Here is a 55,240-nt window from a genome sequence, read left to right as displayed (position 1 = left end):
GACGTTCGACGCCTGCCAGACGATCCGAAGAACTAGTTCGAAGTCGTTGGTCTGGAAGAACTTGAACAACTGCTGAGCGTCCTCGGGAAGCAAGTTGTGCTCAGCAGCGTGTTGAAGCAGCGATGCATACGAAAAGCTCGGACTGACGGAAATGCTGGCACCGTTGCCGAGGAGAATTGTGCAACCGTAGTTCTCGACAATCGCTTCCCACGACCTGATCTCAAACGGCATGTCGTCGTTCCTTGCGCGATCGAGTAAGTGTGTTCAAGGCTGTCGGATTCGCAGGAGATGGTTCTTGAGCAGGAACCAGCACATATTGAGCGCGAAGGAGCGGCCGAGCCGTGTCATCTGATCTTCCGGAATGCCCACCGGGCGATGAGCGCCAGGACTCAGGAAACCGAATACGCCGGCGAGTCCTCTTTCCTCCTCGGTCGTGATCTCGCCACTCGTGCGCAGGAACAACAGCACCTCGCCCCACTTCGAGGGGTTGTAGGTCGCGTGGCCTTGCGACCGCGATGCAACGTCGGCAGCTACATCACCTGCCAACGTCTCTAGCGCCACGCGGGCATTCACGAGTGATGCGTTGTAGTCGGGTGGTGTCGCCCGGAATGCGCTGGCCGAATCGTTGATTTTTGCGATGATCTCCTGCGCACGAGGAGCCCCCGAGTTCTGTAGGGCGTCGATCAGGTCATCCTCCAGCGGCGCGGCATCGGAAATCGACGGGTCGGTCTGGACCAGCCTCTCGTCTTGGATGATGTAGCCGTCCAGTAGTAGGCACTGCTTCAGATCGCGTATTCGCTCTTCGAACCGATACTTCGGATTGACCCTCGTTCGCAGATCGCCTTGGGTCGCCACTACCTCGGCGAGCACCTGCATGATGATGTGGTCATCGAGATCGCGCAGTATGTTCAGCAGTTCGTACAGCAGTTGCTCTCGAGAGAACGAAAGGTGCTGCACGCCGTACTTGCTCAGGAGCACGATGGAAATCATGGGCTCCTGCAGTTCGAGGAATTGCGCAAACGAGTAGCGGGTTCTGTGTCCGATCATGCGTTCTGCTCACTCATCCAAATCTGATACCAAACAGCCCGCCGTCCTCCGTGGCGTCGGTCAAGCGCGTGGGGAGTACATACTTGTTGAGGTCGAAGCCATCTATGGTCTCCTTGAAGGCATCGTCTTCGTTCATCGTCACGATGTATTGAAAACCAAGCTCTTGCGCGATCTCTGAGCCAAGACGCAATGCACTGATGACCTGGCGTCCGTCAACGCCATCGAACAGATGGCTGTCATGGATCAGAAATCCCGGCCCCATCTGGCGCTTGGCGCACAAGCGCATAAGCATCATGTCGAAGCAGAAGATCTGCATGTTCTTGATGCCCTTGCTGCGCTCGCCCTGCATCGGAAACTTGAAGATCGGTCCATTCGACGTTTCATCGACCGTCATGCTGCCGGCCGACTCATACAGGCGTTGAGAGGTTTCCTCGAAGGCGACGATGGCCTCTGCCAGTCTGTCCTTCTGTTCGGCGAAGTCGCGCCGCAAGCGGATCGTGAGGCGGTTGCGCTCAATCTCCAACTCGTTCTTAGTGCCTTCAAGCTGCTCTGCGGCTTCGAAGCGTTGCCGCAGCGATTCCACTTCAGCCTCAAGTCGCCCCAGTTCGCCTTGCAGCTTGAGGAACTGTTCGAGCGCACCGTGGCTCCTGAGAATGCCCAGGATTTCGCCACGCCTCTGGTCAAACTGAGCTTTCTTGCTATCGCGCAGCTCGATACGCAGCTTCGCAGCTTCGAGTTCGCTGGACAGATAGTCCTTGCGATTGCGCACCACCGATTCATGAAAGCTCTTCACGTCCTCGTAGCGGCGCTTGACCAAGCCGGGCAGCACAATGCCTGCCTCTTGATAGACCGCCTGGAGGTCTTCATGGTCTGGCGGAACCTCCGAGGCCAGTGCGCTTTCCAGATCACGGATAGCTGAGAAGTCGATGGTATTGGCGTTGGCCAACTCGTTGAGTTGGCGAGTCAAACTGGCGCTTTCGACTTCCAGTTCCCGGTACTCTGGCAAGACCTGAAAAGTCTCAACTTCTGCGTGAAGCTTCTTGAGTCGGGCTTCTTGAATGGTCAGCTCCGTGCGCAAGTCGGCGGCCTTGCCGATGATTGAACCGAATGCGCCGTTCCCGGCCGCCTTCTTCAGCTCTTCGAGAGTCTTTTCCCGATCGCGGACAGCCTGCCAATCCCGGGCAATCTGCCAGTCCAGTCCGAGCAAGAACATCAGCGCCATCTGCATGTCGCCGGTTCCTTGCATCGTGGCCTGCTTTTCCGGCGTCATGAAAGCGCCGCTCGCCTGTCGGCGCACAAAGTACGCAAACAGTGACCGGAACGAAGGCGGCTTGCTACCAGCAGCTTCAAGGCTGCTCAGACCGAACATTTGTTCGCCGAGGAACGTACACCACTCGGTGGCCGAGAACTTGACCTTCGCGGCAGGCGGAACAGTCACGAAGATTTTAGCTTTGGAACTGCCGCTGCGCTCGACCACCGCCCGTTCCGACTTCAGATCGAAGTCCATGCCGAAGGTGTGTTCGGCCAGTTCCGCAGTGCGGAAAATCGACTCCGGGCCAGCTTCGGCACCGAGCAGGAAATGCACCAGCTCAACGAAGCTGGTTTTGCCGGCGCGATTGCGCGTTTGCTTGCTGGTTGCCCCCTCGGTTTTTTGGGCGAGCAGTACATTCAGGCCAGGCTTCAGATCTCCAAGATTCTTGAAGCTAGGCAGCGTGCTGAAGATGTGATGAATCACGCTGCCCTCCTTGCCACAAGGCCGCTTTCGAGTTCGATGGCTCCAAGGGCATAGAGGAGGTCGAGGGCGAGCAAGAACCAGTCGTAAGTAATGCGCCGGGGCGTTGCCGCCAAGCCGACGTCATGCTTGTTCAATTCCTCCCAAAGCGCGGAGACAGTCTTGGGCCGTGCGAGGAACGTCAGAACATGCGCGCCGACGGTCAATAGCGCACGATCCTGCGGCAGATGCTTGGATGGCAGGATCATGCAATCCCCATCGCTTGAGCATCTTCAAAAATCTCGCACTTGTCGAACAGGTACGCCATGACGGCCAACACGGCCGCCTTGTGCGCGGGCGTGGTGTTCGTCGTGCCCCCAGCCCAAACTTCTAGGCGGCCGAATATTTCATCAGGATGGAGCTGCGGAACTCCATCCCGCAGCCCCACGTATTCGCTCTTGAACGCCTGCGCGATCTGCTCGCCGTAGGTGGGGTTCTTCCAGCTATTGAAGAACTGCGCAACGAGCGGCGACTTCTGCATGCCGATTTTCAGGAAGTCGGCGACAGCCTGGGACAGAAGGTTTGCCTCGATCTTTCCGCGCGAAACGTCCTTCACCTCGCTCGCCGTGGGTACGGGCGTGATGCTGATGTGAGTGAGCACAGCGGCCAGATCGCTGAAGCCCAAGTTGACATTTGCTTCCATCGTCAACGAGGGGCCGAACCAGGACTCGAGATCCTGAAGGCTTAACTGACGGAATTTCGCCAGCATCTCCTCGTACCCACAGTGTCCGATCTTGATCTGCGGGTTGTCTTGCGCGAGTTTGGCCAGGACTTCGATGATGTGTGGACCCAGACGCCCATCGGGTGCGTTGTGGACGAAGGTCCACTCATCGAAATAGTCTTCCCAGTGCTCTTTAGCCCCTTCGAAGTCCTCGTTGATTTTCTTGATGGCCTCGGCCGCGGTCAGTTCGTTGGGGGCGTAGCTCTGGAACAGGATTCGCGCGGAAGGTAGGTATCCGTCGTTCTTCCGATCCCCAACGTTGCCCCAGGGGCGGCAAGCCATAAAGTCATTGGGGTGTGCCTTCGACATCAGCTTCTCGAAGAGACGTTGAAACCCATCCCCCTTGGATTCCAAGAAGGCGATGCGGAAGTCTTTCTCGTAGTTGAGTTGCTGTATGCGATCCATGCGTTCGAGCCCTGGCCTTGATGTTCTTGGAGTTTTCAGGCAGAAGCGCCGGGCTTCTTGTGGATGGGCTGGGCCTGCGCACGGTTGATGTCGAAGGGCAGTGCCTTATCGGCTGCAATGCGCGTGAGCAGTACCCGAATGGCGTCTGAAACGGACAGCCCCATGCCTGCCAACACGTTCGTGGCCTCCTCTTTGATATGCCCGTCAATTCGGGCGCGAACGACATCACTGCTGCTTGCCATTGCATGCCTCAAGCCTTGGTTGTAGCTACATTGTGCTCCATTTGGGCCTCCATGTCATTTACTGTTTGTTGCAGTCATCCGGGCGTCCCGCCGCTGGGCTTGCGGGCTCTGTGCCCCTCGCTTTGGGTCGAGTTGCGGTCATCCGGCGTTGACCGCTGACGACTTCGGCCTTCGCGGGTCCGCGAATTTCGCTTGCAAGGGCAGGACTGCGGAAGGGTGGGGCGGTTTGCTGTTCCCTTCATCGTGCCACGGCGTGCTCGCCGTCAAGGGCGGCGCGTGCCGTGCACGCTTGCGGCCTGCGGCCGTCTTTGCCCCTTGACTGCTTGTGCTGCGCCGTGACCCGGAAGGGCTGGGCAATTCCGCCCGACTACCTTCCAGGAGGTCACCATGGACTACACATTCATCACTGACGAGCAGCGCTTGGTGCAGCTGGCCAACGGCCGCGAATCTTTGCAGAACCCGGACTTTGATCCGGCCCCCGTGGTCAAGCTGTTCACGCCGGATGCCGGCGCGACCTGGCTGCTAACTGAGATCGACCCGGACGACTACGACCACGCTTTTGGCCTGTGCGACCTCGGCCTGGGGATGCCTGAACTGGGCTGGGTCAGCTTGGCCGAACTTGCTTCGGTACGCGGTCGGCTTGGTTTGCCGATCGAGCGCGATCTGCACTTTCGTGCGGAGAAGCGGTTGAGCGCTTACGCGCGTGATGCGCGCCACGCTGGCCGGATCGTCCACTAACCGGACAAGGGGCGTCGCAAGATGCCCCGTTCACGGTCTCAGCAGATCCGGCAAGCAATCGGCGAAGGCCGGCTGGATCTTGCTTACCGGCTTGGCCACGGCTTCGTCGCCGGTGAGGACTGCCATCGTCATGCCGGTCATGGTGGTCAGACCGTTCGAGCTGCGCAGCACCTGTAGCGCAAGATCAACCGGGAAGCCCTCGGCATTGCGCCTTAGCGGATGAATGCCGCCATGCACGAATGAGTTCATGGCGTGCCAGGTCACCTCCTTGAAGTGCGACAGCATCTGGTGAGCGGCTGCCGGCGCGCCTTGCCCGACCCGCTTGCCGATCTGTTCGATCATTTCGCTGGCGCCAGGCAGGTTCTTAGCCGCCTGTTCGCTTTGCAGCGTCAGTGGCGCCAGCAGTTTTTCAATCGCTGCGTCGCTGGCTGCGTAGAGCAGCCACATCGCCCGCGTCAGGGTCTCGAACTGCAGGCGCATGAGGCCGACGGCGGACGTGGGCAGTCGCAACGCCATCAACGCTCGCATTGCCGCTGCATGTTCCATGGCGACCAAGCACATGCCGAGGGCTGATTCGCCACGGGGCGATCCATCGAACTCGGCATCACCCAGTAGTTCATCCAGCCGTTCTTGTAAGGCATTGGAGCGGCGGAGCATGTGCTCCAAAGGGTCGTCGTTATTGATGATGGTTTCCTCCATAGAGGGATGGTAGGACGGTCGTGCGTCCCCGGCCAAGGAAACATGGCCGGTCGCGCTGTCGTGCTGCGCATCGAGCCTCGCTGCGCGAGTCTCGCCCCTCTCGGGCTTCCATCGTTCCCTCGCTCCGCTCGGCTGACGCCTCCGGCCCGGCTTCCAGCTTCGGGCCTGCGCGCTTCGCTTGCCGTGCGGTCGGCGGTGGAAGGGGCCGTTGCCTTGTTCAGCCGTCTTCCCTGACTCCATCACCTTGCTCGCGACTGTAGCCCGCTCCCGTGTGCCATCAAGGCGCGCAGGGCCGTGTCCTTGGCTGCGCCTGCGGGCCGCACCAACCCTGCGCTTGTCTCCTTGACGGCGCCCGTTCGCGCGCTCCTGACCGTCGCGGGCGATGAACTCAGGAAAGACGGTGGCAACGAGGCCAACCGGGTTCTTCGTGCCGACCGCACCGAACAGCCACCAGGCTGGGCTCCGAATCTAGGAATCCGGTGTGCGGTTTTCTTCAACAGCCATTTTGTTTAGGAGAACGCCATGCTTGCCAACCGTTTTGCCTCCCATTCCCCCGCGCTGCGCAGCGACACCCCGCTGTCCGATGACCAGATTCGCCGGGTGGCTCCATCCATCTTCGCGGATGCCCCGCACCAAAGCCGCTCCGAGCGTTACAGCTACATCCCCACGGCTGCTGTGCTGACCGATCTTCGCAAGGAGGGTTTCCAGCCCTTCATGGTGTGCCAGACCCGCGTGCGCGATGAAGGCAAGCGCGAGCACACGAAACACATGCTTCGCCTGCGCCATGCCAGCCAGATCAACGGCGCAGAGGCCAACGAAGTCATCCTGCTGAACTCGCACGACGGCACGAGCAGCTACCAGATGCTGGCGGGCCAGTTCAGATTCGTTTGCAGCAATGGGCTTGTGTGTGGCGACACCGTGGCCGATGTGCGGGTGCACCACAAGGGCGACGTGGCGGGCCAAGTCATCGAAGGCGCCTTCGAGGTGCTGCACGGCTTTGACCGCGTGAAGGAGTCGCGCGACCTGATGCGCAGCATCACCTTAGACGATGGCGAATCGCAAGTGTTCGCCCGCGCAGCGCTGGCCCTCAAGTATGACGACCCAGCCAAGCCCGCGCCCGTCACGGAATCACAAATCCTGATGCCGCGCCGCTTCGACGATCGCCGCCCCGACCTGTGGAGTGTGTTCAACCGCACGCAGGAGAACCTGACCAAGGGCGGATTGTCCGGCCGTGCTGCCAATGGCCGCAGGCAGCAGACCCGCCCCGTGCAGGGCATCGATTCCGACATTCGCCTGAACCGCGCCCTGTGGCTGCTGGCCGATGGCATGCGCCAGTTGAAGGCTTGAACCGTTCCCCCCGCCGGAGGGGCGGTTCCCCTCCATTCCCTTGTTTCACTCGATTGGAGATTCACCATGAACGCCGTTACCACCACCGAAGCCCAAGCCGTCCACACCGCAGCCAGCAGCGCCGCCAACGTGCTGCAAGCTGCCGACCCGAGCAAGCACATGATCCTGGTGCCGCTGTCGCGGCTGGTGCTGCGCCCCACGGGCCGCAACGTGCGCAAGACCGTCCCGCGCATGTCCATCCCCGAGCTGGCCGCGAGCATCCAGCGCGTGGGCCTGCTGCAAAACCTGATCGTGATCCCCGCCGCCGATGGTCTGCATTACGAGGTGGTGGCCGGTGGCCGACGCCTCGCGGCCCTCAAGCTGCTGGCGAAAAAGCACCGCATCGCCAAGGATTGGAACGTGCCTTGCCTGCAGGTGGCCGATGGCACGGCACGGACTGCCAGCCTCACCGAGAACGTGCAGCGAGAGGCCATGCACCCGGCTGACCAGTTCGAGGCCTTCGCCGCCCTGGTGGCCGAGGGCCGGCCCATCGAGGACATTGCGGCGGATTTCTCCGTAACGCCGCTGGTGGTGCAGCGCCGTTTGAAGCTGGCGAACGTCTCGCCGCGCCTGATGGACGACTACCGTGCCGATGCCGTGACGCTCGATCAGTTGATGGCCCTTGCCATCACCGACGACCATGCCGCGCAGGAGGCCGCGTTCTACGATGCGCCGCAGTGGCAGCGCAACCCGTCCGCGCTGCGCGAGCGCCTGCCCGAGGCACCGAAGCCGGTGGAGGTGGTCGCGGTACCGCAGCTGCTCGCGCTGCCGTCGCAGTTGAAGCCACTGCCCCAGGCTGACGAGGCCAAGCCCGTGCCGGAACCTGCCGACGAGAAGGTGCGGGTCTCGCGCGCCAACGCAGAAGCCCGCGTTGCGCCCACGCGCGAGGGCTATGTCAATGCGATCCAGGTCTGGCCTTTCACCGATGGCGCGCTGTACCAGGTCTATGCGGCCGTGGGCCGCGTGACGGTGGTTTCTTTGCAGCCCGGTGAGGACCTGGTAACGGTGGCTGCAGGCGACACGGTGCGCTGGATCGTGGGTGACACGTCGAGCGGCAGCGGAGATGCGCTGCGCGTCAACGTGATGGTCAAGCCCACCCGCTCGGGCCTCAAGACCAATCTGGTCGTCACTACCAGCCGGCGCACCTATCTGCTGGAGCTGACCTCGACTGAGAAGACATGGATGGCTTCGGTGTCCTGGGAGTACCCCAAGGACAAGATGCTGGCCCTGCAGCGCCAGGCGCAGGCGGCCAGCACTGCCGCTTCGGTCGATACTGGCCTGTCGCTGGAGAAGATCCGTTTCCGCTACGCGGTCAGCGGCAGCAATCCGCCGTGGAAGCCGCTGCGCGCCTTCGACGATGGCGAGAAGGTGTACATCCAGTTCCCGCCGGGCATTGCTCAGGGCGAGCTGCCGCCGCTGTTTGTGATCGGTGCGCAGGGCGACGGCCAACTCGTCAACTACCGATTCCGTTCGCCGTATTACATCGTGGATCGGCTGTTCGGCGCGGCCGAGTTGCGCCTGGGCGCAGACAAGGGTGACGTGGTGCGGATCGAGCGCACGGACGGGGTTTCGGGTGGCACGCGGAGGAACTGACCATGAGCCAGGACGACATTCCCGACCAGGCCGTGCCGTCGCCGGGCAAGGTGGCACCCGAGGCGATGGTGCTACGTGCTCAGCCGCGTCCGGTCACGCGCCTGAACCGGCGCACGCTGGCCATCCTCACTGGCGGCCTGTCGGTCGCCGTGCTCGGAGCCACGATCTGGTCATTGCAGCCGCACCGGCGCAATGCAGGCGAGCAGACCGAGCTGTACAACGTGGATCGTGTCTCGAAGTCCGAAGGGCTGGACGGCCTGCCTTCGGACTATTCCAAACTGCCCGCGAAAGTGCCCGAGCTGGGGCCGCCGCTGCCGGGCGATCTCGGCCCGGCCATCGTGAAGTCGCAGCAGCCGGTGACGCCCACCTATGCGCCGCCGGGCCCCGACCCGGATGATGCACGGCGCAAGGAGGCCGATGCCGCGGCGGCTTCGTCGGTGTTCTTCCGCTCGGGCAGTCCGGCCAAGGCCGGCGCAGCGGCCGCAACACAAGTCGCGGCGACTGCGCCCGGCAACGCCTTGGCGGGCTTCGACTCTCTGGCGGCCGGGCCGGCCTCGACGGCGGCCCAGCCGTCCGACCCGACCGCGGCGCAGAACCGGCAAGACCAGAAAGAGGCTTTCCTGAAAGGCGGCTCTACGGAAACCCGCAATTCCGAAAATCTGCAAATGCCGGCATCGCCGTACCAGGTCATGGCCGGAACGGTGATCGCAGGCGCACTGGTGACGGGCATCAAGTCCGACCTGCCGGGCGACGTGATCGGCACGGTGACGGAGCCGGTCTATGACTCGGCCACGGGCAAGTTCCTGCTGATCCCGCAGGGCTCGCGCATCCTGGGCAAGTACAACAGCCAGGTGAGTTACGGGCAGAGCCGTGTGCAGGTGGTGTGGAACCGCATCATCCTGCCCGACACGTCTTCGCTGAAGCTCGACAACCTGGCAGGCACCGATCCGGCCAGCTATTCAGGGCTGGAGGATGGCGTCGATTGGCATTGGGATCGCGTCTTTGTCGGCGCGGCGTTGACCACGCTGCTGGGCGTGGGAGCCGAGCTGGCCGCGCCCGAGAACCGGCAGGACGGCAATCGCATCGTGATCGCCGGGCGCGACAGCGCCCAGGACAGCATCAATCAGGTGGGCCAGGAGATGACCCGGCGCAACATGAACATCCAGCCGACGCTGACTAGTCGGCCGGGCCTGCCGGTGCGGATCATCGTCAACCGCGACTTGGTGCTACGGCCCTACCAGCCGCTTTTCTTCACTAGGGGCATCGCTAAATGAACACCGCCAAGAAGCTGCGGCTGGGGCCGCTCCCAAAGACTGAAAGTGTCAAGCTGACCTTCGTTTGCCCGGCTGGCCTGAAAGCCGACCTCGACCGCTATGCCGCGCTGCATGCACAGACCTACGGCGAGGCAGTGGACGCAATGGCGTTGATCTCGTACATGCTAGAGGCATTTATGGCTGGAGATCGGGGATTCAGGAAGCCGGGCAAGGCCAAGGTCACTCGTCCGAAGCCGGGTTGACTATGGCTTGTTGGGCTGCACCAGAGGAGCCGTTTGCAGAGATCCAAAAGTCTTGGTAAGATATTCTTACCGGCCGTAATGGCCCATATGGAGGTCCAAATGGATGCTGCTCTGATTCAGGCGACGCTCGTGGAAGTCCTGCAGAACATACAAGCGACGAGTGAGCTTGAATGCCCACCACTTGGTGGTGCGACGAAGCCCATCGAGGAACTGCCGAAGTTCGATAGCAAGATTTGGCCCGTAGCCATTGGCATGTTGGGTGCGAAGCTCGGGATCACCATCGACAATGACGTGAACATCTTCCGGCAGGATGATTCCTGCGTCGCGCTGACGATTGACGAGATCGTGGCAAAGGTCGTCGCGCTGGCAGAAGCGCAAGTCGTAGCTGAACCCAAGCAGGCGAACGCGCAATGACGGACAGCCCGGACGCCCAGCGTTCGGCGATCGCCGAACGACTGCGAGAGGCCAGAAAGGCCGCAGGCCTGTCTCAGGGCCAAGTGGCCAAGTTGCTGCAGATGCATCGCCCGACGATTTCCGAGATCGAGGCCGGCAATCGACGTGTTTCAGCAGAAGAACTCGTGAAATTCGCGGAGACCTACGACGTCACCGTTTCGTGGCTGCTTGGCGAAACAGCCGAACAACTCGAAATGAATGATCCACGACTTCAGCTTGCCGCGCGCGAATTGAGCAAGCTGAAGCCCGACGACCTGGATCGACTGCTACGGCTGCTGGCGTCGATGCGCAGCTCGGACGCCGAAGAGGGAGGAGAGAGCAAATGAGTGCTCAGCTCTCGAACACAACGGCCGCGGGGCGAAAAGCCCTGGTGATGCAAGGCATGCAGGCGTCGATCACTGCGCGCGTGAAGGCGGGCGTGGATCTCAAGAGTCCCACCTGTATCTATGGTTTGTGCGAGGCGCATAACGTCGCCGTGCGCTTCAACGATATCAATATGGAGGGCATGTACGACCGAACGCCGAAGCCGCGTATTCATGTCTCTGTCCTCAGGCCCTTGGCGAGACGAACTTTCACGTGCGCGCACGAACTGGGGCATCACGTCTTCGGGCACGGGTCGACCATTGACGAGTTGAGGGAAGACCAAGCGAATAACGCAGATCGACCTCCGAACGAGATTCTGGCTGACGCCTTTGCGGCCTTCGTCTTGATGCCAACGCTTGGTTTGCGAGAAGCTTTTGCGAAGCGCGGCCTGGACCCGAATCGCGCAACAGCCCTCGATATGTACGCCATTGCCTGCAACTTTGGTGTAGGGCAGGCGACTCTGGTGAATCACCTCGCCTACGGCATCAACATGATCAACCAAGCGCAGCGTGATCGCCTCGGGCGGATCACGCCAAAGATGATCCGCACGGAACTGCTGGGGGAGGTCGTGTCCACGCCGCTCACCGTAGCGGATCAGCACTGGAATTCGCCGACGCTCGACATTGAACAGGATGCGCTTGTGCTCCTTCCATCGGGTGTGGTTGTGGACGCCTCAATGCTGCTGCCCGAGCGTGAGTTAGCTGCCGCGCGACTTTTCCGCGCTGCAAAGTGCGGCATCACGCGAGTGGCAATACCCGGCACCCCGTGGGCAACCTATGTCCGTATCGCCCGGCGCCAGTACGTTGGTCTGGCTCGATTCCGTCACCTTGAGGAGACTGCAGATGAGTAAGCTTCCCCATTCGATCGGCCCGCTCCTCGTCGACGAGCCTGACATTTCGCGAGCCTGGGCCAAGGCCGTGCTTCACGTCATCGATCACGCGGGTCCCGAGATATCGCCCCTGATCCTGAGCGTGACTGGCTTCGATGAACGGGGTGCAGTTCCGGAAACGCCGGCCATCCGCGAGGCGCTCGATACGCTGCTTTCGGCCAAACGCATGCGCAGCGTGGACGATGTGGCGTTCACGATCTTTCCGCAGCGCTTGTGGCAGGTCGCGCAGGGCGATCGCGCCGCGCTGTTTCGATACTACAAGGATGCATTTCCCCGCTATCAAGCGATGAATCAGCGGGACAACCGCCGCGGTCTCTATTTCGAGCGAATGACCGGGTATGGGCGCGGCCCTTGCGATGGCAATCAGCTCGAATGGATCCTTTCCCAGTTCGAAGGACGGGAGGGCGTGCGGCGGTCGATGTTTCAAGCGAGCGTATTTGATCCAGCCCGAGACCATGTAGCTGACGCCCAGCTTCAGTTTCCCTGCCTTCAGCACGTCAGCTTCGAGCCGACCAAGCAGGGACTGGTCATCAACGCCTTCTACGCGACGCAGCAGCTGTTCGTGAAGGCATATGGCAACTACCTCGGCATTGCCCAGTTGGGCGCCTTCATGGCCCATGAAATGAAAACCAAGCTTTTGAGAATGAATGTCGTTGTCGGCGTCGCGAAGTTCGAGCGCATCTCCAAGTCTGATCCGGACCTGCAACCGCTGATCGCTGCGGCTCGTGCGAGTTTTCCTCTGAAGCATCAGGAGGCTGACACTGGCGATGTGCTCGCGACAGACGTAGAGATTGCAGCGTGAGGGTTGGAGCCAGCAAGAGCTGTGTGCCTTCGGAGAATGACCCTGTGGCCGCTCCAGCACCGACCGTTGGTCCGACGCACCTGCTGCCGATCAAGGTCACGCCGGTGTTTGATAGCTACTGGCGGTTCGCAGTGGAGCGGCAGAACGTGTTCTGCCAGAGGCTGAAGGGCAAACCCGCGCCATGGACCAGTGATCCGGTGATCTCCGTCCACAAGTTTACGAACGCGTATCGCGCTTCGGATCGCGTCAGCCAGTATCTGATCAGGCATGTGATCTACCGCAATGATCTTCCACAGTCGACGTCCGAGGTGCTCTTCCGCACCTTGCTGTTCAAGTTGTTCAACAAGATCGAGACCTGGAAGTTGCTTGAACACACTTTCGGTGAGATCACGTTCAAGAACTACAAGTTCGAGCACTACGACAAGGTTCTGAGCCAGGCGATGAGGGCAGGGGGGCGAATCTACTCGGCCGCCTACATCATGCCGCCCGGAGGTTCCGCTTTCGGGCATACGGCCAAGCATCAGAACCATTTGCGCCTACTGGAACGAATGATGGCTGACGACCTTGCGGGCCAGTTGGCGCAGTTGAAGAAGATGCAGACCGCGTTCGAATTGCTCAGAAGCTACCCAACGATCGGGGACTTTCTGGCATATCAGTTCGTGACGGACATCAACTACAGCGAAGTCACCGACTTCTCGGAAATGGATTTCGTCATACCAGGCCCTGGTGCTCGGGACGGCCTCAGGAAGTGCTTCAGCGACAGCGCAGGCCTCAATGAGGCAGAGCTGATCCGATTGATGGCTGACAACCAGGAGCGCGAGTTTGAGCGGCTCGGCATCAAGTTCCAATCCCTGTGGGGGCGCAGGCTGCAATTGATCGATTGCCAAAACCTCTTTTGCGAGGTTGACAAGTACGCGCGGGTGGCCCACCCGGACGTGGCCGGCATCTCAGGGCGGACACGCATCAAGCAGAAGTTCTCTCCCACCGGACCGTTGGACCTGCCTTGGTATCCACCCAAATGGGGTATCAATTCGAAGATTGAGGCGGACCTTTCGGGCCGTGCCAGCCTTAAACAGGGTGAGAAGTCTGCGAACAGGTCAATTGCCCAGTCAACCTTGGACTTAGGAAGCTCGTAATGAACTTGAACACCTACCAGCAAGAAGCACAAAAGACCGATCGCGTTCCTTCGCGACAGAAAAGTGGCGATGCAGGAACCGATCTCGTGGTTCCCTTGCTCGGGCTGGCAGGTGAGACGGGCGAACTGCTCAGCGAGTACAAGAAGCACCTTCGAGACGGTGATTCCCATCTCCTGTTCAAGGAGCGCGTGTCGGAAGAGTTGGGCGACTTGCTCTGGTACATCGCAAACGTCGCTGCGAAGTTCGATCTCAAACTGAGCGATGTCGCGCAAGCAAATCTGAAGAAGACCCGGGACCGTTGGGGGCCGCAGGATACAGGGGCGCTCGCTTTCGATGCCGAATTCGAAGAGAACGAGCGGTTGCCTCGACGTTTCGAAGTTGAACTCAGCGAGGTCATCGTCAAGGGGCGAACGAAGATTCGGATGCGCGTCAACGGCAAGAAGATCGGTGACGACTTGACCGACAACGCTGATGACCCTGATGGCTATCGATTTCACGACGTCTTCCATCTGGGCTACGTCGCGGTACTCGGCTGGTCGCCTGTTATTCGGAAACTTCTGAAAAGGAAGCGCAAGAGCGATCCTCAAGTAGACGAGGTGCAGGACGGCGGCAGAGCCCAGGTTCTGGATGAGGGTGTTGCGGCGCTGGTTTTCGACTACGCGAAGGAGCATCGGTGGCTCGAAGGTGTCACCGACTTGGACTACAAGTTGCTACGTACGGTCAAAGGCGTGACGTCGCTCCTCGAAGTACGTGAGCGGTCGCTAGGTGAATGGCAGCGCGCGATCTTGGTCGGATTCGAGGTTTGGCGCCAAGTCCTGAGTGCTGGTGGCGGGAAGATATTGGTTGATCAAGACGCGAAGAGCCTGACCTTTCTTGGTCCACCGAAAAGCGCTCGGCGGAAGCCTGCTCACAATCCTTGATGCTATTCGAATGAGCTAGTGACGGGAGGCCCAGGAATGACCGACGAAACGCAGCTTTTGAATTTTCGGAATGTTGTGGCCCATGGCGTGGATGTTGTCGACACCGCGGATTTTGCTCGCCTCGTAAACAAACAGGCGAGCGACTTCTTGGATCGCTACTTCACGACTGCAGAATTGGCTACCGCGGATGAGGGCGGCGACAGAACAGAAAGACTTGCGTCGCGCTTTGCCGTCAAGGAGGCCGTACTGAAAGCACTCGGCACGGGTTGGGGCGATGGCATCGCTTTTACGGATGTCGAGGTTGTCTCTCAGCGGAGTGGCGCACCGGCTGTCGTACTACACCGCCGATTGGTGAAAATTGCGAGTGAGCGGGGGATCGTTCATTGGTTGGTGAGCGCCAGTCACACAAGCTCGATTGCGATAGCGAGTGTCATCGCTTTGGCAGCGTAGGTACTGCTAGTTGTCTGCAGCAGGGGTGCTTTCAGGCTGCGGAAATAGTCGAAAAGTGCGCAGCAGTGCTTCCTCACCAAAACTTTCTAAAGCGGGAAAAGCCGCACACCGTCACAGGGGCACCCAATGGCAAGAATAAGAAAAATCGAGATAGCCAACTTCCGTGGCATTCAGCAACTGGTGTGGTGTCCATCGCCTGGCATCAATTGTTTGATCGGCACGGGCGACAGCGGAAAATCCACAGTGCTGGATGCGATCGATCTGTGCTTGGGTGCTAGGCGCAATGTCCAAATTTCCGACGCTGACTTTTTCGGCCTGGACATCACCGCTCCAATCAGCATCACGCTGACGCTGGGCGCGCTGGATGACAGCATGAGTACGCTGGAGAGCTTCGGTGCGTTTCTGCGCGGCTATCACGCCGCCACGGGCCTCGTAGAAGACGAGCCGTCCGCCGGTGCAGAAGTGGTTCTCTGCTTGAATTTGACCGTCGCCAGCGACCTGGAGCCATCCTGGACTCTCATCTCCGACCGCGCCGCCCAGCAAGGTCTGGTGAAGACCCTCGCGTGGAAGGACCGTCTGGCCTTGGCGCCGACGCGGATCGGTGCGCTCGCTGACTACAACCTTGCTTGGCAGCGGGGCTCGGTCCTGAACCGCATCTCGGAAGAACGCGCTGATGCGTCGGCGGCACTCGTGAAGGCTGCACGGGATGCGCGCGGCACCTTTGGCGACCAGGCCGAGCAGCAATTGGGAGAAGCGCTGGGGATCGTCGCCGCGACCGCCCAGGAACTCGGCGTCCACATTGGCGCGAAGGCGAGGGCACTGCTCGACTCGCATTCCGTGTCGTTCGGCGGCGGGACCATCTCTCTGCACAACGAGGGCGGCATCCCGCTTCGCAGTCTCGGCGTCGGGTCCACGCGCCTGCTGGTTGCCGGTCTGCAGCGCAAAGCGGCCAGTCAGACGACGATTGTCCTTTCGGACGAGCTAGAGTACGGCCTTGAGCCGCACCGCATCGCCCGGTTTCTCGGCTCTCTCGGAGCGAAGGAAGCGGCCCCGCTGCAGGCGTTCCTCACCACGCATTCTCCAGTGGCGCTCAGGGAGTTGTCGGGTGGCCAGCTTTTCGTGCTGCGCCGCAGTCTTCACGGCCACGAGTCCCGCATGGTGGGGACCGATAACGACACGCAGAGCACCATTCGCCTCTATCCCGAGGCCTTTCTGGCTGGCTCCGTGATCGTGTGCGAAGGGGCCAGCGAGATCGGACTCCTGCGTGGTCTGGATTTGCACCGGGTCGAACACGGCGGCGTGTCGCTGGCAGCACAGGGCATTGCCATGGTCGATTGTGGCGGTGGCGAGCCCGACCGGCCCTATGCCCGCGCGGCGGCCTTCCAGTCATTGGGTTACAGGGTCATGGTGGTACGTGATGACGACAAGAAGCCCACGCCTGTCGTCGAGCAGGCATTTCTGCAGGGCGGTGGTGCGGTCGTCGCCTACCGCGCAGGCCGCGCATTGGAGGACGAACTGTTTGGCAGTCTCACGCCGGTGGCCTGCCAGCACTTGATCAAATATGCCCACGACCTGCATGGCGACCTGATTCACGAACACCTGCGCACGGTCTCTAACAACACGCTGACCGTTCAGGCCGTCTGGGACGAAATCCAGAACACGCAAGCGCTGTCAATGCCAAACCGAGCCTTGCTCGGGCAGGCGGCGCGCATCCGCAAGGCCGGTTGGTTCAAGTCCATCTCCTGGATGGAGGATGTAGCAAGGAGCATCGTGGCGCCGGACTTGCCGCTATGCGATCCAGGCTTCAAGGCACTGGTGGACCAGGTATCTGCGTGGGCTGCTCATGGGCCCCGCTGAAATCGACCTGCGCGCGATTGCCCGCGGCACGGTTACGGCACCGGCCGGGTGCGGCAAGACGCAGTTGATTGCCCACGCCCTGGCCGCGCACGGAGGTCGCAAGCCCATTCTCGTGCTCACGCACACTAACGCTGGCGTAGCGGCGCTTCGTGGCCGTCTGGACCGTGCCGGTGTGCCACACAGTGCTTATCGATTGAGCACCATCGACGGCTGGGCCATTCGGTTGATTGCGAGCTTTCCGGGTCGCAGCGGTCATGACCCGGACCTCCTGCGACTCGCCACGCCGGCGCGAGACTACCCAGCGATCCGCGAATTCGCCTGGAAGCTGTTGCAGGCCGGGCACGTCAGCGAGGTACTGAGAGCGTCCTATGCGCACCTCATTGTTGACGAGTACCAGGACTGTTCGGTGCCTCAGCACTATCTCGTCTACTTTCTCTCGCTGATCCTGCCGACCTGCGTGCTTGGCGATCCGATGCAGGGCATCTTCGGCTTCGGTGGCAACGCCTTGGCCAACTGGGAGCAGCAAGTGTGCGCGCATTTCCCGGTCGTGGCGGAACTGGCCACGCCGTGGCGGTGGCGCAATGCCGGTGCGGAAGCACTCGGACGATGGCTGCTGGAGGCCCGCCGTCTGTTCGTGGCTGGTCAATCGGTGGATCTGCGCACCGGACCACCAGCACATGTGACGTGGGTTCAGACCATCCCGCCCAACGACCACCCGCAGCGACTGGCTGCCGCGCGGACGCTGCCGCCCACCGCGGACGGGCGCGTGCTGATCATTGCTGACAGCCGCAACCGTTCGAGCCAGCAGAACTTTGCAAGCCAGACGCCAGGGGCCTCGACCGTTGAGGCAGTCGATTTGCAAGACCTCATCACCTTCGGCAACGATTTCGATGTTGCGTCTGCGGGGGCCATGGGGCAGTTGCTGGCGCTGGCGCAAAGCGTCATGACCAACGTGGGTGTCGCAGAGCTGACACGGCGTCTGGAGTCGTTGGCCCGAGGAACCGCAAGGAATCCGCCCTCCACAGCGGAGAGCAGTGCCTTGGCGTTCCAGCGCGGCCCGTCCATCGCCGCTGCCGCAACACTGTTGTCGGAGTTGCGCGAAATGCCGAACGTGCGCGTGCATCGGCCCGCCATTCTTTACGGCGTGCTCAAGGCGATGCGTGGGGCCTCGGCAGGAAACGTCCCGCTTGCGGAGGCTGCCAGGCGAGTGCGCGAAGAGAACCGATTATTGGGCCGCCCGTTGCCCAAGCGTGCGGTCGGCAGCACGCTTCTGCTCAAAGGGCTGGAGGCGGAAGTGGCGGTGGTGCTGAATACGGAGGGCATGAGCGCACAGCACTTGTATGTGGCCATGACCCGCGGATCAATGAAGCTGGTTGTGTGTAGCGCCAGCCCCATATTGGGCTAAGCAGGAGGGAGAGATGGTAAGAGAGAACAAGTTTGCAAGCTCGGGTGGTGCAAAAGAGACGCCGCCTGGGAAGCTCATGGAGACCATCGTCGAGGACGTGATCACGGCGAATGCGATGACCTTTGCACAGTGGCATGCCCTCAGCGCGAACCCCTTGGTTCCGCTTGCCATTCCGGTGTCGCAAGGCGGGCAGTATCGGATCACGCAAGCTGGCGTGGACGCAGCTCACTTGCTGTCACAGCAAAGCTGGAGATCACGCGAAGCGCTGCGCCAGACAATTGACCGGGAGGCCTTCATGAAGCTTTCGTTCCAGGCCATCGGGGACACGCTCCGCGACGGCCAATCGCACCTTCCAACAGTACCGGACGGCCAGAATGAGCAGGATGTGGTGCTCGGTGACGATTTTTACGCTGTGCTCGCCGACGACTATCAAGCTCGCCTGCAGCAACTTGCCACCAGTGCAAGTCCCGACGTTGACCGGCATATCCCATGCCATCTGTTTCACTCGGATCAAGCCGTGCCGGCATTCGCCGTGGGACCAGTGCGATTCCTGCCCAGAGCGGAATGGCTCGATTCCTTTGTCAAGGACTCGGAAGTTCGAGAACTCATCCACCAGGTCGAGTCTCGTGAACTGGATATGGATGAGTTGACCGCTCGATCAACTGCCGCCGAGAGTGGTCGCCGTGCGTCGCATGCGTTGGATGTTCTGCGCACGCTGCGGCATTACAGCTGGGTAGCGACCATCCGGATGGAAGGGCATGAGCATGCGCGGTCTCATTTCAAAGCGTCGGTGGTGGTGGGACTTGCGATTGACGCAATCGGACTGAGATTCCAGATCGAGGATGCGCGACGATTTACGAAAGCCGGCCGGCAGCATCTTTTTGCAGAGGACCGGTTCGCGACCACGCTAGACGGACGGATATTGCATGGGTCGAGCGTACAGATGCCTGGCCTTGGCGGACGTCCGGGTGCGCTGGCTGCCAAGATGGCGGGCGAGCAATCCTTCCTGGATGCTGCCGGGTGGATCTTGCAGCGCTACGTCGATGGACGACGAAGCGGACATGCGCTGCATCTCGTCGAACGCTGGGCCAATGCGCTGTACTGGGTCGGTGAAGCTCGTCGCGAGGCTTCCGACTTCATGGCAGTGGTCAACTATGGCTGTGCCGCTGACGGGCTGTCGGGCGCAGGCGGCAAGGCGAACGATATGACAAAATTCGCCGAAACCGCGCTCAAGCCTGAGGGTGAGACCGTACCCGAGGGCGCGCTTACGGTGGATGCAGCCGTCCACAAGGTCTACCGAGAAGGCCGCAACAAGCTCGCCCACGGCGAAATGTCGGGACTACTGGAGGACCTTGCAGAGCCGCGCGCAGTCGGCGAAGCGCTGCTGTCTGCACTGTTCGATGTTGTGACGCCGGTGTTGGCTGATCTCTTGCAGAACGAGCCGAACCTGCCGAAGCTGGATGAGAAGCGGGCCTATCGTCTGCTTGAAGCAAAACTGGCAGCGCGCAAAGCAAACGCTTGACTTGACGACCGGATCGTGACACGCAAGCGGAAACTGGCGCCGACTTCCTGTATCCTTCCAGTTGATTGATGATGGTGTCGCTAGAGTTGTTCTCCCGCAAATCGCTCCATCTCCCGCGCCAGCAAAAGATGTGCGCTTCTGACGGTAAAAGCGACGGTAAGGCCCCATGTCGATCACAGCCAATCCCTTTAACCACGCGGGTTTGGGCGTCTTGTTGATGATGGAGTGGGAGTGATGAGTCATAGGGCGCGGTAACTCGCTCCCTATAGTGTCTCGTGCGCCTTGCCTGCTGGCCTTGCCCTTTGGTGAAGCAGTCTCATGTTCCTAAGCAAGCGCGGCCTGTGTTGCGGACCTTCGGACTCGCAACAGGCGCAGACCGCCAGTGGTGCCTCAGGCTTTCACCTCGCCCGTCAGCGGGTCATAGATCCGTCCATCGTAGTTAATGATGTTGCCGGTGGCCGCATCGAGTCGGCTCCGCTTGTAGGTCCCTGCTCCTTTGCCGTCCAAGCCGATGTAGTCGGCATTTGCATAGGCGACCCGATTGTTCTCGGCCACGATGCCATCCTTGGTCCACTTGCTGCTCATGAGCCATTCGGACGCATCGGTTCCTGTGGGCGGATTGATCTCCCCATTCATGCGCATTTTTGCCAGGGTGGGGTCCATGTTGAAACCCTCGGCGGCCAGCAGGGCGTTGGGGTTTTTCCGGTAGTAGGCCGCCGTCTCCTCGGACATCTTGGACAGGTCGCTTCTTATTAACGTAGATCCATCCGTTGGAAATTTGGACAGATTGCCGCTCCGGATGGACTCGTAGTCTGCGGCGAACTCTGGGTGATTCTTGAAAAACATGTAACGCCCAACGACCGTATCGTCACCGCCACTGAGGACCATGGCGTGCATCCTGACGTAGTCTGGCGGTTCATAGTCCGCCGCAAAAGTGGCGCCCAAGTCCTTTTCCCATTGCTTGAACTCTTCCAAGTTCTTGAAAGGAACTGTGGCCGCTGCTTTTTCTGCTGTCGTCGTGGCACTGGTGGTTGAGGATGGAGCGGTGCTCTTGGTGTAGAGATCCGTGGTGGACGTATAGGCCGCGTTATCAGTTGAGGCCGCGCCGGCCGCAGTGCCAACTGTGCCGGATGGAGCTTCTGCCGACAGCTCCTCCAAAGTGGCTCTCAGCTCCTTGAGGAAGGTGAGTGGGTCCGCGTCGGAATGGTTTTGTGCTGTGCGCTCCGCAGCGCGAGTTGCCAGGGTGCTGGACACCCCCATAGAGGTCAGGAGATTGGCGGCTTGAGAAATATCGAGCATGTGGGACTCCATCGTCGGTTGGTCGCTTGCGCAGGCTGTGGAAATAGGGAGCTTGGGTGATCATCCTCCAATCTTCAGCGTCCAATCCCCGCGAAAGCAGCAGGAATCCCAGGTATTTCTTACCGACGGAGCCGTGGATTAAGCGTGCATGCGCCCCAATGAGCGCTGCGGCTTGGAGCGGGATGCGGGGCGTGAGCTAGGGCGCCCGCTATGCCATTTGAGCATTGACTTTCTGAGCGCACAGCCAGGGTCTGCAAATGCATGCTACGGCGGGAATCGGGCGTAGATTCCCCGAGTGCCGGACCTTGCCCGATAAGATCGGACTTTATTTGAACCGATTCTTGCAGCGGCTTGAAAACGCGCATTTTCCCTCTGCCGCTTCCCCGATTTGTGATTCCCCATCTCTGTCCTGTTCGTCCTTTGAACTGGCTCATAAATCTCCATGTCTACCTTTGTTCCTGATTTCTGGCCCCACAGCGGACTGACGCACCTGGCGCGCAACGAGCGCGGGTGGCTGAGCGCCACGGATGCGTATGTTCGGCACCTGTTGCGCCGCCCGGAATTGGCGTTGGTGCCGGAGTCGTGCGCGGCCGAGGTCGCGTTGCACGAGATGCTGAAGGCATCGCCTGCGCGCCGGGTGGCCCCAGAGGAACTGGCCCAGTTGCAGGACGACGACGCCCGCGAAAACTACACCGTGTTCCTGCGCTTTCGCGATGGCCTGCTGGCCGCTGGCACGCTGGAGGCGTACTACCTGCAGCTCATGCGCAGTGGGGCGGTGAACGTGCCTGCCGTGTTTATCGACACGGTAGTGCAGGCCTTGCTGCGCAACCTGCTGGACGACTGCAACGACGCCTTCGAAGCCCGTGCCGCCGAGATGCTGTTTCGGCCGCAGCGCATTACCTTGCAAGAGGGGCAGATGCTGGCAGGCGACCAGGCAACGTTGGACATGCTCAACGAAACAGCGGGCTTGGGCGAGGTGGGGCGCTTGTTGCGGCAAAGCGGGGCCTTGCAGCCCACGGCGCAGGTGCAGGTGTTGACCGCGGACAACGCGGTGGATTACTGGCAGGCGAGCGAGCGCCACCACTTCCTGCTCGACCTGACCCACGAGCTGACACAGGACCTGAGCCATGGCTTGACGTTCAAGATGACCCGTGCCCGGTCAGGCTTGAAGGCCCTGGCTCGCGTGCTGGAGCGCTGGGTGGCCCACCTGCTGGGCGTGCAGGTGTCCATCGAGCCTGTGCACCAGGTCACCGACAGCGCCTGGCGTTGGCATGTGGGGCTGGATGTGGAGTCCACCGCCATCCTCAAGGACCTGTACCAGGATCGGCCGGTGGATGGCGAGCGCATGGCGAGGCTGGTGAGCCTGTTCACGCTGACCTTTGCCAACCCGGCTGAAATGCGTGCCGATGTGGGGGGCAAGCCGGTGTACCTGGGGCTGGCGACCAACGCCGAGGGCGTGGTGCGCATCAAGCCGCAGAACCTGTTGCTCAATCTGCCGCTGGCATCGGTATCTTGAGTGCTATTGAATTAATAGCTACTAGCGCTTGATGGATAGGCGCTAGCAGCCAGTTTTATTCAAATTTCTCCAAGTTGGATGATGGCCCGATGCTGGGCCCTCATCCAATTGTCATCAGGCTCGCGTTGCCGCCAGCTGCGGCTGTGTTCACGCTCAGCGCGCGCTCGATCAGCAGGCGCTCCAGCGGGATGTCCGTGGCACCGGGCTGCAATGCCGTCACGCCCACGATAGGCCCCGCGCGGCGGGCGAGGGCGGTGCACACGGCCTGCAGCGAGGGGGCGTCGCCGTGGTGCAGCACGGCATCCAGCTCCAGCGTGCCGTCGTTCAGTGTGTTGTCCTGCAGCTGGATCTGCGCCTGCACCAGCGTGGGCAATGGCGTGCGCAGGCTGGCCTGTGCGGTGGGCCACAGAGCGGTGCCACCGCTGGCGAGCACGGCCGCAGTCTGTACCAGCAGGTCATCCACACTTCGCGCCAGGCACAGCACCCGGGCACGGGGGGCCAGGGTGTAGACGTTGCGCTCGCCCGTGGGGCCGGGCAGGGTGCGGGCGGTGCCGCTTTGGGTTTGCTGGGCAAACTGTTGGCAGGTGTTGGCCAGGGCTGCATTGCCTTGTTGCTGGGCCCATTGCTGCAAGGTGGCCAGGGGCGCCAATTGGCGCTCGCGCCGCTCCGTGTCGGGGGGGCTGGTGCGGTCGGCCTCGGCAAAGGTGCGGGCCAGCGCATCGGCTGGGCGCTGCGACAGCAGGCGCAACAGGTACAGCGGCCCACCGGCCTTCGGGCCCGTGCCCGACAGGCCTTCGCCACCAAAGGGCTGCACGCCCACCACGGCGCCGACCATGTTGCGGTTGACGTACACGTTGCCAGCATGGGCCCGGTTCACCACGCGGGCAATGGTTTCGTCGATGCGGGTGTGCACGCCCTGCGTCAGTCCGTAGCCGGTGGCGTTGATCTGGTCGAGCAGGCGGTCCAGGTCGTTGCGCGCGTAACGTACTAGGTGCAAGACGGGGCCGAAAACTTCGCGTTGCAACTCGCCGATGTGGTTCAGCTCGATCAGCGTGGGGGGCACAAAGGTGCCCTGGCTGGTCGTGGCCGCAAGGTGCTGCGGGTGCTGGAACACGCGGTGGCCCTTGGCCTTGAACGTGTCGATGTGTTGGCTGATACCCGCTTGGGCTTCGGCATCGATCACCGGGCCCACGTCCACACGCAGCGCTCCGGGGTTGCCCACGCGCAGTTCGCCCATGGCGCCCTGCAGCATCTCGACCACGCGGTCTGCGGCTTCTTCCTGCACACACAGCACGCGCAGGGCCGAGCAGCGCTGGCCTGCGCTGTCAAACGCCGACGACACAGCATCGCCCACCACCTGTTCGACCAGGGCGGACGAGTCCACGATCATCGCGTTCTGCCCGCCGGTTTCGGCGATCAGCGGGATGGGGCGACCTGCCGTATCGAGCCGCCCGGCCACGGTGCGCTGCAGGATGCGCGCGACTTCGGTGGAGCCGGTGAACATCACGCTCATCACGCGCGCATCGCCAATCAGGCGGGCACCCACGGTCTCGCCCTGGCCGGGCAGCAGCTGCACGGCGGCGCGGGGCACACCGGCTTGCCACAACAGGCGCACGGCTTCGGCGGCGATCAGCGGGGTTTGCTCTGCCGGCTTGGCCAGCACGGGGTTGCCTGCAGCCAGCGCGGCGGCGACCTGCCCCATGAAGATGGCGAGCGGGAAGTTCCAGGGGCTGATACAGGCCACCGGGCCCAGCGGGATGTGGGTGGTGTTGTCGAAGGTTGTTTGCACCTGAGCGGCGTAGTAGCGCAAGAAGTCCACCGCCTCGCGCACTTCGGCCACGGCGTTGCTGGCGCTCTTGCCCGCTTCGCGCATCAGCAAACCCAGCAGGGGCTGCATGCGCGCTTCCAGCAGGTCGGCGGTGCGCAGCAGGGCGGCGGCGCGCTCGGCGGGCGGCGTGGCGGCCCAGGGGACTGTGGCGGCCTGGGCGTGGGCCAGGGCCTGCTCCACATCGGCGGTGGTGGCTTCTTGCACCTGGCCCACCACATCGCTGTGGTCAGCAGGATTGCGCACGAGCTGGGTGGTGCCTGCGGGCAAGTCAGTAGCCAGCAGGGGCGCTGCCGTCCAGGCGTGGCTTGCCGTGGCTTGCAGGGCGGTGGCCAGTTCGGTCAGCGTGTTTTCGTTCGACAGGTCCAGCCCGCGCGAGTTGGTGCGGTGGGCGCCATACAGGCCCTGGGGCGTGGCAATGCGGGGGTGGGGCAGGCCAGCGGCGCCTTCTGCCGCAGCTTGCTGGTCCACCACTTGTACGGGGCTCTTTACCAGCTCATCCAGTGCAATCGTTTCGTCGGCAATGCGGTTCACGAACGAGGTGTTGGCACCGTTCTCCAGCAGGCGGCGTACCAGGTAGGCCAGCAGGGTTTCGTGCGTGCCCACGGGGGCGTAGATGCGGCAGGGGCGGCCCAGCTTGCCTGCAGCGATGGCGCCCACCACCTGCTCATACAGCGGCTCGCCCATGCCGTGCAGGCACTGGAACTCGTATTGCCCCGCGTAGTAGTTGCTGCCCGCCAGTTGGTAAATGGTGGCCACCGTCTCGGCGTTGTGGGTGGCGAACTGGGGGTATACGGCTTCGGGTGCGGCCAGCAGCTTCTTGGCGCAGGCGATGTACGAAATGTCGGTGTGCACCTTGCGCGTGTAGACGGGGTAGTCCTCCAGCCCATCGACCTGGGCGCGCTTGATTTCGCTGTCCCAGTACGCGCCCTTCACCAAGCGCACCATCAGCCGGCGCTGGGTGCTGCGGGCGAGTTGAACCACATAGTCGATGACGAAGGGGCAGCGCTTTTGGTAGGCCTGAATGACAAAGCCAATGCCGTTCCAACCCGCCAGGGTGGGTTCGTGGCACAGGCGCTCCAGCAGGTCCAGCGACAGCTCCAGGCGGTCGGTTTCTTCGGCATCGATGTTCAGACCAATGTCGTATTGCTTGGCCAGCACCGTCAGGCGCAACACCAGCGGGTACAGCTCGTCCATCACGCGGCCAAACTGCGCGCGGCTGTAGCGCGGGTGCAGGGCCGAGAGCTTGATGGAGATGCCCGGGCCTTCGTAGATGCCGCGCCCGGCAGAGGCTTTGCCGATGGCGTGGATGGCTTGCTCGTATGAGGCGTAGTAGTGCTTGGCGTCTTCGCTGGTCAGTGCGGCCTCGCCCAGCATGTCGTACGAATAGCGAAAGCCCTCGGCCTCCATGGTGCGGGCGTTGCGCAGGGCTTCGTCAATGGTTTCGCCGGTCACAAACTGCTCGCCCATCATGCGCATGGCCATGTCCACGCCCTTGCGGATGAGGGGCTCGCCGCCCTTCCCGATCAGGCGGCTGAGCGAGTTGCCCAGGCTGTTTTCACTGTGCGTGGCCACCAGCTTGCCGGTGATGAGCAGGCCCCAGGTGGCGGCGTTGACGAAGAGCGAAGGGCTCTTGCCCAGGTGGGCATCCCACTGGCCGTGGCTGATCTTGTCGCGGATGAGCGCGTCGCGTGTGGCCTTGTCGGGGATGCGCAGCAGCGCCTCGGCCAGGCACATCAGTGCCACGCCTTCTTGCGACGACAGCGAAAACTCCTGCAGCAGCCCTTGCACGATGCCCGCACGCCCGGCGCTCGCCTTGCGTTCGCGCAGTGCCTTGGCAATGCGCAGGGCCAGTTGTTCGGCTGATGCCGCTTGATCGGCGGGCAGGCGGGCCTGGGTCAGCAGCGGGGCCAGCGCCTCGGGTTCTGGGCGGCGGGTGGCGGCGGTGATGGCTGCGCGCAGCGGGTTGTTCAGCGGCGTGCGGGGGGCGAAGTCTGAAAACGGGGCGGAGGACTGCGTCATGGCGGTGTCTTTCAGGGGTTTGGCGGGGCCCAACACGGGGAAAGTGTTGGTGGGGCGCGTTATTGGCGATGATCCTTGGGTTGGTGGTGAATAAATGGTCGAAAATTGGCGTTCGCACCGAACAAATCGCTAATCGAAATGCAAATAGAACCCGATCTGGACCGAATTGACCGCAAGATCCTGTCAATCCTGCAGGAAGACGGTCGCATTGCCAACCTCAAGCTGGCCGAGGCGGTGGCCCTGTCGCCCACGGCGGTGCTGGCGCGCGTGCAGCGCCTCACGCGCGATGGCTTCATCCTGGGCTACGAGGCGCGGCTCAACCCGCTCAAGCTGGGCGCGGGCATGCTGGTGTTTGTGGAGGTGCTGCTGGACCGCACCACGCCCAACGTGTTCGACCAGTTCAAGGCCGCCGTGCAGGTGCACCCCGAGATCATGGAATGCCACATGGTGGCGGGCGGGTTCGACTACCTGCTCAAAACACGCTCGGCTGACATGAATGCCTACCGTGTGTTCGCGGGCAATGTGCTGTGGCAACTGCCCGGCGTGCGCGAGACGCGCACCTACGCGGTGATGGAGGAGGTCAAGCACACCAACCACCTGTATCTGCGCTGATGCAGTTGTGATGGCGTGCGCGAATTTAGCCGCGATTGCCATGCATTGATTGGCTCGGAGCTGAGAAGTCCGCATAATTCCTGCAGTGCAGCCTGCTTGAGGAACCTCGCCATGACCGCCACTTTTCCCTTTGCTTCCGCAGCCCTGCTGGCTGCATTTTTTTGCCAATCGGCCAACGCTGCCTGTTATGTGGTGTACGGCCCTGACAAGGACGTTGTGTACCGCTCATATGCGCCACCCGTGGACATGTCGCGGCCTATCCACGAAACCCTGCCGTCCGTGGCGCCGGGTGCCACACTGGTGTTCTCCCTGGACAACTATGGGTGCGAGCAGTCTGTCAACAAGCTGCCGCTGTCCATGGCGGCAGCGCCTGCCCCTGTTCGCCCACCGCGCGCAGACCGGGGCTGAATCGGCATTGTTTTCGTGGTCTGGACAAGCGCAGTCTATGGCCTGAGACAATCGGGGGATGAGCGAACCGAAAGAACTATCCCCCTCGTTTGAACCCACCGAGCAGAATTCCCAAAGCGACCTGCCCGAAGGCTGGCTGCACGTGCAGTCCATGGACCTTGACGCCCAAGGCGTCGCCCGCAAGCCGGACGGCAAGGTGGTCTTCATCGATGGTGCCCTGCCATTCGAGCTGGTCACCGCTAACACCCACCGCAAAAAGAACAACTGGGAGCAGGCCAGTCTGGTAGCGATCCACCGCGAGTCGTCCCAGCGTGTGCGGCCGGATTGCCCCCACTTTGGCCTGCACGCAGGCGCCTGCGGCGGCTGCAAGATGCAGCACTTGCACGTGGGCGCCCAGGTGGCAGTCAAGCAGCGGGTGCTGGAGGACAACCTCTGGCACCTGGGCAAGGTCAAGGCCGAGACCATGCTGCGTCCCATCGAGGGGCCCGCATGGGGCTACCGCTACCGTGCCCGCCTGGCGGTGCGCCACGTGATCAAGAAGGGCCAGGTGCTGGTGGGCTTTCATGAGCGCAAGAGCCGCTACATCGCCGACATGCAGACCTGTAAGATCTTGCCGCCGCATGTCGATGCCATGCTGATGCCGCTGCGCGCGCTGATCGCCAATCTGGATGCCCGCGACACCTGCCCGCAGATCGAGCTGGCTTGCGGCGACACCGTGACCGCGCTGGTGCTGCGCCACCTGGACCCGCTGAGCGCCGGTGACATCGCCCAGCTGCGCGCCTTTGCGGCGGAGCACAACGTGCAATGGTGGCTGCAGCCCAAAGGCCCGGACACGGTGAAGCTGCTGGACGAGGGCGGCGAGCATCTCTCGTACGCGCTGCCGGACTTTGGCATCACCATGCCTTTCAAGCCCACGGACTTCACTCAGGTGAACCCGCACATCAACCGCGTACTGGTGAGCCGCGCGCTGCGCCTGCTGGATGTGCAACCGCACGAACGCGTGATCGACTGGTTCTGCGGCCTGGGCAACTTCACGTTGCCGCTGGCCACGCAGGCGCGCGAGGTGCTGGGCATTGAGGGCAGCGAGGCCCTGGTGGCCCGCTCGCGTGAGAACTATGCATTAAATCAAGCTCAAGCGCCGGACCATAAAGCGCTGGCAGCTACTGATTTTGTAGCGCGCAACCTGTTCGAGATGACGCCTGAGATGCTGGTGGCCGATGGCGCTGCCGACAAGTGGCTGGTGGACCCACCCCGCGAAGGGGCGTTTGCGCTGGCCAAGGCGCTGGCGGACATCGAGCAGGCCCGCATTGGCGCCGAAGGTGCGGGCCCCTTGCCTGCAGGGGCCGAAGGCTGGACGCCCCCGAAGCGCATTGTGTACGTGAGCTGCAACCCGGCCACCCTGGCGCGCGACGCCGGACTGCTGGTGCATCTGGCCGGCTACCGGTGCACGGCGGCGGGCATGATCAACATGTTCCCGCACACGGCCCATGTGGAGAGCATGGCGGTGTTCGAGCGGGTCTGAGTCCGGCTACCAGAAAGAGGCTTCAGGAAGGGGAGGGCACAGCCCTCCGCGTCCCGTGGCCGTACCCACTCGGCGCAATATCAGCTGCGGTTGCGGCTGGCGGCGGGGTCGCGGGGTTCGGTCTCGATGTCGGGTGCGCGTTCGCCGCGTTCGGGCTTTTCCACCTTGCCCAGCATCGAGGGCGTGCCCTCGATCTTGTTCTCGCGCATGTAGGCGTCCATGTCCTTCCAGCCTGCAAACACCGAGGCCTTGGAGGCCTTGGGGTTAAGGGAGTAGCAGTCTTCCAGCCCCCGCAGTGCATGGCGGCAGGCGCCGCCAACCGCCTTGGCCTCGGCGTCGCGTTGTGCCACGCGCGGGTCAGGCCCGAGTCCTGGGATCTTGTCGCAGCCTGCAAGCAGCAACAGGCCCGCCAGAACCATCAGGCGCAATGCGGTGGAGGGGCTTTGTGGATACATGTACTTGCATTATCGGCACACTGGCCGCGCTATTGAGGCTTGATCCTGGGGCGCGACCCACAAAAAAGGCTCCCGAGGGAGCCTTTTGATGGAAGTCAAGGGACTGGCAGGTCAGTCGCGCTCGCCGCCCATGATGCCCAGCAGGGCCAGCAGGCTCTGGAACACGTTGAAGATGTCCAGGTACAGGGCCAAGGTGGCGCTGATGTAGTTGGTTTCACCGCCGTCCAGGATTTGCTTCAAGTCATACAGCATGTAGGCGCTGAAGATGCCGATGGCCACCACCGAGATCACCATCATGCCCACGCTGGAGCCCACAAACACGTTGATGACGGCGCCGACCATGAGCACCAGCGCGCCCACCATCAGCCACTTGCCCATGCCCGAGAGGTCGCGCTTGATGACGCTGGCCAGGCTGGCCATCACGAAGAACACCCCGGCTGTGCCTGCAAAGGCCGTCATGATGAGGTCGGTGCCGTTCTTGAAGCCCAGCACCATGCCGATCATGCGCGACAGCATCAGGCCCATGAAGAACGTGAAGGCCAGCAGCACCGGCACACCAGCGGCCGAGCGCTTGGTCTTTTCGATGGCAAACATGAAGCCGAACGCGCCGCCCATGAACACGATCAGGCCCAGGCCGCCGGTCAGCGAGCGGGTGATGCCGGTGGTCACGCCGATCCAGGCGCCCAGCACAGTGGGGATCATGCTCAGGGCCAGCAGCCAGTAAGTATTGCGAAGCACCTTGTGGCGCTCTTCCTGCGAGATGCCATAGCCCGCAGAGTGGCCCAGGGTGGTGACTTGGTCATTCATCTTGTGTCTCTCCTTGTTGGCCTGCACGATGCAGACAGCACAAATTCTAGGTGGTGACGCTTTTTTGCTTTGCAATGACCGTACCCGGTCACCTACTTTTGGTAAGGATACTTTCACCCTGGCTGGGGGCAACGGCGTTGGGGATGCCGGTATGCTCGGTCCTCTTTGCGTGCCGGGGCGGCCTGTTCGGCCCGGTTTCCTCTCCCACTTTCGGATCCTTTCATGAAAACCAAACACGAACTCGAACTGGCCGACGTCAAGGCCGTTGCCGCTGCCGCCGAAGCCGAGGCCCTCAAGAACAACTGGGCCGTGACCATCGCCATCGTGGACGATGGCGGCCACCTGCTGTGGCTGCAGCGCCTGGACGGCGCGGCGGCGGTGTCGTCGCACATCGCGCCCTCCAAGGCCCGCACGGCAGCCCTGGGCCGTCGCGAAAGCAAGGTCTACGAAGATGTGATCAACGGCGGCCGCACCTCGTTCCTGAGTGCTCCCACCATCGACGGCCTGCTCGAAGGCGGCGTGCCGATCATGAAGGACGGCCAGTGCCTGGGTGCGGTGGGCGTGAGCGGCGTGAAGTCCACCGAAGATGCGCAGATCGCCCGCGCGGGGATTGCGGCCCTGGGCCTCTGATTCGGGGGCTCCCGGCAGCGACTGCAGTTGCTCTTATTTTGATAGCTGCAAGCGCATGTTCCACTAGCACATGGGGCTGAAAATGCTTCAAAACCCTCTGGGAGCATGAAAAAACCGGCCTGTAGGCCGGTTTTTTTGTTGGCAGGGTCGGGGGCGGCAAAAAAAGCCTGGCTACGCGGGAGCAAACCCGTTGGCTGGCAAAAACGACCCTTGCGAGCTTGTTGCAAGCCCGGGAGTCGCCCCACGATGAAACTATTTGGTCAGGATGAGCTTGCCCAGCTTGGTGGCCTGCAGCCGGTACACCGAGCCGTTGTGGCTGATGGCGACGGTCTTGTGGCCTTGCAGGAGCATGCTGCTGTCCAGTGCGGCGGTTGCGGAATGGGCGCCTGACGACGGCGCCTCACCAGATGCCGAGGCGCCTACGGGGTGAGCAGGCGCGGGGCGGCAGAGCGGGGCGGAGGTCAGGGTGGCTTGCATGGAGGTTTCCTGGGTCATTGCAGTGCGTTTTGTTAATGATAACGATTCGCAATTACAAGTCAAGCGAACGGTGTGTTTCTTTTTGTTCTTTGTCCCGACGCAGCGCGCAGGGCAAGGGGCTGGTGTGGCGTGCCGCAGGGGCGGGGCGCGAGGTGGCCAGTGCGCGTGGCCTGAGGGGTCCCCTCGCCAGCCCCTGCATGGCAGATTGCGTAGCGGGCGTACTGGCTGGCGCGGCGCGGGCTTTGGGAGAGCTCTTGGTGCTGCCCCTGGGGCCGTGAGTGTCGTGACAGCCCGTTATTGGCCTTGTGGGTCTGTTACGAAACCGATCTTGCGCACCCCCGCGCGCTGCGCGGCGGCCATGGCCTGGGCCACGAATTCGTAGCGCACGTTCTTGTCGCCACGGATGTGCAGGTCCGGCTGGGGCTCCTTGGTGGCCTCTGCCTGCAGGCGGGGGAAGAGTTCTTCTTCCGACACCTGCGACTCGTTCCAGAAGAATTTGCCATCGGCCGACACCGACAGGCGCACGGTCTCGGGCTTGACGTTCTCGGGCTGGTTGGTGGCGCGGGGCAGGTCCACATTCACCGCATGTTTCATCACCGGCACGGTGATGATGAAGATGATGAGCAGCACCAGCATGACGTCTACCAGGGGCGTCATGTTGATCTCGTTCATCACATCTTCGGTGTCGTCTTGGGTTCCAAAGGCCATGGCTTAGCCGCCTTTCTTCATGGGCAGCACCTTGCCGGGCTCGCCAGCGTTCACGCGGGCGCCGGTCACAAAGTAGGCGTGCAGGTCATGGGCAAAGCTGTTCAGGCCATTCAGGATGGACTTGTTGCCGCGCACCAGCGCGTTGTAGCCCAGCACCGCCGGGATGGCCACGGCCAGGCCCAGGGCGGTCATGATCAGCGCCTCGCCGATGGGGCCGGCCACCTTGTCGATGGTGGACTGGCCCGAGGTGCCGATGGCCAGCAGCGCATGGTAGATGCCCCACACGGTGCCAAACAGGCCGATGAACGGAGCGGTGGAGCCCACCGAGGCCAGGATGGCCAGGCCCGACGATAGGCGGGCGGTGAACTCGTCGATGCAGTTGCGCAGGCAGCGGGTTACCCAGTCGCTCACGTCCAGGCTGTCGTGCAGGTGGGCCTTGGTGTTGCGGTGGTGGGCGGTGGCTTCGCGGCCCTCCATCGCCAGGTGGCGGAAAGGGTTGGTCGGGTCGGCGCCCAGCTTGGTCAGGCCCGCGGCGAAGTCTTCGCTGTGCCAGAAGTCCTGCGCGGCACGGGCGTGTTTCTTGAACTTGATGATGTCCAGTGCCTTGACGAGGATGACGATCCACGAGGCCAGCGACATGGCCAGCAGCAGGATGGCGACGGCGCGGGTGACAAAGTCACCCTGGATCCAGACGTTGGCGATGCCGAATTGCGATTCCATGAAAACTCCCTGAGCGGTGATTGATTTATTCGAGAACAAAGTTGACGGGGACGAGGTTCCACATGGCCTCGGGCACGCCGTTGCGTTTGCCGGGCACAAAGCGCCAGCGCATCACGGCGTCCTGGGCCTGGCGGTCCAGCCGGTCAAAGCCGCTGGACTTGTTGACCTCGACCTTTTGCGGCACGCCATCGGTGCCGATGAGCACCCGCAGCACCACCTTGCCTTGCTCGCCCATGCGTTTGCTGATGGCGGGGTAGCTGGGCTTGGGGTTGTTGAGATAGGCCGCGTCGCTGGACGGCAGCTCGATCTTGGGTGGTGCGGGTGGTGCCGGTGGCGCAGGCGCGGGGGCCGGGGGCGCCACAGGGGCCTCGATGGGCGGGGCGGGCGGCTGGGGCGTGGTGATGCCGGTGGGGGCATTGGGCGCTGGCGTGGGGTCGGCAATGGCGACGGGCATCGGTGCCGGGCGCGGCGCGGCCTTGGGCGCTGGCTTGGGAGGGGGCGGTGGTGCCGGTGGCGGCGGGGTGACCTTGGGCGGGGCGGGCGGCGCGATGAATTCGCTGAGCAGCTCGGCCGGCACGATCACTTCGGCCGCCTTGCGCACCAGGCCGGACTGCAGGGCCCAGATGCCAGCGACGTGCAGCGCTACCACGGACCCGACGATCACGGCATTGCGGCTCACGCCACCAGGGGGGGCGAAACGATCAGGGTGAGACATAAAAAGAAAGGAAAGGCAGCGCCGCCCCCAAGCATAGGGCGGTCGGTGCCGGGTAAACCCGGATTATTTGCGAAAGATCCACCAAGCCGATCCTGCGACCAGGATCAGGCTGCCAGCGAGGGTAGAGAGGAGTTCCATGACTTGCTTTCCAGGATGGAGCTGGCAAGCTGGATCGCCTGTGGCGCCGCGTCATTGCGCAAGGCGGCTACCGGGTGCGAAACACTGCACTGCGCCACCACGTCACGGGCGCAGCTTTCGCAGCATCCACATTGGGTGGCTACGCCCAGCTCGAACTGGATTTCATCGAAGCTCATGCCAGCACGGGCATGGCGGGCAATCTCACGGTCCGAAATCCGGCGGCAAACACAGACGATCATGGCGGCAGGCAGTGTGGCTGGCTGTTGAAAGGATGATTGAGATTATAAATACGAATCTATCGCATTTGCAATAAATCATTCCTTACATCATGGGGAAGGCTGCACGTGCCCGTGTTGGGTTGCCGATACCTCGGTCTCAGACCGTGCCCGCTGCGGGCCCGTCGTGGCCATCGAGCAGCGCTGGTGTCGCGTCGGCCAGTGTGGCGCAGCCCGTCAGTGCCATGGCCACCTCCAGCTCGTCGCGCAGCAGGCGCAGCACATGGGCCACGCCCGCTGCTCCTGCATTGGCCAGGCCCCACACGGCGGGGCGGCCCACCAGAACGGCGGATGCGCCCAGCGCCATGGCCTTGAGCACGTCGGTGCCGCGCCGGATGCCTCCGTCCACCAGCACCGGCACAGCGCCCGCTACGGCCTGTGCCACGCGGGGCAGTGCGTTGGCGGTGGCCGGGGCGGTGTCGAGCGTGCGGCCGCCATGGTTGGACACGATCAGGCCCGCAGCGCCCAGCGACACGGCCTGGCGCGCGTCGGCGGGGTGCAGCACGCCCTTGAGCAGAACCGGCAGCCGGGTGATGGACTGCAGCCAGGCGATGTCGTCCCAGGTGGGCGCGTGGTGCAGCAGGCCATCAAACAAGGCACTCTGGCCGGGGCTCAGTGCGCAGGGCGCTGGTGCCTGCAAGCCCGCCAGGTTGACCGGGCCCACGCCGGGCGGCAGCCGAAAGCCCGTGCGCCGCTCGCGGTCGCGCACGCCGCTGGTGGGGGCGTCTACCGTGAGCACCAGGGCCTCGTAGCCGGCGGCTTCGGCGCGCTGCACCAGCGCCTGGGTGAAGCCCCGGTCGGGCTGCAGGTACAGCTGAAACCACAGCGGTCCGCGCCCGGGGTCGGGCAGCACGGCTTGGGCCACGCTCTCCAGCGACACGCTGGCCTGGGTGCTGAGCACCACGCCCGCGCCCAGCGCCGCTGCGGCATAGGCCATGGCCAGCTCGCCATCGGGGTGCGCCATGCGCTGGAAGGCCACGGGCGCCAGCACGATGGGGTGCGCCAGCGTGCGGCCCAGCAGGGGCACCCGGGTGTGCCCACCCGCCAGCGGCCGCAGCACGCGGGGCCACAGTGGCAGGGCATCCCAAGCGCTGCGGTTGCTGTGCAGACTGATCTCGTCGGCTGCGCCGCCGCTGAAGTACGCCCAGGCGTTGTCGTCCAGTTGCTGGCGTGCGTGCTGCTCGTGGTCGGCCAGGGTGACGAGGTCCGGGGGGATCGTTTGCCGTGCAGGAAGGTGAGTCATATAAAAAAAATAGCACCAAGCGCTTGTAATTCATGCGCTGGGTGCTATCAAAATAGGAGTTTTTGTGACCGGGTGTCTCATGCCCCCGACCCATGCCATCGGTGAAGGTGCCCGTGGCGCATCACACGTCGGCCCACATGCGCAGCAGGTTGTGGTACGTGCCCGACAGCGCGATGGCCGATGGGTCGGTGTCGCCGTGGGCTTGGCGCAGCTTGAGCAGGGCCATGTCCATGTCGAACAGCAACTGGCGCTGCTCCAGGCCGCGCACCATGCTCTCTACCCAGAAAAAGCTGCTCACGCGGTGCCCGCGTGTGACGGGTGAGACCTGGTGCACGGTGCTGCTGGGGTACAGGATCATGTCGCCCGCTGGCAGCTTGATGCGCTTCTCGCCCAGGGCCTCGGTGATCACCAGCTCACCGCCGTCGTAGTCGTCGGGTGGTGTGAGAAACAGCGTGCACGACAGGTCGCTACGCACCCAGCAATTGTCGGCCCGCGAGTGCATGACGGCGCTGTCCACATGGTTTCCATAGAAATTGGCGCCATCACCGTACTTGTTGAACAGCGGGTTGTAGATGCGGCGCGGCAGGGCCGCCGAAAAGAAGAGGGCGTTGCGGTTCAGCGCCGTCTTTACCATGGCCTGCAGCTGGGCAGACAGCTCGCTGCTCTGGCCCAGTTGCAGGTTGTTCTTCTGATGTACAGCCTGGCCACCGGCACTGCGCGCTCCCTCCACCCAGGGGGCTTGTGGCCCAAGGGCTTGCCGGAAGAAGGTGATTTCTTCGGCGGTCAGAACGTCTGGGATGTGCAGGAACATGGTGGTCATCGCAAGCCGGTGGGCCAGGCGCGGTCTCTCGTGATCAGAAGCGGGTCTTCAGCGTCAGCTGCACGGAGCGCGGAGCACCGGGGGTGTAGAAGCCGCGGTACAGGCCTTCGGCATACGTGCGGTCGAACAGGTTGCTCACGTTCAGCTTCAGCGAGGTCTTGTCGTCAAACGCGTACTCCGCCATGGCGTCCATCACCGCAAAGCCGCTGGCGTACACGGCGCGTGATCCCTCGGGGTTTTGCTTGCCGCGGTACGTCAGGCCAGCGCCCACACGCAGCTTGGACGTGACGGCGTAGGTGCTCCACACGCTGCCGCTGTGCTTGGGCGTGAGGCCGGGGCGGTCGCCCTGCACCTGAGCGCCGCCTCCGTTGGAGGCCAGCACCACGTTGCTCTGGTCGATCTTGGCCGACGGGATCCAGGTGTGATTGAAGAACAGTTCCCACTTCGGTGTCAGGCGGCCCGCCAGGTTGAACTCCATGCCGGTGGCGTGGCGCTTGCCCGAGAGTAGTTCCTGCGCGGCAGCGGTGTCGGGGTCGGTGTTGCGCTCGTTGTACTTCTGGCTGTAGAAGGCGGCCACACCCAGCAGGGCGCGGCGCTCAAACAACTCGAACTTGCCGCCGATTTCAATGTTGCGGCTCTTCTCTGGCGGGGTATTGGACGTGCGCGCCGTGGTGGCACCGGGGTTGCCAAACTGGTAGGTGTCGCCCGAGGTGTTGTAAGAAGTGCCATACGACACGTAGTACGACGTCAGTTCGTCAGGCTGGAACATCAGGCCCACGCGGGGGCTGAACAGGCTGTCGGAGCGGGAGTTGCCCAGGCTGCCTGTGGCGTTGTGGTACGACGCGCGGAAGTTGTCGTAGCGCACGCCGCCGACCAGCTTGAGTGTGTCGGTGAGCGACACCGTGTCCTGGAAGTACAGGCCCAGGTTGCGCGACGTGAACGTGTTCCACTGCACCGGTGCGCGGCCGTCGGCCACCCAGGCGCCGTCGTTGGGTGTGCCCACCGTGGTGGTGGGGCGGGTGGTGGTGTTGGCGTAGTTCTGGTTGCGCTTGGCGTCGTCGTCGTAGTAGTCCACGCCGGTCAACACCGCGTGCTTCTTGCCACCCCAGTGGTAGGTGTTGTTGTAGTCGCTTTGCACCTGCAGCACATTGCTCTCGCCCACACGGCCCTTGGAGCCACGGGTCAGCACGGTGCTGCTGTTGATCTGGTCCAGCGTGATGGCGCTGTTCTGGAAGCCGATGGTGCTGGCCAGCAGATCGCGCTCGTACTTGCCGTAGCGCAGGCGCGTGGTCAACTCGCCGCTGTCGTCAAAGCGGTGGATATGGCCCAGCGTCACGTACTGCGACGTGGTGTCGTTGTGGTCGCTGGCCAGGCCGTAGTATTTGCCAGCTTCCAGGGGGGTGTTGATCTTGCCGTCCACCACACGCCAGGGGTGGTTGTAGAGCGGGCGCCCCTTGGATTCGAGGTAGTACAGCCCGATGGAGAACTCATCGCGCGTGCCGATGCCCCAGGCGAACGTGGGTGCAATGCCACGCTTGTCCTGCTTGGCGCCGTAGTTGTCGTACTCCTGCACCATGGCGTTGAGGCGGAAGGCAGCGTTTTCGCCCGTTACCCAGTTGAAGTCGCCGGTGGCGCGGTGGTACTTGCCGGTGCCCAGCGTGTAGGCGGCTTCGTGCTGGTTGATCAGCAGCGGGTACTTGTTGACCTGGTTGACCACGCCGCCGGTCGATCCCTTGCCGAACAGCATGGAGGCCGAGCCCTTGAGCACTTCGATGCGGTCGTTGTTGAAGGTGTCGCGCTCGATCAGCGGGGCGTCCTTCATCCCGTCCACATAGATGTCGCCCGCCAGGCCCAGCGAGAAGCCGCGCAGGCGCACGTCTTCTTCGCCCGTTTCGCCAGACTGGAAGGTCACGCCCGCCGTGGTGCGCAGCACTTCGCGGAAGTCGTCCTGGTTGCGGTCGTTCATCAGCTTTTCGGTGAACACCGTCACGGACTGGGGGATGTCCTTGATGTCTTGCTTGCCCTTGCCCACGGTGGTCTTCTTGATGAGCAGGGTGTCCTTGCCCTGGACTTCGGCGGCTTCCTTTACCGTCACGGTAGGCAGGGTGGTTTCGGATGTGCCGGTCTGCGCCATGGCGCCCATCGAGGCGGCCAGCATCAGCGCGCCCAGCGGCAGCAAGGCCTTGTCGGACTGCGCAGCCTGGTGAGGCTGGGCGGTAGAAGAAGCAACGAATGCGGGAGAAGAACGCAGCATGTCGCTGCTGCGCTGGGCGCGAGATTTAGCCAAGAGGGCCTCCGTCAATAGGGGTGTGCAGGTGGCGCGCTGGGGCGCCAAGAGCAGGCGAGAGGCAGTGGCTAGATCAACATGGCTGTGCGTCGTCGTGCTGCTTTATGTTACATCAAATGCGGGTCATTCTCATTTGCATTGATGCGGGCACGCCACACTTCGACGAAGTGGAGGCGTAAAAAAACCGGCAGAGCCGGTTTTTTTACAGAGAGCGATGCGAGTCGCAGAGCGTCTTGTCTTACTTGACGTGCTTGCCGATCAGGCCAGCCAGTTCAAACATCGAGACCTGGGGCTTGCCGAACAGCTCTTTCAGCTTGGCATCGGCGTTGATGTTGCGCTTGTTGGTGGCGTCCTGCAGGTTGTTGGCCTTAATGTAGACCCACAGCTTGCTGATGATCTCCGTGCGCGGCAGAGGTGCCGAGCCCACCACAGCGGCCAGCGCGGGGCTGGGCGTGAGCGCCTTCATGAAAGCGGCGTTGGGGGTCCGCTTCTTGGCGGGTGCAGCGGCCTTCTTGGCTGCTGGGGCTGTGGTTGCCGGAGCTTTTTTTGCAGTTGCCATGTTGGGTTGTCCTTGTTGGGAATAAATTTTTACCAGCGAAAACGACGCTTTCCCACTGGCAGGCTGATGCTAATGGGAAAAAAACGCGTTTCCAAGGGAGAAACGGCTTTTTTTGCCTCGATTTGTAGCGGTGGCGCCGCGCAGCGTGCAGCAATAGGTCGCCAAGGCGCGCCCGGCTTGACAAAGACGCCGTAGAGGGCGGGTTTCAAGCGCAATGCTGTGGTGCACGTTCTTGAAGCTGCGATAGCGTCGCGGTGGGGGTAGGCCGTCGCTGCATGACAATCCTTCAAGACAGATTTGCCGCACAACGAACGCAGCTCGCCCGGTAGTTGGCGCTCGGGTGTGGTTGTGTCGTTTAGTGTCTGGCCTGTGCTTGCCCCTGCCGTTGTGGCGGGTTGGACTATTGAAACCATCTGGTTGAATGAAAGGATCTTGGTATGGCCACAGCTTCGTCTCTCCCCCTCCCACCCTTTGCCACCTGCGACTTTTGTGACGTCCACAAGGGTGACACCAGCGGTGCGTTCCGCGTACTGCCCCCTGTGTTTCAGAGCTTTGGGGCGGTGGCCTCGTTTGCGGGCCCCGTCACCACCGTCAAGTGCCACGAGGACAACACCCAGGTCAAGGCGGCTGTCGAGTCTGCGGGCGAGGGTCGGGTGCTGGTGGTGGATGGCGGTGGGTCGCTGCGCCGGGCCCTGGTGGGCGGCAACCTGGCGGCAGCCGCCGCCCGCAATGGCTGGGCCGGCATCGTGGTGGACGGCTGTGTGCGCGATGTGGCCGAGCTGAATGTTGCTGCGGTCGGCATCCGCGCGCTGGCGCTGATGCCTCTGCCCACCGAGCGGCGTGGCGAAGGCCAGCGTGACGTGGCTGTGTCGATCCAGGGCGTGCCGGTGCGCCCCGGCGACTGGTTGTATGCCGATGCCGACGGCATCGTGGTCAGTGCGCTGGCGTTGCACGGCTGAGCCCGGCCAGCTCTCAGCGTTTGCAGCCCCCCCGCCGAGGAGCGCGTAGATCAATCGGCGCGGCTGTTCCGCTGCCCCACGCGCAGCGCTGCGCGCGAGGGCAGGGTGGCCAGCAACACACTGGCCAGGGCGATGGCAAACGCGACCAGTTGCATGCCCGTCAACGCCTCGCCCAAAAACAGCACGCCCACCAGCGCAGCGCTGACTGGCAGCATGACCGAGAAGACACCGCCTTGCGCTGCGGGCACGGCCTTGAGCCCGGTCATCCACAGCCACACTGTCCACATGCAGGCGGCCAGCGCATAAAACAGCAGCAACACCCAGGTGCCCCAGCCCACCGAGGCAAACGGGAAGTCCAGCGCCAGGTACAGGCCGAACGGTGTCGTCAGCACAAAGCCCCACAGGTTGATGAGCGAGGTGATGCGCTTGGGCCCCAGGCTGCCGGTCAACTTCTTGCCGATCACGGTATAGGCGGCCTCGCAGATCACCGCCCCCAGCAGCAGCATTTGGCCCCACCAGGCGTGGTTTGCAGTGTTTTTGGCTTCAAGCGCAGGTTCCATATGCGCTGCGTGCTCTGGTTTTGATAGTGAGAACAGCGCAATGCCCACCACCGCACAGAGCACTGCCATCCAGGTGCGAGGGGCCACCCGTTCACCCAAAAATGCCCAGCCCATCAACGCTACGGCCGCAGGAATGGCCGCCATGGTCACTCCCGCTGAAACCGCATTGGTAAGGCTCACGCCATAGATCATGCAGATGGTGAACAGAAAGTTGCCCAGAAAAGACTCCAGGAACAGCAGCCGTTTGGTCTGCGGTGTCAGTGGCGGCTCGTTGTCGGGCTTTTTGAGCCAGCGCAGCATGGCGATACCCCCAATGCCAAAGCGCATCCAGGCCAGCAGTAACACGGGCAACACGGCCGCCAGCGGCTTGGACAGCGCGACATAGCTGCCCACCAGCGCCATGCTGAGGGCCAGGCACAAATAGGCGAAGGTGCGGTTGGGAGGGTTTGTATTCACTAGACTGGGACGCTGTTCAACCAAAAAAAAGACTGCGCATCATGCCCGAGCCTTCTTTGCTTGCTGGCGCCCCGCGCCATGTGTTTGTGTACGGCACCTTGCGCCGGGGTGGGTCCAACGACATCACCCGCTTGCAACCCGCTGCACGCTGGGTGGGGTTTGCGCAAGTGCCTGGTGTGTTGTTTCACTTGGGGCGCTACCCAGGCATGACGCTGGGTGGTGATCAACTGGTGCATGGCGAGGTGTACGCCATCGAGCCTGCGTTGGAGGTGGTTCTGGATGCCATCGAAGGGCTGGGCGGAGACAGCCCGACGGATGAATACCTCAAGCGCGAAATCGTGGTGCTGGTACAAGGGCAGCCGTTGCCTTGTCTGGTGTACGAGATCCATCCCCGCTACACGGCGAGCGCGCGCCGGATTGAGCATGGTGACTGGCTCCGCGTGGTGGGCGCTGCAGCTTCTTAGAATTTCACTATGCGAAAGTTTGTTTTCTTGATGTGGAATGCGATAGATGCTGCATTGCCGCAATTTTTCTCGATATGAGAAATCAATTTCTGTATTGAGAAATCCCGTGGTTAAGTGGTTGTTTTGAAACAAGAAAATTTATCTCTTCTATAAGACATAAGAGCTTGCGCAAGTCTTATAGAAGACTTAAAGTTGTCTTCAAGGGCGGCACACAGCAGCCCGGCGTTTTCAACCAACCCCTGGAGTGATCTCATGCCCCAATCCCTCAACGAACAACTGAGCCGCGAACAGCAAATTGCCGCCCTGGAAAAAGACTGGGCGACCAACCCCCGCTGGAAGGGTGTGAAGCGCGGTTACTCGGCTGCCGACGTGGTGCGTCTGCGTGGTTCGCTGCCCATCGAGCACACGCTGGCCAAGCGTGGTGCTGAAAAACTGTGGGACAAGATCAACGGCGGCGCCAAGAAGGGCTACGTCAACGCTTTCGGTGCCATCTCTGCTGGTCAGGCCATGCAGCAAGCCAAGGCTGGCCTCGAAGCCGTGTACCTGTCGGGCTGGCAAGTCGCCGCTGACGGCAACACGTCCGAAACCATGTACCCCGACCAGTCGCTGTACGCGTATGACTCGGTGCCCACCATGGTTCGCCGTATCAACAACACCTTCAAGCGCGCCGACGAAATCCAGTGGGGCCGTGGCATCAACCCTGGCGACAAGGAATTCATCGACTACTTCCTGCCCATCGTGGCTGACGCAGAAGCCGGTTTCGGCGGCGTGCTGAACGCCTTCGAACTCATGAAGAACATGATCCAGTCGGGCGCTGCTGGCGTGCACTTCGAAGACCAACTGGCCGCCGTGAAGAAGTGTGGCCACATGGGTGGCAAGGTGCTGGTGCCTACGCAAGAAGCCTGCGAAAAGCTGATCTCCGCGCGTTTCGCCGCTGACGTGATGGGCGTGTCCACCATCGTTCTGGCCCGCACCGACGCTGAAGCCGCCAACCTGATCACGTCTGACCACGACGCCAACGACAAGCCTTTCCTGACCGGCGAGCGCACGCAAGAAGGCTTCTACCGTGTGAAGAACGGTCTGGAGCAAGCCATTAGCCGTGGCGTGGCCTACGCTCCCTACGCCGATCTGGTGTGGTGCGAAACCGGCGTGCCAGACATCGGCTTCGCCCGTGAATTCGCTCAGGCCGTGCACGCTGCATGCCCCGGCAAGCTGCTGTCGTACAACTGCTCGCCGTCGTTCAACTGGAAGAAGAACCTCAACGACAAGCAGATCGCTTCGTTCCAGGACGATCTGTCGGCACTGGGCTACAAGTACCAGTTCATCACGCTGGCCGGCATCCACATCAACTGGTTCAACACGTTCCAGTTCGCCCATGCATATGCCCAGGGCGAAGGCATGAAGCACTACACCGAAATGGTGCAGGAACCTGAATTCGCAGCACGCGAAAAGGGCTACACCTTCGTGTCGCACCAGCAGGAAGTGGGCGCAGGCTACTTCGACGACGTGACCACGGTGATCCAGGGCGGCTCGTCCTCCGTCAAGGCCCTGACGGGTTCGACCGAAGAAGAGCAGTTCCACTGATCTGAGGGCGTTCTGTGCCACTTTGTTGTGGCGTGAAATGCACTCGATCAAAGCCCGAAGCGGATGCTTCGGGCTTTTTTTCTGGGTGCTGGGGTTAAAATCTACGGAAATTCACTGCACAAGAGCGAGAAAGGCAATCTGGTTATGACACCGCGAACTACATCGGAGATGTTGACCGGCCGTTGAGGCTGGCTGTTCGCGCCTGCACGAGATTGCACACACCTCCAAAAAGCGCGGACCTGTTCCGCGCTTTTTTGTTTTCTGGGCCTGGCGCGTGCCCGCACCCATTGCATTGATTGAAAAGAAAGAGTTACTCCCATGATTCACATCACGCTTCCCGACGGTTCGCAGCGCGAGTTTCCAGGCCCCGTCACGGTGGCCGAAGTGGCCGCCTCCATCGGTTCGGGTCTGGCCAAGGCCGCATTGGCGGGCAAGATTGGCGACAAGGTGGTGGACACCAGTTACCAGATTGCGGCTGACAGTCCGCTGTCCATCATTACGGCCAAGGATGCAGATGGGTTGGAGGTGATCCGTCACTCCACCGCGCACTTGCTGGCCTACGCGGTCAAGGAGCTGTTTCCTGATGCGCAGGTCACCATCGGTCCGGTGATCGAAAACGGCTTTTATTACGACTTTGCCTACAAGCGCCCCTTCACGCCCGAAGATCTTGTTGCCATCGAAAAACGCATGGCCGAATTGGCGGCCAAGGATGAGCCTGTGGTGCGTCGCGTGCTGCCGCGTGATGAGGCGGTGGCGTACTTCAAGGGCCTGGGTGAGCACTACAAGGCAGAAATCATTGCCAGCATCCCCAGCAACGAAGATGTGAGCCTGTACCGCGAAGGCAGTTTCGAAGACCTGTGTCGCGGCCCCCACGTGCCCAGCACCGGTAAGCTCAAGTTCTTCAAGCTCATGAAGGTGGCTGGCGCCTACTGGCGTGGAGATCATCGCAACGAGATGCTGCAGCGGGTCTATGGCACGGCCTGGGCCACCAAAGATGAATTGCAGCAGTATTTGACAATGCTGGAAGAGGCCGAGAAGCGCGACCACCGCAAGCTGGGGCGCGAGCTGGACCTGTTCCACATCGACGAGCACTCGCCTGGCACGGTCTTCTGGCACCCCAAGGGCTGGACGGTCTGGCAAGAGGTGGAGCAGTACATGCGCCGCGTGTACCGCGACAACGGTTACCAGGAGGTCAAGGGGCCGCAGATCCTGGATCAGGGGCTTTGGGAGAAGACCGGCCACTGGGACAAGTACCGCGAGAACATGTTTGTGACGGAATCGGAAAAGCGCGACTACGCGCTCAAGCCGATGAACTGCCCCGGGCACATCATCATCTTCAAGCAGGGTATCAAGAGCTACCGCGACCTGCCTCTGCGTTTTGGCGAGTTCGGCCAATGCCATCGCAATGAGCCGACCGGTGGCCTGCACGGCATCATGCGTGTGCGTGCCTTTACACAGGACGACGGCCATATCTTTTGCACCGAAGACCAGATTCAGTCCGAAGTGGTGGCGTTCACTACGTTGCTGCAAAAGGTCTACAAGGACTTCGGGTTCACGGACATCATCTACAAGCTGTCCACACGACCTGAGAAGCGCATCGGTAGCGAGGAAAGCTGGGACCGTGCCGAGAGCGCGTTGGCCGAGGGGTTGAAGGCGTCCGGTTGTGAGTTCGAGTACCTGCCCGGAGAGGGCGCCTTTTACGGGCCTAAGATTGAGTACACGCTCAAGGATGCGTTGGGGCGCCCCTGGCAGTGCGGCACGATCCAGGTGGATCCGAACATGCCGGAGCGTTTGGATGCGGAGTTTGTGGGCGAAGATGGCGCCCGCCATCGGCCCATCATGCTGCATCGCGCCATCGTGGGCAGTCTGGAGCGCTTCATCGGGATTCTGATCGAGCAGCACGCAGGCGCCTTGCCCACATGGCTTGCTCCTGTGCAGGTTTCGGTGCTCAACATCACGGATGCGCAGTCCGATTACTGTCGTGAAATCGCAGCAAAACTGCAAAAAGCGCTGCCCAATCAAGGCCTTAGGGTGGTCCTGGATCTGCGCAACGAGAAGATTACGTATAAAATACGGGAGCATTCGATGCAAAAGCTGCCCTACATCCTCGTCGCAGGCGACAAGGAAAAGGCGGCAGGAGCCGTCGCAGTGCGAGCCCGGGGTAATCGTGACCTCGGTGTGATGTCTGTGGATGCGTTCATTGAGTTGATCGCTAGTGACATCGCCACCAAAGCCTGATTTTGAACACAAAAACTGCTTTGCCGCTCGCGGACTGTGCGGAAGTAGCTACTTTTTTTGTAGCATTTTGATTCAAGGAAGATAGCCATCGCTACTGAATTTCGTGATCGTCGCCACCGGGAAGAGCGCAAGCACCGCCTGAACCGTGAAATCATGGCCCCGGAAGTTCGCCTGTCCGGGCCTGATAACGAGCCTTTGGGTGTTGTCAGCCTCATGGAGGCCTTGCGCATGGCCGGTGAGTTGGACGTGGATCTGGTGGAAATCGCCGCCACGGCGAATCCCCCAGTGTGCCGCCTCATGGACTACGGCAAGTTCAAGTACCAAGAGCAAAAGCGTGCGGCAGAAGCCAAAGCCAAGCAGACGGTCATTGAGATCAAGGAAGTCAAGTTCCGCCCCGGGACGGACGATGGCGACTACAACATCAAGATGCGCAACATCCGCCGTTTTCTGGCGGATGGTGACAAGTGCAAGATCACGCTGCGGTTTCGCGGTCGCGAAATCACGCACCAGGAACTCGGCTTGGCTTTGCTGAACCGGATTCGCGACGAGTTGGCAGACAGCATCATCATCGAGCAGTTTCCCAAGCTGGAAGGCCGCCAGATGATCATGATGATTGCGCCGGGCAAGAAGAAGCCTGCGGGCAGACCTGCGGCTGAAGGCGCGGCGCCGGCAACCGGCGCAGCAGCTTAGGTTGCAGGGCAGTTTCAGCGTTTGAGCAATGCGTCTGCAAGGGCGCGGTGCTCGAAAAGGCGGTGCTTTCGAGCACTGCCGAGCGGAGGGTGTAAGCCCTTCGATAAAAGTGGCTCGGGGCCAACAAGTTTGCAGATCGGTCTGCAAACGCCTCGCGAGCACAATGAAAAAGGAGCATTCACATGCCCAAAATGAAGACCAAGAGCAGCGCGAAAAAACGTTTCCGCGTTCGTCCCGGTGGCACCGTCAAGCGCGGTCAAGCCTTCAAGCGTCACATCTTGACCAAGAAGACCACCAAGAACAAGCGCCATCTGCGTGGTGCGGTTGCTGTGCACGAGACCAATATGGGCTCGATTTCACAGATGCTGCCCGGCATGGGCGTTTAATTTACTGACGAACAAGGAGTACATACATGCCTCGCGTCAAACGTGGTGTAACGGCCCGTGCCCGTCACAAGAAAGTTCTCGCCCTTGCTAAGGGTTTCCGTGGTCGCCGCGGTAACGTCTTCCGTATCGCCAAACAGGCGGTAATGAAGGCTGGGCAATATGCCTACCGTGACCGCCGCACCAAGAAGCGCGTGTTCCGCCAGTTGTGGATCGCTCGTATCAACGCCGCTGCCCGTGAACTGGGCCTGACCTACAGCCAGTTCGCCAACGGCCTGAAGAAGGCATCCATCGAGATCGACCGCAAGATGCTGGCCGACCTCGCAGTGCACGACAAGGCTGCCTTTGGCAGCATCGTGGAGCAAGTCAAGGCCAAGCTGGCTGCTTGAGTTCACGATGAGCGGCTATCGTTCTGATAGCTGCTTGCGCAATAACAGCAAGGGCTAGGGCTTGAAAAGGCACTAGCCCTTGTTCATTTTCAAGAGTCGATATGAACGAGTTGGATTCCCTGGTCGAGAGCGCGACGCAACTGTTTGCCCAAAGCGCAACCCCCGCTGACCTCGAAAACGCCAAGGCGCAGTTTCTGGGCAAGTCGGGCCGCGTGACCGAGCTCATGAAGGGCATGGCGCAACTGTCCGTCGAGGAAAAGAAATCCCGCGGTGCCGCCATCAACGTTGCCAAGCAGGCCATCGAGGCTGCGCTGACCGCGCGTCGCCAGGCCCTGGCCGATGCCGAACTTCAGTTGCAGCTCAAGGCCGAAGCACTGGATGTGAGCCTGCCAGGCCGCCAGCGCGGGCAGGGTGGCCTGCACCCGGTATCGCTCACGCTCGAACGCATCCAGGGCATCTTCGGCTCCATGGGGTTTGACGTCGCCGAAGGCCCTGAGATCGAAACCGACTGGTTCAACTTCACCGCATTGAATACGCCGGAAGACCACCCCGCGCGCTCCATGCACGACACGTTTTATGTGGAAGGCGGCACTGCCACCGCCCCCAACCTGCTGCGCACACACACCAGCCCCATGCAGATCCGTCATGCGGTGCAGCATGTCAAGAAACACCGCGCCACGCTGGATGCCGGTCAGGCTATGCCCGAAATCCGCGTCATCGCGCCGGGCCGCACCTATCGCGTGGACAGCGACGCTACGCACTCGCCCATGTTTCACCAGTGCGAAGGCCTGTGGATTGGTGAAAACGTGAGCTTCAAGGACCTGAAGGTCATCTTCACGGATTTCTGCCGCACGTTTTTTGAAAGCGACGACCTCGTGTTGCGCTTCCGTCCCAGCTTCTTCCCGTTCACGGAGCCCAGCGCCGAGATCGACATCCAGTTCCAGGCGGGCCCGTTGGCTGGCCGTTGGCTCGAAGTGGCTGGCTCGGGCCAGGTGCACCCCAACGTGGTGCGCAACATGGGCCTCGACCCTGAGAAGTACATCGGCTTTGCATTCGGCATGGGGCCAGACCGCCTGACCATGCTGCGTTACGGCGTCAACGACTTGCGCCTGTTCTTTGACGGCGACATCCGCTTCCTGTCGCAGTTCCAGTAAAGCCCGCCGACTTCGCTCCGCGCGCGAGCCCGGTGGCCGCGCTGCGCACCTTCTGTACAAGAGTGTCCGACTATGCAATTTCCTGAATCCTGGTTGCGTGAGTTCTGCAACCCCCCTTTGACGACGGCCGAGCTGGCTGAAACGCTGACCATGGCGGGCCTTGAGGTGGAGGAACTGCGTCCCGTGGCCCCACCTTTCACCAAGATCGTGGTGGGTGAGATCAAGGAGGCGGTGCAGCACCCCGACGCCGACCGCCTGCGTGTGTGCCAGGTGGATGTGGGGCAGGGCGCCCTGCTGAACATCGTCTGTGGTGCACCCAATGCCCGCGTGGGCATCAAGGTGCCTTGCGCACTGGTGGGCGCCGAGCTGCCGCCTGGCGATGATGGCAAGCCTTTCCTCATCAAGGTAGGCAAGCTGCGTGGCGTGGAGAGCCAAGGCATGTTGTGTTCCGCCCGTGAGCTCAAGCTGTCGGAAGACCACGGCGGCCTGCTGGAGCTCGATGCCTCGGCCCCTGTGGGCCAGGACATCCGTGAGCACCTGAACCTCGACGACACGCTGTTCACGCTCAAGCTCACGCCCAATCTAGCGCATTGCCTGAGCGTCTATGGCATCGCGCGTGAAGTGTCCGCATTGACGAGTACGCCGCTGCAACGCCCTTCGTTCCCTGCTGTGGCCGCCAAGCTGACGGACAAACTGCCCGTGAAGGTGAGTGCACCTGACCTGTGTGGTCGCTTCTCTGGCCGTGTCGTGCGCAACGTGAACACGCGGGCTGCCACCCCGCAATGGATGCTGGACCGTCTGGCGCGCTGCGGTCAGCGTGGGGTGTCGCCGCTGGTGGACATCTCCAACTATGTGATGTTTGAGTTGGGACGCCCGTCGCACATTTTTGATCTGGACAAGATCCATGGTGGCCTGGATGTGCGCTGGGGCAAGCCGGGCGAGCAACTCAAGCTGCTCAATGGCAACACCATCACGGTGGACGACAAGGTGGGTGTGATCGCCGATGACAGCCAGGTCGAATCGCTGGCTGGCATCATGGGTGGTGACGCCACGGCGGTGTCTGACGACACCCGGCACATCTACATCGAGGCCGCGTTCTGGTGGCCCAAGGCGGTTGCAGGCCGCTCGCGCCGCTTCAACTTCTCGACCGATGCCGGTCACCGTTTCGAGCGCGGCGTAGACCCCAGCCTGACGGTGGAGCACATCGAGCGCATCACCCAACTCGTCATCGATATCTGCGGTACGCCCGACACAGCGTGTGGCCCCATGGATGACCAAGCGGTAAACCTGTTTGTGCCACAGCCCGTCACGTTGCGCGTGGCGCGTGCCGCCAAGGTCATCGGTATGCCGCTGACACAAGCCCAGTGCGCCGACGCGCTGACCCGCCTGGGCCTGCCCGTGGTGCAGGGCGAAGGTACGCTCACGGTCACTCCGCCGTCGTTTCGTTTTGACATCACCATCGAGGAAGACCTGATCGAAGAAGTCGCCCGCATGGTGGGCTATAACAACCTGCCGACCACGCCGCCTCTGGCGCCTATCACGCCCAAGCTGGCGCTTGAGTCCACACGCAGCCCGTTTGCGGTGCGCCGTTCGCTGGCAGCCCTGGGATACCAGGAAACGATCAACTTCAGCTTTGTGGAAGAGCGTTGGGAGCATGAGCTGGCCGCCAACTTGCAGCCCATCAAGCTGCTCAACCCGATTGCAAGCCAGATGAGCGTGATGCGCTCTACTTTATTGGGCTCGCTGCTACAAGTTTTGAAGTTCAACCTGGACCGTAAGGCCGAGCGGGTGCGCGTTTTCGAGCTGGGCCGTGTGTTCCTGCGCGACGGCAGCGTGCGCAATACCGACACCACGGTCGAAGGCTTTCACCAGCCTATGCGTGTGTCGGGCTTGGCCTATGGCCCGAACGACATGCTGCAATGGGGGCGCAAGGAACAGTCCATCGACTTCTTTGATGTGAAGGGCGATGTGGAAGCTCTGCTGGCACCGTTGTGCGCGACGTTCGAGCCTGGCACTCACCCCGCCATGCACCCCGGCCGTTGCGCACGCGTGCTGGTCGATGGGCGCGCCATTGGTTTTGTCGGCGAATTGCACCCGCAGTGGCGCCAGTCGTGGGATCTGCCGCTGGCACCGGTGATGTTCGAGCTGGAGCTTGATGCCGTGCTGCAGCGTGCAGTGCCACAGTTCAAGTCAGTGACCAAACACCAGGCTGTTGAGCGCGACCTGGCCGTGGTGGTGGCCGAGCGTGTGACGCACGCCGACATCATGGGCGCGGTGGAGCAGGCCGTTCCGGGTGGCATGCTGCGCTCTGCGGTGCTGTTTGACGTGTACCGGCCCAAAGTGCTGCGTGCGGGCGAAGAAGCGCCAGCAGGCGGCCTGGCTCCCGGCGAGAAGAGCTTGGCCGTACGCCTCACCCTGGGGCGCGATGAAGCCACGCTCACCGAGGCTGAAATCGACGCGGCCATGCAATCCGTGATAACGCAGTTGACGCAGCGCGCGGGCGCTCGTCTGCGGGTGTGATGATGTCCAAGGGGAGTGATGAGCCATGATCGAATTCGCAGTTGAAAGCCTGGAGACACCAGCGCTGACCAAGGCGCAGTTGGCGGATCTGTTGTTCGATCAAATCGGCCTGAACAAGCGTGAATCCAAGGACATGATCGACGCCTTTTTCGACCTGATTGCCCAAAGCCTGGTCGAAGGCAAGGACGTGAAGCTGTCGGGGTTTGGCAACTTTCAAATCCGCACCAAAGCACCTCGTCCCGGCCGCAATCCGCGCACGGGGGAGGCCATTCCCATCAAGGCGCGCCGCGTTGTCACTTTTCACGCCAGCAGCAAGCTCAAAGAGCAGATCCAGACGGCAGCTGTTGCGTGAATTTGTGCCGTTTTTGTTGCCAAGATGTTCATGGTGGCTGGCGGCGCAGGCTGGTCTGCAGTACGCTTGAAAGCTTTCCCGTTTGAACCCGCATCTCATGGGCACCACCCTCCCTTCCATTCCTGCCAAGCGATACTTCACGATTGGTGAGGTTGCGGAGCTGTGTGGCGTCAAGCCGCATGTGTTGCGTTACTGGGAGCAGGAGTTCACGCAGCTGCGACCCATGAAGCGGCGTGGCAACCGGCGTTATTACCAGCACCATGAGGTGCTGATGATTCGCCGCATCCGTGACTTGCTGTATGACCAGGGCTTCACCATCAGCGGGGCGCGCAATCGCCTGCAGGAGCTTTCGCATCCATCGCGAGAAGGCGCTACGGGCGCTGATGAATCGGCTACGGCGCAGGATGCCGAACTGCCCAGCATGCTGGTGGACAGTGCGCGCGATCTGTCTATCGTCGCAGCAGGCTACTCCCTGGACTCCAACGCAGTGCGCCAAGAATTATTTGAAATTCGTGCGCTACTTTCTCTGAACTGAGCTTTTTTCCCCATATAATCTAAGTCTTGTCGGCGTGTAGCGCAGCCTGGTAGCGCACTTGCATGGGGTGCAAGGGGTCGCGAGTTCGAATCCCGCCACGCCGACCATTGATAGCAAAAGCCCGGTTCCGAAAGGAGCCGGGCTTTTTTGCTTTTTCTCTCCACTGGCTTCATTGGCTCTGGCGTTGCTGGTCGATGGTAGTGTTTACGTTTCTGCAAAGTCGCGCTGTGCTTTTGCTCAGGAACCGAGAATGCGGCGGTAGCGGGCGCCTCTGTGCTGGCGGCTGCATCAGCGAGACAGTGATTGCAGGCTGCTGCGGTAGAGGCGCAACAACAAGCCCACGATGGGCATGGGGACCTTGATGATTGATGGCTTGGTGGCCGGACGGCTATATGGTGAGGCAGAGCGCCGCACGGACAAGGCGGGCAAGGCCTACACCCTGGCGAAGGTGCGAGCCAGCACGGCAGAGGGCGAAGTGCTTTTCGTCAATGTCATCGCCTTTGACGAGGGGCTCTGCATGTCTCTTCATCAACTGCGTGACGGTGATTCGGTGGCGCTGTCTGGCAGTCTGAATCCTCGTGTCTGGACGGACAAACAAGGCAATGCAAGGCCTGCGCTGGATATGGTGGCGCATCGCTTGATCGGCTTGCCGGTCTCTGGCGTAGACGGGTAGGCGCACCTCACGCCGTTCTTGTCGTCCTGTTGTATGCGGCGCGGGGATGCCTGCAAACGGGCCTGGCGCAAGGCTCAGCCGGTTGTTCGCGGGTTGCTTTTGGGCGCGGGTACAAAACCCAATGCCCTGAGTTCATCCTCGCTCATGTGCAGTTCCGTCAACTCGGGCTGGCGCGCCTCAATGGCTCGCCGCCGCTCAAAATTGGTGGGTGGGCCTTTTTCTTCCTGGCGGCGATCCTGGCTGGTGCGGCGGTCCATGCTGCCTCTGCGTTCGACACTCATGATGGTGCTGGTTGTGGAGGGTGTGGGACTTCGGTGTGCAGTCTGCCGCCAGTTGGCGGGGCATCCTGTGACAGCCGTCTGAAGCGCACAGTCTGCATCAGTTGCGGATGTTTGCAAACATCTAAGCTGCCATCCGCGCGGCGCGATGTGTGTGAGGCACCGTCGTTGACGGCGGGAGGTGTGCTGGGAGGGGTTGTGTGCCACTGGCGATGCTGTATCGCTGTTCCCGGCAGAGTGTTTGTCTGCGCGGTATGTCGGCAGTTTTGTGGCGTCGCGGCGGGCGGAGCTCTTGCGTCAGAAGGGGCCAAGAAAAAAGCCCTGACTCTTGCGAATCAGGGCTTTCATTTGGTGCCGGAGAGATGAATCGAACACCCGACCTTCTCATTACGAATGAGCTGCTCTACCGACTGAGCTACACCGGCTTAGCCTCGAATTATAGCGTGGAATGGTAGCTGGTCACGCGCTCGACCTCATTTTTTGAGCCGAGGATCACGCTGACGCGTTCGTGCAACTGGGTGGGCTGGATGTCGAGGATGCGTTGTTTGCCATTGGTGGCAGCGCCGCCAGCTTGTTCGACCAACCAGCTCATGGGATTGGCTTCATACATCAGACGCAGCTTGCCGGGCTTGTTGGGCTCGCGTTTGTCCCAGGGGTACATGAAGACGCCACCACGGGTCAGGATGCGGTGCACGTCGGCCACCATGCTGGCAATCCAGCGCATGTTGAAGTCCTTGCCGCGCGGGCCGTCCTTGCCCTGCAGGCATTCGTCGATGTAGCGCTTCACGGGCTCGTCCCAGTGGCGCATGTTGCTCATGTTGATGGCGAATTCCTTGGTGTCCTCGGGAATGCGCACGTTTTCTTCGGTCAGCACGAAGGAGCCCTGTTCGCGGTCGAGCGTAAACATGGCCACGCCGTCGCCCACGGTGAGCACCAGCGTGGTCTGCGGGCCGTAGATGCAGTAGCCCGCGGCCACCTGCTGGGTGCCGGGTTGCAGGAAGTCGCCTTCCTCCACGCCACGGTCACCATCGGGCTTTTTCAGCACGCTGAAGATGGTGCCGATGCTCACGTTCACATCGATGTTGCTGGAGCCGTCCAGGGGATCGAACAGCAACAGGTATTCGCCTTGCGGGTAGCGGTTGGGCACCAGGTAGATGCCGTCCATTTCCTCGGACGCCATGGCCGCCAGGTGGCCGCCCCATTCGTTGGCTTCGATCAGCACCTCGTTGGCGATGATGTCGAGCTTTTTCTGGATCTCGCCCTGCACGTTTTCGCTGCTGGCCGTGCCCAGCACGCCGCCCAGCGCGCCTTTGTTCACGGCGTGGCTGATGCTCTTACAGGCGCGTGCCACCACTTCCAGGAGCAGGCGCAGTTGCGAGGGGATGAGTCCGTCCACCCGTTGCTGTTCAACAAGGTAGCGGGTCAGGCTGATGCTTTTTGCCATGTCGGTCTCTTCTCGGTCGTGGTTTATTCGGCGAGTGCGCGGGTCACCACCTCGCGCACGTCGTTGGACAGATCCGGCTTGGCGGCTACGCGGGCAATGGCTTCGCGGGCGGCGCTGCGCCAGGGGGCCGCCAGCTTCTTCCAGCGGTCGAGCGCGCGCGCCAAGCGGGCGGCGACCTGGGGGTTGATGGCGTCCAGTTCGATCACGCGGTCGCTCCAGAACACGTAGCCAGCGGCATCCGACCGGTGGAACGCGCCGGGGTTGGCGCTGCAGTAGCTGAAGATCACGCTGCGTGCGCGGTTGGGGTTCTTCAGACTGAAGTCTGGGTGCGCCATGAGCTGGCGCACTGCGGGCAGCACGTTGCCGCCGCGGTCGGGTGCACCGGCTTGCAATGCAAACCACTTGTCGATGACCAGGGGCTCGTCCTTGAACAGCGCATGAAAGCGTGCCAACGCGGGGGGCGCCAGTTCGCTGCCGCTGGCCACCAGGGCCGTGAGGGCGTTGAAGCGGTCGGTCATGTTGGTGGCCACCTTGAAGCGCTGGTAGGCCTTGCCGGGCCAGACCACATCGCCCGTCTTCTGCGCAGCGATACACAGCATGTGCAGCGCCAGGCCGCTGAGCGCACGGCGACCCGACGACACGGGGTCGGGGCTGTAGCCACCGGTGTCCTGGTTTTGCTCCCAGGCCGCTTCCCAGTCGGCCTGCAGCGACAGAGCCAACTGCTCGCGCATGGCTTCGCGCACAGCGTGAATGCGCTGTGGGTCCACCACGTCAAGCTGCTCTGCGATGTAGGTTTCGGACGGCAGCGTGAGCACCAGTTCCTTGAAGGCCGCGTCGAGCGCTGGGTTGCGCAGCACGCTGCGCATGGCATCCACAAATTCCGCAGCAAGAATTTGATGATCAAATTGGCCGCTAGCGCCTATTCCCATTGCGCCATCAGCTATTGCATTGATAGCGGTGCGAAGCGCAAGGCGTTGCCCCGCTTCCCACCGGTTGAAGGCGTCGGCGTCGTGCGCCAGCAGTGTGAGCAACTGCGCATCGGTGTAGTCGATGTCCAGCACCGCGGGGGCGCTGAAACCGCGCAGCAGCGACGGTACGGGCTCGGCATCCAGGTTGGTGAAGGTCAGGGTCTGCGATGCCTCTGTAAGCACGATCACCCGCGAAGTGGTGGCATTGGCGCTCTCGGAGCCCTCACCAGCCAGCTGCAAGGGCAGGGCGGCACCGGTGGTGGCATCGATCAGGCCGAGTTCCACCGGGATGACGAAAGGCTGCTTCTCGCTCTGGCCGGGTGTGGGTGCGCAGCTTTGCGACAGCGTGAGCGCGTAGCAGCGCGTGGCGGCGTCGTAGCGGCCTGTGGCGCGCACGCGGGGCGTGCCTGCCTGGCTGTACCAACGCTTGAACTGCGCAAGGTGCTGCGTGAGCGGGCTGGCCGGGTTGGCATCGGCGATGGCCTGCACAAAATCGTCGCAAGTCACGGCCTGGCCGTCGTGGCGCTCGAAGTACAGCTTCATGCCCTTGGCGAAGCCTTCGCGGCCCACCAGGTTGTGCTGCATGCGCACGACCTCGGCACCCTTTTCGTAGATGGTGACGGTGTAGAAGTTGTTGATC

The 55,240-nt window shown here is 62.1% G+C and carries 55 protein-coding genes, 2 tRNA genes and 2 pseudogenes (2 of these 59 only partly in view); 34 read left to right on the top strand and 25 right to left on the bottom strand.

Going from position 1 to position 55,240, the window contains the following annotated elements:
• The 6 genes in view from OIN59_RS12800 to OIN59_RS12775 are tightly spaced (at most 35 nt apart) and all read right to left on the bottom strand, a layout consistent with a single transcriptional unit that may run on beyond the window.
• Positions 1-231, bottom strand: partial view of a DUF4917 family protein gene (locus OIN59_RS12800; RefSeq protein ID WP_274110826.1) — the start only. It extends 795 nt beyond the left edge of the window; only the first 231 of its 1,026 coding nucleotides appear in the window; it begins with the start codon at positions 229-231; its stop codon lies beyond the left edge, outside the window.
• Positions 232-264: 33 nt separating this feature from the next.
• Entirely contained in the window at positions 265-1,047 is a 783-nt protein-coding gene (locus tag OIN59_RS12795) for a hypothetical protein (RefSeq protein ID WP_274110824.1), read from the bottom strand.
• A 13-nt stretch (positions 1,048-1,060) separates the two neighbouring features.
• Positions 1,061-2,782 (bottom strand): ABC-three component system protein, encoded by a 1,722-nt coding sequence (locus OIN59_RS12790; protein WP_274110822.1) that lies wholly within the window; start codon positions 2,780-2,782, stop codon positions 1,061-1,063.
• Complete coding sequence (locus tag OIN59_RS12785) at positions 2,779-3,027, bottom strand: ABC-three component system middle component 6 (protein ID WP_160854109.1); 249 nt, start codon at positions 3,025-3,027, stop codon at positions 2,779-2,781. The genes OIN59_RS12790 and OIN59_RS12785 overlap by 4 nt, the downstream gene beginning before the upstream one ends.
• Entirely contained in the window at positions 3,024-3,944 is a 921-nt protein-coding gene (locus OIN59_RS12780; RefSeq protein ID WP_274110821.1) for an ABC-three component system protein, read from the bottom strand. The genes OIN59_RS12785 and OIN59_RS12780 overlap by 4 nt, the downstream gene beginning before the upstream one ends.
• Before the next feature lie 35 nt (positions 3,945-3,979).
• A complete protein-coding gene (locus OIN59_RS12775; RefSeq protein ID WP_160854105.1) occupies positions 3,980-4,186 on the bottom strand; it encodes a type II toxin-antitoxin system RelB/DinJ family antitoxin in 207 nt (68 codons plus the stop codon).
• Positions 4,187-4,573: 387 nt separating this feature from the next.
• On the opposite strand from OIN59_RS12775, the gene OIN59_RS12770 reads away from it, so the two are divergent.
• Complete coding sequence (locus OIN59_RS12770; RefSeq protein ID WP_274110818.1) at positions 4,574-4,924, top strand: DUF2958 domain-containing protein; 351 nt, start codon at positions 4,574-4,576, stop codon at positions 4,922-4,924.
• Between the two features lie 30 nt (positions 4,925-4,954).
• Here OIN59_RS12770 and OIN59_RS12765 read toward each other — a convergent pair whose 3' ends face one another.
• The gene (locus OIN59_RS12765; RefSeq protein ID WP_274110816.1) at positions 4,955-5,623 is read right to left on the bottom strand and encodes a DUF6988 family protein; all 669 of its coding nucleotides are present in this window, start codon (positions 5,621-5,623) and stop codon (positions 4,955-4,957) included.
• Positions 5,624-6,145: 522 nt separating this feature from the next.
• On the opposite strand from OIN59_RS12765, the gene OIN59_RS12760 reads away from it, so the two are divergent.
• From OIN59_RS12760 to OIN59_RS12690, 15 genes and pseudogenes are all read left to right on the top strand, one after another.
• The gene (locus OIN59_RS12760; RefSeq protein ID WP_274110814.1) at positions 6,146-6,970 is read left to right on the top strand and encodes a DUF932 domain-containing protein; all 825 of its coding nucleotides are present in this window, start codon (positions 6,146-6,148) and stop codon (positions 6,968-6,970) included.
• Between the two features lie 66 nt (positions 6,971-7,036).
• Positions 7,037-7,729 (top strand): annotated as a pseudogene (locus OIN59_RS12755) (ParB/RepB/Spo0J family partition protein); the annotation flags it as partial.
• Positions 7,721-8,602, top strand: a pseudogene (gene trbG / locus OIN59_RS12750) (P-type conjugative transfer protein TrbG); the annotation flags it as partial. The pseudogenes OIN59_RS12755 and trbG, both read left to right, overlap by 9 nt.
• A 2-nt stretch (positions 8,603-8,604) precedes the next feature.
• Positions 8,605-9,876: a TrbI/VirB10 family protein gene (locus tag OIN59_RS12745; protein ID WP_274110812.1), complete on the top strand. Its 1,272-nt coding sequence runs from the start codon at positions 8,605-8,607 to the stop codon at positions 9,874-9,876.
• Positions 9,873-10,118: a DUF2274 domain-containing protein gene (locus tag OIN59_RS12740; protein ID WP_274110810.1), complete on the top strand. Its 246-nt coding sequence runs from the start codon at positions 9,873-9,875 to the stop codon at positions 10,116-10,118. The genes OIN59_RS12745 and OIN59_RS12740 overlap by 4 nt, the downstream gene beginning before the upstream one ends.
• A gap of 99 nt (positions 10,119-10,217) precedes the next feature.
• Positions 10,218-10,532 carry a hypothetical protein gene (locus OIN59_RS12735; protein ID WP_160854029.1) on the top strand — a complete coding sequence of 105 codons (315 nt, stop codon included), beginning with the start codon at positions 10,218-10,220 and terminating at the stop codon, positions 10,530-10,532.
• A complete protein-coding gene (locus OIN59_RS12730; RefSeq protein WP_274110807.1) occupies positions 10,529-10,897 on the top strand; it encodes a helix-turn-helix domain-containing protein in 369 nt (122 codons plus the stop codon). The genes OIN59_RS12735 and OIN59_RS12730 overlap by 4 nt, the downstream gene beginning before the upstream one ends.
• Positions 10,894-11,784 (top strand): ImmA/IrrE family metallo-endopeptidase, encoded by an 891-nt coding sequence (locus OIN59_RS12725; RefSeq protein ID WP_274110805.1) that lies wholly within the window; start codon positions 10,894-10,896, stop codon positions 11,782-11,784. The genes OIN59_RS12730 and OIN59_RS12725 overlap by 4 nt, the downstream gene beginning before the upstream one ends.
• A complete protein-coding gene (locus OIN59_RS12720) occupies positions 11,777-12,625 on the top strand; it encodes a thymidylate synthase family protein (RefSeq protein ID WP_202396628.1) in 849 nt (282 codons plus the stop codon). The genes OIN59_RS12725 and OIN59_RS12720 overlap by 8 nt, the downstream gene beginning before the upstream one ends.
• A gap of 44 nt (positions 12,626-12,669) precedes the next feature.
• Positions 12,670-13,761 carry a nucleotide kinase domain-containing protein gene (locus OIN59_RS12715; RefSeq protein ID WP_274110803.1) on the top strand — a complete coding sequence of 364 codons (1,092 nt, stop codon included), beginning with the start codon at positions 12,670-12,672 and terminating at the stop codon, positions 13,759-13,761.
• Entirely contained in the window at positions 13,761-14,681 is a 921-nt protein-coding gene (locus OIN59_RS12710) for a nucleoside triphosphate pyrophosphohydrolase family protein (RefSeq protein WP_274110801.1), read from the top strand. The genes OIN59_RS12715 and OIN59_RS12710 overlap by 1 nt, the downstream gene beginning before the upstream one ends.
• 36 nt (positions 14,682-14,717) lie before the next feature.
• The gene (gene acpS, locus OIN59_RS12705; RefSeq protein ID WP_274110799.1) at positions 14,718-15,131 is read left to right on the top strand and encodes a holo-ACP synthase; all 414 of its coding nucleotides are present in this window, start codon (positions 14,718-14,720) and stop codon (positions 15,129-15,131) included.
• A gap of 126 nt (positions 15,132-15,257) precedes the next feature.
• Positions 15,258-16,988, top strand: coding sequence for an ATP-dependent nuclease (locus tag OIN59_RS12700; protein WP_160854017.1), 1,731 nt, complete (start codon positions 15,258-15,260; stop codon positions 16,986-16,988).
• On the top strand, positions 16,975-18,393 hold the full coding sequence (locus tag OIN59_RS12695; RefSeq protein ID WP_274110796.1) for a UvrD-helicase domain-containing protein: 1,419 nt from the start codon (positions 16,975-16,977) through the stop codon (positions 18,391-18,393). Before OIN59_RS12700 ends, OIN59_RS12695 begins: the two co-directional genes overlap by 14 nt.
• 76 nt (positions 18,394-18,469) lie before the next feature.
• Positions 18,470-19,915: a hypothetical protein gene (locus tag OIN59_RS12690; protein WP_274110794.1), complete on the top strand. Its 1,446-nt coding sequence runs from the start codon at positions 18,470-18,472 to the stop codon at positions 19,913-19,915.
• 390 nt (positions 19,916-20,305) lie between these two features.
• Here the strand turns inward: OIN59_RS12690 and OIN59_RS12685 are convergent, their stop codons facing one another.
• A complete protein-coding gene (locus tag OIN59_RS12685; protein ID WP_274110792.1) occupies positions 20,306-21,214 on the bottom strand; it encodes a hypothetical protein in 909 nt (302 codons plus the stop codon).
• Positions 21,215-21,656: 442 nt separating this feature from the next.
• On the opposite strand from OIN59_RS12685, the gene OIN59_RS12680 reads away from it, so the two are divergent.
• Positions 21,657-22,730 (top strand): DUF6352 family protein, encoded by a 1,074-nt coding sequence (locus tag OIN59_RS12680; protein ID WP_274110791.1) that lies wholly within the window; start codon positions 21,657-21,659, stop codon positions 22,728-22,730.
• Positions 22,731-22,830: 100 nt separating this feature from the next.
• On the opposite strand, the gene putA is transcribed toward OIN59_RS12680, so the two are convergent.
• Positions 22,831-26,577 (bottom strand): trifunctional transcriptional regulator/proline dehydrogenase/L-glutamate gamma-semialdehyde dehydrogenase, encoded by a 3,747-nt coding sequence (gene putA, locus OIN59_RS12675; protein WP_274110789.1) that lies wholly within the window; start codon positions 26,575-26,577, stop codon positions 22,831-22,833.
• A 138-nt stretch (positions 26,578-26,715) separates the two neighbouring features.
• On the opposite strand from putA, the gene OIN59_RS12670 reads away from it, so the two are divergent.
• From OIN59_RS12670 to rlmD, 3 genes are all read left to right on the top strand, one after another.
• Positions 26,716-27,189 carry an Lrp/AsnC ligand binding domain-containing protein gene (locus OIN59_RS12670; RefSeq protein ID WP_274110787.1) on the top strand — a complete coding sequence of 158 codons (474 nt, stop codon included), beginning with the start codon at positions 26,716-26,718 and terminating at the stop codon, positions 27,187-27,189.
• Positions 27,190-27,300: 111 nt separating this feature from the next.
• Complete coding sequence (locus OIN59_RS12665) at positions 27,301-27,597, top strand: hypothetical protein (RefSeq protein WP_274110785.1); 297 nt, start codon at positions 27,301-27,303, stop codon at positions 27,595-27,597.
• Between the two features lie 58 nt (positions 27,598-27,655).
• Positions 27,656-29,119, top strand: a complete 1,464-nt coding sequence (gene rlmD / locus OIN59_RS12660) for a 23S rRNA (uracil(1939)-C(5))-methyltransferase RlmD (protein ID WP_274110783.1) — start codon at positions 27,656-27,658, stop codon at positions 29,117-29,119.
• 80 nt (positions 29,120-29,199) lie between these two features.
• Here the strand turns inward: rlmD and OIN59_RS12655 are convergent, their stop codons facing one another.
• Positions 29,200-29,574 (bottom strand): hypothetical protein, encoded by a 375-nt coding sequence (locus OIN59_RS12655; protein ID WP_274110781.1) that lies wholly within the window; start codon positions 29,572-29,574, stop codon positions 29,200-29,202.
• Positions 29,575-29,685: 111 nt separating this feature from the next.
• Positions 29,686-30,381, bottom strand: a complete 696-nt coding sequence (locus OIN59_RS12650) for a Bax inhibitor-1/YccA family protein (RefSeq protein ID WP_274110779.1) — start codon at positions 30,379-30,381, stop codon at positions 29,686-29,688.
• A gap of 222 nt (positions 30,382-30,603) precedes the next feature.
• Between OIN59_RS12650 and OIN59_RS12645 the strand changes: the two genes are divergently transcribed.
• A complete protein-coding gene (locus OIN59_RS12645) occupies positions 30,604-31,011 on the top strand; it encodes a GlcG/HbpS family heme-binding protein (protein WP_015014564.1) in 408 nt (135 codons plus the stop codon).
• A 252-nt stretch (positions 31,012-31,263) separates the two neighbouring features.
• On the opposite strand, the gene hemP is transcribed toward OIN59_RS12645, so the two are convergent.
• From hemP to OIN59_RS12600, 9 genes are all read right to left on the bottom strand, one after another.
• Entirely contained in the window at positions 31,264-31,488 is a 225-nt protein-coding gene (gene hemP / locus OIN59_RS12640; protein WP_274110776.1) for a hemin uptake protein HemP, read from the bottom strand.
• 294 nt (positions 31,489-31,782) lie between these two features.
• The gene (locus tag OIN59_RS12635; RefSeq protein ID WP_274110774.1) at positions 31,783-32,196 is read right to left on the bottom strand and encodes an ExbD/TolR family protein; all 414 of its coding nucleotides are present in this window, start codon (positions 32,194-32,196) and stop codon (positions 31,783-31,785) included.
• 3 nt (positions 32,197-32,199) lie between these two features.
• On the bottom strand, positions 32,200-32,916 hold the full coding sequence (locus OIN59_RS12630) for a MotA/TolQ/ExbB proton channel family protein (RefSeq protein ID WP_274110772.1): 717 nt from the start codon (positions 32,914-32,916) through the stop codon (positions 32,200-32,202).
• A gap of 25 nt (positions 32,917-32,941) precedes the next feature.
• Complete coding sequence (locus OIN59_RS12625) at positions 32,942-33,631, bottom strand: energy transducer TonB (RefSeq protein ID WP_056063828.1); 690 nt, start codon at positions 33,629-33,631, stop codon at positions 32,942-32,944.
• 104 nt (positions 33,632-33,735) lie between these two features.
• Positions 33,736-34,008, bottom strand: coding sequence for a (2Fe-2S)-binding protein (locus OIN59_RS12620; RefSeq protein WP_274110769.1), 273 nt, complete (start codon positions 34,006-34,008; stop codon positions 33,736-33,738).
• Positions 34,009-34,144: 136 nt separating this feature from the next.
• Entirely contained in the window at positions 34,145-35,287 is a 1,143-nt protein-coding gene (locus tag OIN59_RS12615; RefSeq protein WP_274110767.1) for an alpha-hydroxy acid oxidase, read from the bottom strand.
• 121 nt (positions 35,288-35,408) lie between these two features.
• On the bottom strand, positions 35,409-36,098 hold the full coding sequence (locus tag OIN59_RS12610) for a Fe2+-dependent dioxygenase (RefSeq protein WP_274110765.1): 690 nt from the start codon (positions 36,096-36,098) through the stop codon (positions 35,409-35,411).
• 43 nt (positions 36,099-36,141) lie between these two features.
• Positions 36,142-38,361 carry a TonB-dependent receptor gene (locus OIN59_RS12605; protein ID WP_274111176.1) on the bottom strand — a complete coding sequence of 740 codons (2,220 nt, stop codon included), beginning with the start codon at positions 38,359-38,361 and terminating at the stop codon, positions 36,142-36,144.
• A gap of 271 nt (positions 38,362-38,632) precedes the next feature.
• On the bottom strand, positions 38,633-38,953 hold the full coding sequence (locus OIN59_RS12600; RefSeq protein WP_015014555.1) for an SWIB/MDM2 domain-containing protein: 321 nt from the start codon (positions 38,951-38,953) through the stop codon (positions 38,633-38,635).
• Positions 38,954-39,390: 437 nt separating this feature from the next.
• On the opposite strand from OIN59_RS12600, the gene rraA reads away from it, so the two are divergent.
• The gene (gene rraA, locus OIN59_RS12595) at positions 39,391-39,912 is read left to right on the top strand and encodes a ribonuclease E activity regulator RraA (protein ID WP_274110762.1); all 522 of its coding nucleotides are present in this window, start codon (positions 39,391-39,393) and stop codon (positions 39,910-39,912) included.
• Between the two features lie 50 nt (positions 39,913-39,962).
• Here rraA and OIN59_RS12590 read toward each other — a convergent pair whose 3' ends face one another.
• Complete coding sequence (locus OIN59_RS12590) at positions 39,963-40,928, bottom strand: DMT family transporter (protein ID WP_274110761.1); 966 nt, start codon at positions 40,926-40,928, stop codon at positions 39,963-39,965.
• A gap of 41 nt (positions 40,929-40,969) precedes the next feature.
• Between OIN59_RS12590 and OIN59_RS12585 the strand changes: the two genes are divergently transcribed.
• The 12 genes from OIN59_RS12585 to OIN59_RS12530 all read left to right on the top strand — a co-directional run bounded on the left by OIN59_RS12585 (position 40,970) and on the right by OIN59_RS12530 (position 51,910).
• Positions 40,970-41,392: a gamma-glutamylcyclotransferase family protein gene (locus tag OIN59_RS12585; protein WP_274110760.1), complete on the top strand. Its 423-nt coding sequence runs from the start codon at positions 40,970-40,972 to the stop codon at positions 41,390-41,392.
• Between the two features lie 252 nt (positions 41,393-41,644).
• The gene (aceA, locus tag OIN59_RS12580) at positions 41,645-42,976 is read left to right on the top strand and encodes an isocitrate lyase (protein ID WP_274110759.1); all 1,332 of its coding nucleotides are present in this window, start codon (positions 41,645-41,647) and stop codon (positions 42,974-42,976) included.
• Between the two features lie 318 nt (positions 42,977-43,294).
• Positions 43,295-45,214 (top strand): threonine--tRNA ligase, encoded by a 1,920-nt coding sequence (thrS, locus tag OIN59_RS12575; RefSeq protein ID WP_274110758.1) that lies wholly within the window; start codon positions 43,295-43,297, stop codon positions 45,212-45,214.
• Positions 45,215-45,295: 81 nt separating this feature from the next.
• Positions 45,296-45,904, top strand: coding sequence for a translation initiation factor IF-3 (gene infC, locus OIN59_RS12570; protein ID WP_274111174.1), 609 nt, complete (start codon positions 45,296-45,298; stop codon positions 45,902-45,904).
• 182 nt (positions 45,905-46,086) lie between these two features.
• On the top strand, positions 46,087-46,290 hold the full coding sequence (rpmI, locus tag OIN59_RS12565) for a 50S ribosomal protein L35 (protein ID WP_008904041.1): 204 nt from the start codon (positions 46,087-46,089) through the stop codon (positions 46,288-46,290).
• A gap of 26 nt (positions 46,291-46,316) precedes the next feature.
• Positions 46,317-46,676 (top strand): 50S ribosomal protein L20, encoded by a 360-nt coding sequence (gene rplT / locus OIN59_RS12560; protein WP_005795139.1) that lies wholly within the window; start codon positions 46,317-46,319, stop codon positions 46,674-46,676.
• A 101-nt stretch (positions 46,677-46,777) separates the two neighbouring features.
• The gene (pheS, locus tag OIN59_RS12555; RefSeq protein ID WP_274110757.1) at positions 46,778-47,830 is read left to right on the top strand and encodes a phenylalanine--tRNA ligase subunit alpha; all 1,053 of its coding nucleotides are present in this window, start codon (positions 46,778-46,780) and stop codon (positions 47,828-47,830) included.
• A gap of 72 nt (positions 47,831-47,902) precedes the next feature.
• A complete protein-coding gene (pheT, locus tag OIN59_RS12550) occupies positions 47,903-50,350 on the top strand; it encodes a phenylalanine--tRNA ligase subunit beta (RefSeq protein ID WP_274110756.1) in 2,448 nt (815 codons plus the stop codon).
• Positions 50,351-50,375: 25 nt separating this feature from the next.
• Positions 50,376-50,702, top strand: coding sequence for an integration host factor subunit alpha (locus tag OIN59_RS12545; protein WP_056063789.1), 327 nt, complete (start codon positions 50,376-50,378; stop codon positions 50,700-50,702).
• 97 nt (positions 50,703-50,799) lie between these two features.
• Positions 50,800-51,237: a MerR family transcriptional regulator gene (locus OIN59_RS12540; protein WP_274110755.1), complete on the top strand. Its 438-nt coding sequence runs from the start codon at positions 50,800-50,802 to the stop codon at positions 51,235-51,237.
• Positions 51,238-51,267: 30 nt separating this feature from the next.
• Positions 51,268-51,344 (top strand) — tRNA-Pro (locus tag OIN59_RS12535).
• 254 nt (positions 51,345-51,598) lie between these two features.
• The gene (locus tag OIN59_RS12530) at positions 51,599-51,910 is read left to right on the top strand and encodes a single-stranded DNA-binding protein (protein WP_274111172.1); all 312 of its coding nucleotides are present in this window, start codon (positions 51,599-51,601) and stop codon (positions 51,908-51,910) included.
• A gap of 74 nt (positions 51,911-51,984) precedes the next feature.
• Here OIN59_RS12530 and OIN59_RS12525 read toward each other — a convergent pair whose 3' ends face one another.
• The 4 genes from OIN59_RS12525 to pepN form a co-directional block, all read right to left on the bottom strand.
• Complete coding sequence (locus tag OIN59_RS12525) at positions 51,985-52,191, bottom strand: hypothetical protein (protein WP_274110754.1); 207 nt, start codon at positions 52,189-52,191, stop codon at positions 51,985-51,987.
• Between the two features lie 346 nt (positions 52,192-52,537).
• Positions 52,538-52,613 (bottom strand) — tRNA-Thr (locus tag OIN59_RS12520).
• A gap of 11 nt (positions 52,614-52,624) precedes the next feature.
• On the bottom strand, positions 52,625-53,632 hold the full coding sequence (locus OIN59_RS12515) for a class 1 fructose-bisphosphatase (RefSeq protein WP_274110753.1): 1,008 nt from the start codon (positions 53,630-53,632) through the stop codon (positions 52,625-52,627).
• Positions 53,633-53,655: 23 nt separating this feature from the next.
• Positions 53,656-55,240: the 3' portion of an aminopeptidase N gene (gene pepN, locus OIN59_RS12510; RefSeq protein WP_274110752.1), read on the bottom strand. Its footprint extends 1,169 nt past the window's final position; the window shows 1,585 of its 2,754 coding nt (coding positions 1,170-2,754); its start codon lies off the right edge, out of view; the stop codon is at positions 53,656-53,658.

Source organism: Acidovorax benzenivorans, from assembly GCF_028680575.1.
Classification (GTDB): Bacteria; Pseudomonadota; Gammaproteobacteria; order Burkholderiales; family Burkholderiaceae_C; genus Acidovorax; species Acidovorax benzenivorans.
Note: the sequence above shows the minus strand (reverse complement) of the source record. Positions and strands in the feature narration are given on the sequence as shown.

Bases quoted from the DNA above. Each gene is read 5' to 3' on its own strand.
- OIN59_RS12725 (WP_274110805.1), top strand. From the start codon at position 10,894: ATGAGTGCTCAGCTCTCGAACACAACGGCCGCGGGGCGAAAAGCCCTG.
- OIN59_RS12710 (WP_274110801.1), top strand. From the start codon at position 13,761: ATGAACTTGAACACCTACCAGCAAGAAGCACAAAAGACCGATCGCGTT.
- OIN59_RS12760 (WP_274110814.1), top strand. From the start codon at position 6,146: ATGCTTGCCAACCGTTTTGCCTCCCATTCCCCCGCGCTGCGCAGCGAC.
- putA (WP_274110789.1), bottom strand. From the start codon at position 26,577: ATGACGCAGTCCTCCGCCCCGTTTTCAGACTTCGCCCCCCGCACGCCG.
- OIN59_RS12785 (WP_160854109.1), bottom strand. From the start codon at position 3,027: ATGATCCTGCCATCCAAGCATCTGCCGCAGGATCGTGCGCTATTGACC.
- OIN59_RS12625 (WP_056063828.1), bottom strand. From the start codon at position 33,631: ATGTCTCACCCTGATCGTTTCGCCCCCCCTGGTGGCGTGAGCCGCAAT.
- OIN59_RS12525 (WP_274110754.1), bottom strand. From the start codon at position 52,191: ATGAGTGTCGAACGCAGAGGCAGCATGGACCGCCGCACCAGCCAGGAT.
- hemP (WP_274110776.1), bottom strand. From the start codon at position 31,488: ATGCAAGCCACCCTGACCTCCGCCCCGCTCTGCCGCCCCGCGCCTGCT.
- OIN59_RS12645 (WP_015014564.1), top strand. From the start codon at position 30,604: ATGAAAACCAAACACGAACTCGAACTGGCCGACGTCAAGGCCGTTGCC.
- OIN59_RS12690 (WP_274110794.1), top strand. From the start codon at position 18,470: ATGGAGACCATCGTCGAGGACGTGATCACGGCGAATGCGATGACCTTT.
- OIN59_RS12780 (WP_274110821.1), bottom strand. From the start codon at position 3,944: ATGGATCGCATACAGCAACTCAACTACGAGAAAGACTTCCGCATCGCC.
- OIN59_RS12695 (WP_274110796.1), top strand. From the start codon at position 16,975: ATGGGCCCCGCTGAAATCGACCTGCGCGCGATTGCCCGCGGCACGGTT.
- OIN59_RS12530 (WP_274111172.1), top strand. From the start codon at position 51,599: ATGATTGATGGCTTGGTGGCCGGACGGCTATATGGTGAGGCAGAGCGC.
- OIN59_RS12775 (WP_160854105.1), bottom strand. From the start codon at position 4,186: ATGGCAAGCAGCAGTGATGTCGTTCGCGCCCGAATTGACGGGCATATC.
- OIN59_RS12545 (WP_056063789.1), top strand. From the start codon at position 50,376: ATGATCGAATTCGCAGTTGAAAGCCTGGAGACACCAGCGCTGACCAAG.
- OIN59_RS12745 (WP_274110812.1), top strand. From the start codon at position 8,605: ATGAGCCAGGACGACATTCCCGACCAGGCCGTGCCGTCGCCGGGCAAG.
- OIN59_RS12635 (WP_274110774.1), bottom strand. From the start codon at position 32,196: ATGGCCTTTGGAACCCAAGACGACACCGAAGATGTGATGAACGAGATC.
- OIN59_RS12670 (WP_274110787.1), top strand. From the start codon at position 26,716: ATGCAAATAGAACCCGATCTGGACCGAATTGACCGCAAGATCCTGTCA.
- OIN59_RS12735 (WP_160854029.1), top strand. From the start codon at position 10,218: ATGGATGCTGCTCTGATTCAGGCGACGCTCGTGGAAGTCCTGCAGAAC.
- OIN59_RS12770 (WP_274110818.1), top strand. From the start codon at position 4,574: ATGGACTACACATTCATCACTGACGAGCAGCGCTTGGTGCAGCTGGCC.
- OIN59_RS12720 (WP_202396628.1), top strand. From the start codon at position 11,777: ATGAGTAAGCTTCCCCATTCGATCGGCCCGCTCCTCGTCGACGAGCCT.
- OIN59_RS12655 (WP_274110781.1), bottom strand. From the start codon at position 29,574: ATGTATCCACAAAGCCCCTCCACCGCATTGCGCCTGATGGTTCTGGCG.
- OIN59_RS12585 (WP_274110760.1), top strand. From the start codon at position 40,970: ATGCCCGAGCCTTCTTTGCTTGCTGGCGCCCCGCGCCATGTGTTTGTG.
- OIN59_RS12630 (WP_274110772.1), bottom strand. From the start codon at position 32,916: ATGGAATCGCAATTCGGCATCGCCAACGTCTGGATCCAGGGTGACTTT.
- OIN59_RS12700 (WP_160854017.1), top strand. From the start codon at position 15,258: ATGGCAAGAATAAGAAAAATCGAGATAGCCAACTTCCGTGGCATTCAG.
- OIN59_RS12540 (WP_274110755.1), top strand. From the start codon at position 50,800: ATGGGCACCACCCTCCCTTCCATTCCTGCCAAGCGATACTTCACGATT.
- OIN59_RS12730 (WP_274110807.1), top strand. From the start codon at position 10,529: ATGACGGACAGCCCGGACGCCCAGCGTTCGGCGATCGCCGAACGACTG.
- OIN59_RS12795 (WP_274110824.1), bottom strand. From the start codon at position 1,047: ATGATCGGACACAGAACCCGCTACTCGTTTGCGCAATTCCTCGAACTG.
- OIN59_RS12600 (WP_015014555.1), bottom strand. From the start codon at position 38,953: ATGGCAACTGCAAAAAAAGCTCCGGCAACCACAGCCCCAGCAGCCAAG.
- pheT (WP_274110756.1), top strand. From the start codon at position 47,903: ATGCAATTTCCTGAATCCTGGTTGCGTGAGTTCTGCAACCCCCCTTTG.
- pheS (WP_274110757.1), top strand. From the start codon at position 46,778: ATGAACGAGTTGGATTCCCTGGTCGAGAGCGCGACGCAACTGTTTGCC.
- OIN59_RS12615 (WP_274110767.1), bottom strand. From the start codon at position 35,287: ATGACTCACCTTCCTGCACGGCAAACGATCCCCCCGGACCTCGTCACC.
- rpmI (WP_008904041.1), top strand. From the start codon at position 46,087: ATGCCCAAAATGAAGACCAAGAGCAGCGCGAAAAAACGTTTCCGCGTT.
- rraA (WP_274110762.1), top strand. From the start codon at position 39,391: ATGGCCACAGCTTCGTCTCTCCCCCTCCCACCCTTTGCCACCTGCGAC.
- rplT (WP_005795139.1), top strand. From the start codon at position 46,317: ATGCCTCGCGTCAAACGTGGTGTAACGGCCCGTGCCCGTCACAAGAAA.
- OIN59_RS12685 (WP_274110792.1), bottom strand. From the start codon at position 21,214: ATGCTCGATATTTCTCAAGCCGCCAATCTCCTGACCTCTATGGGGGTG.
- OIN59_RS12515 (WP_274110753.1), bottom strand. From the start codon at position 53,632: ATGGCAAAAAGCATCAGCCTGACCCGCTACCTTGTTGAACAGCAACGG.
- OIN59_RS12665 (WP_274110785.1), top strand. From the start codon at position 27,301: ATGACCGCCACTTTTCCCTTTGCTTCCGCAGCCCTGCTGGCTGCATTT.
- OIN59_RS12765 (WP_274110816.1), bottom strand. From the start codon at position 5,623: ATGGAGGAAACCATCATCAATAACGACGACCCTTTGGAGCACATGCTC.
- thrS (WP_274110758.1), top strand. From the start codon at position 43,295: ATGATTCACATCACGCTTCCCGACGGTTCGCAGCGCGAGTTTCCAGGC.
- OIN59_RS12740 (WP_274110810.1), top strand. From the start codon at position 9,873: ATGAACACCGCCAAGAAGCTGCGGCTGGGGCCGCTCCCAAAGACTGAA.
- OIN59_RS12605 (WP_274111176.1), bottom strand. From the start codon at position 38,361: ATGCTGCGTTCTTCTCCCGCATTCGTTGCTTCTTCTACCGCCCAGCCT.
- aceA (WP_274110759.1), top strand. From the start codon at position 41,645: ATGCCCCAATCCCTCAACGAACAACTGAGCCGCGAACAGCAAATTGCC.
- OIN59_RS12610 (WP_274110765.1), bottom strand. From the start codon at position 36,098: ATGTTCCTGCACATCCCAGACGTTCTGACCGCCGAAGAAATCACCTTC.
- OIN59_RS12620 (WP_274110769.1), bottom strand. From the start codon at position 34,008: ATGATCGTCTGTGTTTGCCGCCGGATTTCGGACCGTGAGATTGCCCGC.
- acpS (WP_274110799.1), top strand. From the start codon at position 14,718: ATGACCGACGAAACGCAGCTTTTGAATTTTCGGAATGTTGTGGCCCAT.
- OIN59_RS12680 (WP_274110791.1), top strand. From the start codon at position 21,657: ATGTCTACCTTTGTTCCTGATTTCTGGCCCCACAGCGGACTGACGCAC.
- OIN59_RS12650 (WP_274110779.1), bottom strand. From the start codon at position 30,381: ATGAATGACCAAGTCACCACCCTGGGCCACTCTGCGGGCTATGGCATC.
- rlmD (WP_274110783.1), top strand. From the start codon at position 27,656: ATGAGCGAACCGAAAGAACTATCCCCCTCGTTTGAACCCACCGAGCAG.